General features: G+C 65.9%; 41 protein-coding genes (2 of these 41 cut by a window edge). 27 read left to right on the top strand and 14 right to left on the bottom strand.

Annotated features, from left to right (window positions below; translation table 11 throughout):
* The 6 genes from C8K14_RS01760 to C8K14_RS01735 form a co-directional block, all read left to right on the top strand.
* Nucleotides 1–707, top strand: the 3' end of a protein-coding gene (locus tag C8K14_RS01760) for a GMC oxidoreductase (RefSeq protein WP_107715499.1). 979 nt of this gene lie to the left of the window's left edge; only the last 707 of its 1,686 coding nucleotides appear in the window; its start codon lies beyond the left edge, outside the window; it ends in the stop codon at nucleotides 705–707.
* Between the two features lie 2 nt (nucleotides 708–709).
* Nucleotides 710–2,110, top strand: coding sequence for an MFS transporter (locus tag C8K14_RS01755; RefSeq protein WP_107715433.1), 1,401 nt, complete (start codon nucleotides 710–712; stop codon nucleotides 2,108–2,110).
* A 48-nt stretch (nucleotides 2,111–2,158) separates the two neighbouring features.
* Nucleotides 2,159–3,640 (top strand): PAS domain S-box protein, encoded by a 1,482-nt coding sequence (locus tag C8K14_RS01750; RefSeq protein ID WP_107715432.1) that lies wholly within the window; start codon nucleotides 2,159–2,161, stop codon nucleotides 3,638–3,640.
* Nucleotides 3,641–3,893: 253 nt separating this feature from the next.
* Entirely contained in the window at nucleotides 3,894–4,058 is a 165-nt protein-coding gene (locus tag C8K14_RS01745; RefSeq protein WP_082349925.1) for a CsbD family protein, read from the top strand.
* 65 nt (nucleotides 4,059–4,123) lie between these two features.
* Nucleotides 4,124–4,999 (top strand): hypothetical protein, encoded by an 876-nt coding sequence (locus C8K14_RS01740; protein WP_166643324.1) that lies wholly within the window; start codon nucleotides 4,124–4,126, stop codon nucleotides 4,997–4,999.
* A gap of 49 nt (nucleotides 5,000–5,048) precedes the next feature.
* A complete protein-coding gene (locus C8K14_RS01735) occupies nucleotides 5,049–5,342 on the top strand; it encodes a CsbD family protein (RefSeq protein ID WP_133726741.1) in 294 nt (97 codons plus the stop codon).
* 62 nt (nucleotides 5,343–5,404) lie between these two features.
* Here the strand turns inward: C8K14_RS01735 and C8K14_RS22970 are convergent, their stop codons facing one another.
* Complete coding sequence (locus tag C8K14_RS22970) at nucleotides 5,405–9,178, bottom strand: hypothetical protein (RefSeq protein ID WP_233250849.1); 3,774 nt, start codon at nucleotides 9,176–9,178, stop codon at nucleotides 5,405–5,407.
* A gap of 201 nt (nucleotides 9,179–9,379) precedes the next feature.
* On the opposite strand from C8K14_RS22970, the gene C8K14_RS01725 reads away from it, so the two are divergent.
* The 7 genes from C8K14_RS01725 (at nucleotide 9,380) to C8K14_RS01695 (ending at nucleotide 23,255) form a co-directional block, all read left to right on the top strand.
* Complete coding sequence (locus C8K14_RS01725; protein WP_133726740.1) at nucleotides 9,380–11,266, top strand: sialate O-acetylesterase; 1,887 nt, start codon at nucleotides 9,380–9,382, stop codon at nucleotides 11,264–11,266.
* A 111-nt stretch (nucleotides 11,267–11,377) separates the two neighbouring features.
* The gene (locus C8K14_RS01720; protein ID WP_107715429.1) at nucleotides 11,378–12,451 is read left to right on the top strand and encodes a LacI family DNA-binding transcriptional regulator; all 1,074 of its coding nucleotides are present in this window, start codon (nucleotides 11,378–11,380) and stop codon (nucleotides 12,449–12,451) included.
* A gap of 523 nt (nucleotides 12,452–12,974) precedes the next feature.
* Nucleotides 12,975–15,977, top strand: coding sequence for a TonB-dependent receptor (locus tag C8K14_RS01715; protein WP_233250848.1), 3,003 nt, complete (start codon nucleotides 12,975–12,977; stop codon nucleotides 15,975–15,977).
* 100 nt (nucleotides 15,978–16,077) lie between these two features.
* On the top strand, nucleotides 16,078–17,571 hold the full coding sequence (locus C8K14_RS01710; RefSeq protein WP_107715428.1) for a tryptophan halogenase family protein: 1,494 nt from the start codon (nucleotides 16,078–16,080) through the stop codon (nucleotides 17,569–17,571).
* 16 nt (nucleotides 17,572–17,587) lie between these two features.
* Nucleotides 17,588–19,135, top strand: a complete 1,548-nt coding sequence (locus tag C8K14_RS01705) for a tryptophan halogenase family protein (RefSeq protein WP_107715427.1) — start codon at nucleotides 17,588–17,590, stop codon at nucleotides 19,133–19,135.
* A gap of 143 nt (nucleotides 19,136–19,278) precedes the next feature.
* Nucleotides 19,279–21,603 carry a TIM-barrel domain-containing protein gene (locus C8K14_RS01700; RefSeq protein WP_107715426.1) on the top strand — a complete coding sequence of 775 codons (2,325 nt, stop codon included), beginning with the start codon at nucleotides 19,279–19,281 and terminating at the stop codon, nucleotides 21,601–21,603.
* Entirely contained in the window at nucleotides 21,603–23,255 is a 1,653-nt protein-coding gene (locus tag C8K14_RS01695) for an alpha-L-fucosidase (protein WP_107715425.1), read from the top strand. Before C8K14_RS01700 ends, C8K14_RS01695 begins: the two co-directional genes overlap by 1 nt.
* Before the next feature lie 30 nt (nucleotides 23,256–23,285).
* Here C8K14_RS01695 and C8K14_RS01690 read toward each other — a convergent pair whose 3' ends face one another.
* Nucleotides 23,286–25,010, bottom strand: coding sequence for a DUF5597 domain-containing protein (locus tag C8K14_RS01690; protein WP_107715424.1), 1,725 nt, complete (start codon nucleotides 25,008–25,010; stop codon nucleotides 23,286–23,288).
* A 156-nt stretch (nucleotides 25,011–25,166) separates the two neighbouring features.
* On the opposite strand from C8K14_RS01690, the gene C8K14_RS01685 reads away from it, so the two are divergent.
* From C8K14_RS01685 to C8K14_RS01670, 4 genes are read left to right on the top strand one after another with little or no spacing between them, the layout of a single operon-like run.
* Nucleotides 25,167–26,297, top strand: coding sequence for a fumarylacetoacetate hydrolase family protein (locus C8K14_RS01685; protein WP_022674699.1), 1,131 nt, complete (start codon nucleotides 25,167–25,169; stop codon nucleotides 26,295–26,297).
* The gene (locus tag C8K14_RS01680) at nucleotides 26,294–27,088 is read left to right on the top strand and encodes an SDR family NAD(P)-dependent oxidoreductase (RefSeq protein WP_022674698.1); all 795 of its coding nucleotides are present in this window, start codon (nucleotides 26,294–26,296) and stop codon (nucleotides 27,086–27,088) included. The genes C8K14_RS01685 and C8K14_RS01680 overlap by 4 nt, the downstream gene beginning before the upstream one ends.
* On the top strand, nucleotides 27,079–27,993 hold the full coding sequence (locus C8K14_RS01675) for an SMP-30/gluconolactonase/LRE family protein (RefSeq protein WP_199223637.1): 915 nt from the start codon (nucleotides 27,079–27,081) through the stop codon (nucleotides 27,991–27,993). The genes C8K14_RS01680 and C8K14_RS01675 overlap by 10 nt, the downstream gene beginning before the upstream one ends.
* A gap of 23 nt (nucleotides 27,994–28,016) precedes the next feature.
* The gene (locus C8K14_RS01670) at nucleotides 28,017–29,429 is read left to right on the top strand and encodes a sugar porter family MFS transporter (protein ID WP_107715423.1); all 1,413 of its coding nucleotides are present in this window, start codon (nucleotides 28,017–28,019) and stop codon (nucleotides 29,427–29,429) included.
* Nucleotides 29,430–29,473: 44 nt separating this feature from the next.
* Here C8K14_RS01670 and C8K14_RS01665 read toward each other — a convergent pair whose 3' ends face one another.
* Both C8K14_RS01665 and C8K14_RS01660 read right to left on the bottom strand, forming a co-directional pair.
* Nucleotides 29,474–30,517 (bottom strand): glycoside hydrolase family 5 protein, encoded by a 1,044-nt coding sequence (locus C8K14_RS01665; protein ID WP_233252664.1) that lies wholly within the window; start codon nucleotides 30,515–30,517, stop codon nucleotides 29,474–29,476.
* Nucleotides 30,518–30,867: 350 nt separating this feature from the next.
* The gene (locus tag C8K14_RS01660; protein ID WP_369974025.1) at nucleotides 30,868–31,509 is read right to left on the bottom strand and encodes a hypothetical protein; all 642 of its coding nucleotides are present in this window, start codon (nucleotides 31,507–31,509) and stop codon (nucleotides 30,868–30,870) included.
* A gap of 297 nt (nucleotides 31,510–31,806) precedes the next feature.
* Here C8K14_RS01660 and C8K14_RS01655 point away from each other — a divergent pair, with 297 nt between their 5' ends.
* A complete protein-coding gene (locus C8K14_RS01655) occupies nucleotides 31,807–32,973 on the top strand; it encodes a lactonase family protein (RefSeq protein ID WP_199223635.1) in 1,167 nt (388 codons plus the stop codon).
* On the opposite strand, the gene C8K14_RS01650 is transcribed toward C8K14_RS01655, so the two are convergent.
* The 7 genes from C8K14_RS01650 to C8K14_RS01620 all read right to left on the bottom strand — a co-directional run bounded on the left by C8K14_RS01650 (nucleotide 32,939) and on the right by C8K14_RS01620 (nucleotide 44,005).
* Entirely contained in the window at nucleotides 32,939–36,043 is a 3,105-nt protein-coding gene (locus C8K14_RS01650; protein ID WP_107715422.1) for an efflux RND transporter permease subunit, read from the bottom strand. The genes C8K14_RS01655 and C8K14_RS01650 overlap by 35 nt on opposite strands.
* A complete protein-coding gene (locus C8K14_RS01645) occupies nucleotides 36,043–37,053 on the bottom strand; it encodes a hypothetical protein (RefSeq protein WP_107715421.1) in 1,011 nt (336 codons plus the stop codon). Before C8K14_RS01645 ends, C8K14_RS01650 begins: the two co-directional genes overlap by 1 nt.
* On the bottom strand, nucleotides 37,044–38,441 hold the full coding sequence (locus C8K14_RS01640; protein WP_233250846.1) for a TolC family protein: 1,398 nt from the start codon (nucleotides 38,439–38,441) through the stop codon (nucleotides 37,044–37,046). The genes C8K14_RS01645 and C8K14_RS01640 overlap by 10 nt, the downstream gene beginning before the upstream one ends.
* Before the next feature lie 214 nt (nucleotides 38,442–38,655).
* The gene (locus tag C8K14_RS01635; RefSeq protein WP_107715419.1) at nucleotides 38,656–41,043 is read right to left on the bottom strand and encodes a TonB-dependent receptor; all 2,388 of its coding nucleotides are present in this window, start codon (nucleotides 41,041–41,043) and stop codon (nucleotides 38,656–38,658) included.
* Between the two features lie 41 nt (nucleotides 41,044–41,084).
* A complete protein-coding gene (locus C8K14_RS01630; protein ID WP_062783855.1) occupies nucleotides 41,085–41,783 on the bottom strand; it encodes a phosphatase PAP2 family protein in 699 nt (232 codons plus the stop codon).
* A 168-nt stretch (nucleotides 41,784–41,951) separates the two neighbouring features.
* Nucleotides 41,952–43,325: a HAMP domain-containing sensor histidine kinase gene (locus C8K14_RS01625; RefSeq protein WP_233250845.1), complete on the bottom strand. Its 1,374-nt coding sequence runs from the start codon at nucleotides 43,323–43,325 to the stop codon at nucleotides 41,952–41,954.
* Nucleotides 43,322–44,005, bottom strand: a complete 684-nt coding sequence (locus C8K14_RS01620) for a response regulator transcription factor (protein WP_107715418.1) — start codon at nucleotides 44,003–44,005, stop codon at nucleotides 43,322–43,324. The genes C8K14_RS01625 and C8K14_RS01620 overlap by 4 nt, the downstream gene beginning before the upstream one ends.
* A 138-nt stretch (nucleotides 44,006–44,143) precedes the next feature.
* Between C8K14_RS01620 and C8K14_RS01615 the strand changes: the two genes are divergently transcribed.
* Nucleotides 44,144–44,941: an SDR family NAD(P)-dependent oxidoreductase gene (locus C8K14_RS01615; RefSeq protein ID WP_107715490.1), complete on the top strand. Its 798-nt coding sequence runs from the start codon at nucleotides 44,144–44,146 to the stop codon at nucleotides 44,939–44,941.
* Nucleotides 44,942–44,944: 3 nt separating this feature from the next.
* Nucleotides 44,945–45,847: a glycosidase gene (locus C8K14_RS01610; protein ID WP_107715417.1), complete on the top strand. Its 903-nt coding sequence runs from the start codon at nucleotides 44,945–44,947 to the stop codon at nucleotides 45,845–45,847.
* Nucleotides 45,848–45,853: 6 nt separating this feature from the next.
* Here the strand turns inward: C8K14_RS01610 and C8K14_RS01605 are convergent, their stop codons facing one another.
* The 3 genes from C8K14_RS01605 to C8K14_RS01595 all read right to left on the bottom strand — a co-directional run bounded on the left by C8K14_RS01605 (nucleotide 45,854) and on the right by C8K14_RS01595 (nucleotide 50,963).
* Nucleotides 45,854–47,428 (bottom strand): sulfotransferase, encoded by a 1,575-nt coding sequence (locus C8K14_RS01605; RefSeq protein ID WP_107715489.1) that lies wholly within the window; start codon nucleotides 47,426–47,428, stop codon nucleotides 45,854–45,856.
* A gap of 62 nt (nucleotides 47,429–47,490) precedes the next feature.
* On the bottom strand, nucleotides 47,491–48,375 hold the full coding sequence (locus C8K14_RS01600; protein ID WP_107715416.1) for a sterol desaturase family protein: 885 nt from the start codon (nucleotides 48,373–48,375) through the stop codon (nucleotides 47,491–47,493).
* A gap of 182 nt (nucleotides 48,376–48,557) precedes the next feature.
* Complete coding sequence (locus tag C8K14_RS01595) at nucleotides 48,558–50,963, bottom strand: TonB-dependent receptor (protein WP_107715415.1); 2,406 nt, start codon at nucleotides 50,961–50,963, stop codon at nucleotides 48,558–48,560.
* 800 nt (nucleotides 50,964–51,763) lie between these two features.
* Here C8K14_RS01595 and C8K14_RS01590 point away from each other — a divergent pair.
* The 7 genes from C8K14_RS01590 to uca form a co-directional block, all read left to right on the top strand.
* On the top strand, nucleotides 51,764–52,846 hold the full coding sequence (locus C8K14_RS01590; RefSeq protein WP_107715414.1) for a putative urea ABC transporter substrate-binding protein: 1,083 nt from the start codon (nucleotides 51,764–51,766) through the stop codon (nucleotides 52,844–52,846).
* A gap of 71 nt (nucleotides 52,847–52,917) precedes the next feature.
* Complete coding sequence (locus tag C8K14_RS01585) at nucleotides 52,918–53,733, top strand: ABC transporter permease (RefSeq protein WP_107715413.1); 816 nt, start codon at nucleotides 52,918–52,920, stop codon at nucleotides 53,731–53,733.
* Entirely contained in the window at nucleotides 53,730–54,521 is a 792-nt protein-coding gene (locus C8K14_RS01580) for an ABC transporter ATP-binding protein (protein WP_107715412.1), read from the top strand. Before C8K14_RS01585 ends, C8K14_RS01580 begins: the two co-directional genes overlap by 4 nt.
* A gap of 16 nt (nucleotides 54,522–54,537) precedes the next feature.
* On the top strand, nucleotides 54,538–55,017 hold the full coding sequence (locus C8K14_RS01575) for a CopG family ribbon-helix-helix protein (protein WP_107715411.1): 480 nt from the start codon (nucleotides 54,538–54,540) through the stop codon (nucleotides 55,015–55,017).
* Nucleotides 55,014–55,883, top strand: a complete 870-nt coding sequence (locus C8K14_RS01570) for an urea amidolyase associated protein UAAP1 (RefSeq protein ID WP_022677794.1) — start codon at nucleotides 55,014–55,016, stop codon at nucleotides 55,881–55,883. Before C8K14_RS01575 ends, C8K14_RS01570 begins: the two co-directional genes overlap by 4 nt.
* 19 nt (nucleotides 55,884–55,902) lie before the next feature.
* Complete coding sequence (locus C8K14_RS01565) at nucleotides 55,903–56,538, top strand: urea amidolyase associated protein UAAP2 (RefSeq protein ID WP_062783879.1); 636 nt, start codon at nucleotides 55,903–55,905, stop codon at nucleotides 56,536–56,538.
* Nucleotides 56,535–57,671: the 5' end (the start) of an urea carboxylase gene (gene uca / locus C8K14_RS01560; protein ID WP_107715410.1), read on the top strand. Its footprint extends 2,463 nt past the window's final position; 1,137 of the gene's 3,600 nt are visible here — the first part of the coding sequence; its start codon is at nucleotides 56,535–56,537; the stop codon falls past the right edge of the window. The genes C8K14_RS01565 and uca overlap by 4 nt, the downstream gene beginning before the upstream one ends.

Below are 57,671 nucleotides of genomic sequence, written 5' to 3'. Positions count from 1 at the left end.
GCACGCACATCATGGACCACGCCAATACCCTCTCGGCCGCGGCGATCATGCCGGGGTTCGAGGGCCATACCTCGTTCGGCAATCGCCCGACCGGCATCGTCATCCCGCGCTACCGCAACATGGACACGCTGGACGGCATTGGCCACACGCGCGGCTATTCGTTCCAGGGTGGCGCGCTGCAAAGCACGTGGACGCAGGGCAAGCGGCTGGCGGGCACCGGCACCGATTACAAGAACACGCTGCGCAAGCCCGGGCCGTGGCGCATGGTGTTGGTGACCTTTGCCGATTGCGTGCCGCGGCCGACCAACCGCCTCACGCTTGATCGCGCCAAGACCGACGCCAATGGCCTGCCGCAGCTCAAGGTGGACTTTGCCTATGGCAAGGAAGAGCATGCCGCCCTTGCCCAGGCCAAGGCCGATGCAGCCGAAATGCTGACGGCGGCCGGCGGCCATGTGATCATGGGCTTTGACCGGCCGGGCGCGGGCGGCAGTTCCATCCACGAGATGGGCGGCGCGCGCATGGGCCGCGATCCCAAGACCAGCGTGCTCAATCAGTGGAGCCAGGCCCACGACGTGGCCAACCTGTTCGTCACCGATGGCGCGCAGATGAGCTCTTCGGCATCCCAGAACCCGTCGCTCACCTATATGGCCTTGACCGCGCGCGCGGCCGATGCCGCCGTATCGATGTTGCGCGAAGGCAAGATCTGAGCGTGATCGACCCCCATAGCCTGACCCACCGCCAAAAGACCCTTGCGCTTGCCACCCTGATCATTGCCCTGGTGCTCGAGATCGTCGACATGACGATCGTCAACACCGCGTTGCCGGCGATCAAGGCCAGCCTGGGTGCCGATGCCCAGGCATCGCAGTGGATCGTGGCGGGCTATTCGCTGGCCTTTGCCGTGCTGCTGATGGCTGGCGGGCGGCTGGGGGATACCTTTGGCTATCGCCGCATGTTCCTGGTGGGGGTTACCGGTTTTACCCTGGCATCGGCCGCCTGTGGGCTGGCGCATACCGGCACTGCCCTGGTGGCGGCGCGCCTGTTGCAGGGCGCGACCGGGGCGGTGATGGCGCCCCAGGCGATGGCCATGGTGCAGGTGATGTTTTCCCCGCTGGAGCGGGTGTCGCGCATGGCGCTGTTCGGCGTGATCGGCGGGCTTGCCGCCATTGCCGGGCCGGTGCTGGGCGGCCTGCTGATCGAGGCCAACCTGTTCGATCTGGGCTGGCGCGCGGTATTCTTGATCAACCTGCCGGTGGGGGTGGGCGCGGTGATCGCCGGGCTGGTATTCCTGCCCGAGGCGCGTTCGGGCCGGCCGGCGGGGTATGACCTGGTGGGCATGGCGCTGTTCGGCCTGGCCATGGCGGCGCTGCTCCATCCGCTGATCGGCGCGGCGGAAACCGGGCATGGCGGCGCCATGCTGTGGCCACTGGTGGCGGTGGTGCCGTTGGGCGTGCTCGCCTGGCGCCACGCCGGCAAACGCGTGGGTGCCGGGCGGCCGGCGCTGTTCGATCCGGCGCTGTTCAGCATCGCCAGCTTTCGCCAGGGGCTGGCGCTGGCCATCGTGTTCGGCGCGGTGGGCGCGGGCTTTCTGCTGGTCTTTGCCTTTGCCATGCAGGCCGAACGCGGCCAGACGCCGCTGTTCACCGGGCTGCTCCACGTGCCTTATGGGCTTGGCGCGATGTTCGGCATCGGGGTGATGAGCCGCAATCTGCTGCCCCGCCTCGGCCGTTGGGTGCTGGTGCTGGGTGCAGGCGTGATGTTGCCGGCAACCGCGCTGGTGCTATGGGGGATTACCATGGCGCACTTGCCCTGGCTTGCCGTGGGGCTGTGCCTGATGCTGGCAGGCGCAGGCATGGGCATGACCTCGGGTTGCGTCGGCCCGGTGGTGGTCTCGCGCGTCGATCGCGATCATGCCGGGGCGGCCAGCGCGCTGTTGAAGACCAGCCAGCAGTTTGGCGCGGCATTGGGCGTGGCCCTGGTCGGCAGCCTTTATTTTGCCGCCGGCGCAAGGGCATTCGCCCCGCCCGCCATGGCCGCCCTGGCCGTGATCGCGGCATTGCAACTGGCGTGCATCGGCCTTGCCTGGCGCCTGCCGCACCGGCTGTTCGACTAGGCCGAAAAACGCCGGGATCGGCCTGCGCCCTGGGGCATTGAAGCGCCCATGGACAAACAAGCGGCAGACCCGTCGATCGAGCAGGAGCGCCTGCGCCACATCATTGGCGGCCTGAGCGAGGGGGTGCTGCTGGTTGACGCGGAGCAGCGCATCGTCTGGGCCAACCCCGCAGCCCTTGTCATGCATGGCGTGGAACGGCTGGCAGATCTGGGCGCGGACGTTGACGATTATCGCCGCCGCTTCCAGCTGCGCTATCGCAACAACCACCGCCTGGAGCGCGGTGACTATCCGCTCGATCGCGTGATCGCCGGCGAGGCGTTCGACGAGGTGGTGGTCGAGGTAATCCCGCAAGGCGAGGACGAGCCGCGCTGGATCCACCAGATCCGCAGCCTGATCCTGTCGGACGCTGGCGGCACGCCCGATCTGCTGGTGCTGATCATCCAGGACGTATCCTTGCGGTATGAAGCAGAGCTGCGCTTTGAAAGGGCGTTCAACGTCAACCCCGCGCCGGCGGTGATCATGCGGCTGTCTGACCTGCGCTATGTCAAGGTCAACCAGGGTTTCCTCGATCTGACCGGCTACCAGAAGGACGAAGTGCTGGGCCGCACGCTCTATGAGATCGACGTGCTCAAGGACGCGGCCGATATCGACACGGCCAAGGAGCGCATCCGCGAAGCGCGCACCGTGCCGCAGATGCAGGCCGATTTGGAATTGCCCGATGGCGGGCGCAAGCTGGTGATCGTGGCCGGGCAACCGGTGGACCTGGGCGACGAGCCCTGCATGCTGTTCTCGTTTGCCGACCTGGAGCCGCGCCGCCAGGCCGAAAACGAACTGCGCCACAGCGAAGAACGCTTTGTCACCACGTTCCGCCTCGCGCCGGTGGCCATGGCGATCACCACGCGCGGCGATCACACGCTGTGCGATACCAACGATGCGTTCCACCAGTTGACCGGGTGGTCATCGGACGAGGCGATGGGCAAGACCATGCCCGCGCTCAAGCTGTGGGCCGATGCCACGTTCCTGCCGTCGGTGGCCGAGCAACTGGTCGAACGCAGCGCCTTTCGCGGGCGCGATGCGCAAGTACGCGGCAAGGATGGCGGGGTAACCGACTGCCTGGTTTCGGCCGCAGCCATTCCACTGCGGCGTGATACCTGCACGCTTTGGGTGATCCAGGACATTCACGAACGCCGCCACAGCGAGCTGGAACTGATCGGCGCGATCGAGGCGGTGATGAAGGACACCAACTGGTTCAGCCGCACCGTGGTGGAAAAGCTCGCCAACCTGCGCGCCCCGCACGGCAGCGAGCGCCCTGCCGAAACCAGCGAATTGACCCGGCGCGAAAAGGAAGTGCTCAGCCTGCTGTGCGAAGGCGGCGACGATGCCACGATCGCCCGCGAAATGGGCGTCTCGCGCAACACGCTGCGCAACCACGTGGCGCGGGTCTATGCCAAGATCGGCGTCAACCGCCGGGCGCAAGCGGTGCTGTGGGCACGCGAGCGCGGCTACCCGCTGCAGCGCCCGATCCGCTGACTCAAAGGATAGCGGGACCCCGGATCAAGTCCGGGGTGACGGCAATCTATAGCTAGATGTTCTTCGTCACCCCGGACTTGATCCGGGGTCCCGCTTGATGTTTCGCAGAACGGCCGCCAGCACCAAACCCGCCCCGCCGATTTGGCCAGTTTGTACCATACGATTTGGTACTTCTGCATCTCTCGCGGGCGATTGGGGCGGCCTATCTCTCCATCATCGGCGCGATGGTCGCGCTACGTGATGGGAGGTTCCCATGAACGAAGACCGCATCGAAGGCGAAGTGCGCCAGGTGAAGGGCTCGATCCTGGAAGCGATCGGCAAGATCACCGGCAATGACCAGACCCGTGCCCAAGGCGCGGCGGAAAAGCTGGCCGGCAAGGTGCAGGCCAAGGCCGTGCGCAAGTCTGCCCGCCCATAACGCGCGCCCCGCGCCTTTCTTACCACCACCACACGAAGATACCTTTCTTCCCGCAGGAGATTTGCATGGCAACGACCATGATCGACGGTCGCATTGAAGACCGTCTTGCCCCGCGCATGAACTGGTCGGCCCTGATGGCCGGCACCGTGATCGCGCTGGCCATTGAAGTGACGCTGGGCCTGCTGGGCGCCGGCATCGGCTTTTCCGCGATCAACCCCGGTTCGGCGAGCGGCGCCAGCGCCGGCGGGCTTGGCCTGGGCGCGCTGGTCTGGTGGACGGTCAGCAGCATTCTGGCGCTGGCCGCCGGTGCCTATGGCGCCACGCTGGTATCGCGCAGCCGCCGCCCGGTCGATGGCGTGATGCATGGCCTGGCAATCTGGGGCCTGACCCTGTTGCTGACCTTCTACCTGCTTTCTTCGGCGGTGGGCGGCATCGTTGGCGGGGCGTTCCGCGCGGTGGGCAGCGTGGCCACGGCAGCGGCCAGTGGTGCCAGCGCGGTCACGCCCACGGTGGCCAAGGCGGCCGGCGTGGACCAGGCCGATGTCGACGCGCAGGTTTCTGCGCTGCTCGATACCACGCCCAACGATCCGGCCGCGATGACGCCGGAACAGGGCCGCAAGGCGATCGTGGCGGAACTGCCGGCCATGGCCAAGGGCGGTGAAGAGGGGCGCGCGGCCGAACAGCGCGTAGCGATGATCGTGGCGGCGCAGAACAAGATCTCGCCCGACGAAGCCATGGCCCGCGTCGAAAAGGCCCGCCAGCAGTTCCTGGCCGCCAAGCAGAGCGCGATCGATACCGCGATCGATACCGCGATCGATGCTGGCAGCAAGGGCGCCGATCTGGCCGCCGGCACGGCCTTTGCCCTGTTCGTGGTGATGATGCTGGGCGCCAGCGCTGCCGCCGCCGGGGGTGTTGCCGCCACCCGCCGCAACCACGCCTGAGCCAAGCCATCACGACTTTGACCAACGTTCCAACGCAAGGAGCATGATCATGAACGAACATCGCATTTCCGGCGCGATCAAGGAAGCTGCCGGCACCATCGAGCAGGGCATCGGCACGGTTACCGGTGACCAGGGCACCCGCCTGCGCGGCCAGAGCCGCCGCATCGAAGGCCGCGTGGAAGGCCTGGTCGGCAAGACGATCGACCGGGCGATCGACCGGGCAGTGGTGCTGATCGAACGCGGCGAGCAGCTGGTGCGCAACCATCCCCGGGCCAGTGCCATCGTTGCCGGCGTGGTCGCGCTGTCGCTTGGCCGCCGGTTGAGCGCGGCAACGCGGGGCTGATTGACGGAACCAGCGCGGCGGCGCGGAAGGGAGCGATCCTTTCCGCGCCGCTTTGCGCATGGTCACTGCACCGGTTCGAGCGTCGCCAGCGTGACATCGTTGCTATGCATCGCCACGTCGCGCATCAGTTGGCCATCGGCGCTGACGGTCACCGTCTCGCTCGCTTCGGGCTTGTCCTGGGCCAGTGCGGCCAGGCTGGCAAGCTGGGCCGGGGTCAGCCGCTCGGGCGCGCCCATGTCGATATAGGCGGAATAGGCATCGTTGGCGCGATAGCCGGTGCGATGCAGGGTATAGCGATAGCGACCGGGCGCGAGGTGGCTGAACGCCAGGCGCACCGGCGCCGCCGGATGATTGGGCACCAGCTTGCCAAAGAAACTGCGGTTGCTGGTCGGCTGGGCGGGCTGCTCGAAATCCCACACCACGGCGGCCACCTTGCGTCCGTCGCGCGCGATCCAGCTTTGCGCGTCGTCAGCCGGCACGCGGCGGCCCTGCAGGGCGTGGAGGTATTTGTAGGCAAACCACGCCGGCTTGCGGATGCCATCCTTGGTCATCAGGCCAAAGCCGCCGTGAAATTCGGTGGTTGGCGGGCCCGGCTCCTCGAACAGGTCGGAGTAGACCCAATAGCTCATACCTTGCGCGGCGCCTTCCACGCTTTTGAGCTTGGACAGGATATAGGGCGCGCTGACGTAGGAATCGTGCACCAGGTCACGCGGGGTATAGCTGGTGCTCCATTCGGTGAAATAAAGCGGCAAGCCGGGAAAGGCCGAGGCGTCGATCTGCTGGCGCACACGCCGCACATCGCCGGTGATCGCCTGGGGGCTGGGATCGAGCTTGGTATCGTCCTTGCCCATTTCATCCAGAAACCCGCCATTCACGCCATAAGTGTGGGTGGTGACGAAATCGATCGTGCCGCCCTTGGCTTTCACTGCGGCGAGAAGTTCGGGCACCCAGGCCGCGCCCGCGGTGGACGGGCCACCGACCCTGAGCCGGGGATCGATCGCCTTGATGGTTCTGGCAGTCAGCAGATAGAGACCGAAATAGGCCTGCTGGTCGGCGTTTTCCCAGAAGCCGGCGAGATTGGGCTCGTTCCACACCTCGAAATACCATTGCCGCACGTCGTCCTGGCCATAGCGGGCAATCATGTGCCGCACGAAGGCGTCGATCAGATCGCGCCACGGGCCGGGCTGCGGGTGCGAGGTATTGCCTTTCCAGTAGAAGATCGTCTGGTCAGAGGTTTTCAGCGCATCGGGGGTAAAGCCCAGTTCCACGAAGGGCCGCAAGTGCCGCGCCTTGAGATCATCATAGAGCGCGTCGATCGCGGTCCAGTCATAGACGATCTTGCCATTGACGCGCTTTACCGTGCCCAGCGCATCGTGGAAAATGTCGTGGAAGCGGATGGTGCGAAAGCCCAGTTCTTCGCTGGCAATCTTGAGCTGCGCCATGTTTTCCGGGCGGCGCAGCGTGCCGGGATAGTCTGATCCGATCGAGAGATCGAAAAAGCGATCGATCGGCCCGCCATCGCGCGCCACGTCCACCATGATCTGGCGAGTGGCCGGGGCTGTTGCGGCCATTGGCGCCGCCGCGCCGGCCACCGGCAGCGGCTTGTTGGCCGGCATGCCCACCATGATGCCGCGCCCATGCGGCGCCAGGTAGAGCGTGCCGGGATCGAGCATGTCGCCCGCGATCGCGCGCAGGGTGCCGAACTGCTGGTCCGGGCTGTTGATCCGAACCCAGTTTGCCCCGGCATCGTCAGACCGCCACAGCCCTTCCTGGCCCATGACCTTGCCCCACAGGAACACCGCGGGATACGCGTCCTTGACCGCCGGCGCGCCAAAGCTGACGAGCCAGGCCTCGGTCACCTTGCGCATTTGGGTAACCTTGGTCTTGCTGTCGGGCGAATGGAACAGCCCCATCGGCAGCGCCAGCCACAGGTCTCTCACCCGGCCGGGCACCACTGCGAGCGTGCCCTTCTGCCAGCTTTCCACCTTGGGCAAGCCTGCGATCAGGGTGGTAAAGCTGCTGCCGCCATCGCCGCTGGCGAGAACCGCCGAACTGGCCTGGTCATAGACATAGAACAGGCCATCGGCGGCCTTGTCGGCCACGGGCAGATAGGACGTATCCGCCCGCGCGGCGATGCCGGTGGAAGGCTGCCAGGTCTTGCCCATGTCTTTCGAGACATAGAGCCCGTCCTTCTCCGGCGCCCAGACCAGCGTGGTGGCTTTAGCCGAAATCGCTGCCACGCCCGGCCTGCGTCCATCGCCGCCAGGGGCGGGCGGGTGAAAGGCGGCGCTGGCAAACGGTGTCCACGTCGCGCCGCCATCAACAGTGGTATAGCCAAAGCTGGGCCCATGATCGACGAGGCGCACCATGCTGCCCGGTTTGGCCCCGGCATAGTCGATGCTGAAATTGGTCTCGCTTGCCGGGGTGAACAGGCCCTTGCGCGGCGGGGTGCGCGCCAGGTCTTCCCAGGCGCCGCCGCCCACGTCACCAAAGGCGGCGAGCACGGCCGCGCCGCCGGTGGGAGAGGCCATCTGCAGCGTGGCGGCCTCTTCCAGATTGGCGACGGTAAAATCGAACGCCACCGGCTCGCCCGGCTTGGCCGAGGCGAGGTTGCGGCTGATCCACAGGCCATAGCCGGTGCCATAGATCATCTCGTCGGGCTTGAACGGGTTGAATTTCAAATCGGCCAGCCAGTGGCCCATGGTGTCCCGGCCCTTCATGTAATCGATCAGCCAGGGATAGGCACCGGGATCGCGCCGCGCATGGGCCGAAAGCGCGTCCCAGTGCGCCCCGCCATCGCGCGAAAGGTAGATATCATCGCCCGGCGCCCAGCGATCGATGGTCGAGACCGCCAGCGTGCCGTCACTGGCCAGGTCCACGCCGGAAAAGCCGCCAGGCAGGCCGGGCGCGGGCTGGGTGGGGGTGATATCGTGCCAGCGCCCATCGCGGCCATCGCGCTTCCACACGGCGCCGGTCTTGATATTGCTGGGGTTGAGCGTGCTGGCCTGGTCGCCCCCGGCAAAGGTGACATAGAGGCTGCCATCGCGGCCGAACACCAGGTGTTGCGGCACCATCGCGGGCAGGCCCGGCACGGCGGAAAAGCTGGCGCCGCCATCGCGGCTCAGCATCAGCGCGCCGGTACCATCGGTCGATCCGGCCCAGACCTGGCCAGGCGTCGCGGGATCGACCGCCACCAGGCTGAACCCGCCTACCTTCGCGCCGGTGCGGGCGAAAGTAAGGCCGCGATCGGTGCTCTTCCACAGGCCGTCGCGGTTGGAGCCGAAATAGAGCACGTCGCCCTGGCGCGGATCGACCGCCAGCCGCTCGCCCGTGCCGCGCCCGTCGCTGTTGCCACCTACGCCGATCGGCAGTTCGGTCTTCTGCCAGGTGCGGCCGCGATCGTCTGAGCGCAGGATCGCGCCCTTGCGGCTCCACTGCGACAGGTAAAGCCCGGCAGCGGCATAGACGCGGTCGGGCGCGTTGGGATCAACGGCAAAGCTCAGGATGCCCATCAGATCGCCATCGTCGCGGCCCAGGTGATCGAGCAGGGGAATCCAGCGTTTGTTCTCGAAATCAAAGCGGTACATGCCGCCGATATCGGTGCGGGCATAGAGAATGCCCGGCGTGCGCGGATGATAGAGAAACCCGTCGACAAAACCGCCCGCGCCAAATGGCACTGTCTGCCAGTGATAAGGCCCGCTCGCCAGCGGCGTAGCGGCGGCGTTGGCCGCAGCCGGCGCTTGCGCGTGGAGCGGCGCGGCCACGCCGAGCGCCAGGACGCTGGCCAGGGTAGTGCAGGCCAACCGGCGCGCGCCACGGAACGGGATTCCAGGCATGACATTCTCCTTCCCTGGCGGTGGCTGGGCGAGCGGTGCGCTGCCTGGCCTTTGCCGTTGTGTTTTTGTTTGCGGGGACGAGGCATAATTTGCGCTCGAAATGCCGTCAAGATAGCGCTAACAATTCCGCGACAAGCAAACCGCCGCTAGCCACTATGACGATGGTGCTGGGCTGGCCGTAAGAGAGGAGCCCTGTCGGCCATGCGTCCATTTCGCCTTGCTGTGCCCGTTGTTGCCGCCGCCTTTCCGCTGCTGTCCTTGCCGGTGGCGGCGCAGGCCGCGCCCTTTGCCCTGGCGCCGGTCCTGACCGACAACGTGGTGTTGCAGCGGGGCAAGCCGGTGCCCCTGCGCGGCATGGGGGAGCCGGGCAGCGTGGTCCATGCCAGCCTCGACGGGGGCGCGCTGCCCGACGCGACCGTGGCGGCCGATGGAACATGGCAGATTGCCTTGCCTGCGCAGGCTGCGGGCGGTGGCCACCGCCTGCGCTTTGCCACGTCGACCGGGCAGCAGACGCAGCTTGCCAATGTGGCATTTGGCGACGTGTTCCTGTGTTCGGGCCAGTCCAACATGGAGTTCACGCTGCGCCACGCCACCAATGCCGACGTGGTGATTGCGGGCAGCGCCAATCCCGATCTGCGCCTGTTCAACGTGCCCAAGCAAAGCAGCCTGACACCGCAGCCGCAATTCGGTGCGGGCGTAGCCTGGGCGCCGGCTGGCCCGGCAAGCACGCCTGATTTTTCTGCCGTCTGCTATTTCATGGGCGCCGGCCTTCAGGCGACGCGCAAGGTGCCCGTGGGCCTGATCGCGGCATCGTGGGGCGGTTCGATCATCGAGGATTGGATGTCACCGGCGGCCGTGCGCCAAGCCGGTGGGCACGACGATGATTTGGAGCTGCTGGCCCTGCGCCGGCGCGATCCGGCTGCGGCCGAGCAGGCCTGGGGCAAGCAGTTGCGTGCCTTTTTCGCGCGCACGGCGGGGAAGGGCGCGGCCCGCAGCGCCGACGTGGGCAAGCTGTGGGAAGACTGGGGCGATCCGGCTTATGCCCGGTTTGACGGCACCGCCACCTATACCGCCACGGTCAGGCTCAGCGCGCAACAGGCCAGGGCGGCGCGCGCGCTGCGTCTGGGCGTGGTCGACGATATCGACCAGACGCTGGTCAACGGCGTGGCGGTGGGCGCGGGCGTGGGCTGGAACACGCAGCGCCACTATATGCTGCCGGCCGGCAGCCTGCACGCCGGCACCAATACGATCACCGTCAACGTGCTCGATACCGGCAGCGGCGGCGGCCTGCATGGCGATAGCCTGCCGGCCCTGGAACTGGCCGATGGCAGCATCCCGATTGCCGGATGGCAGGTGGTGCAGGGCATGCCGCTGGCGCGCGCCGGCAAGATTCCGATGCCGCCATGGATCGCGGCGAGCGGGCTCACCACGCTGTACAACGGCATGATCGCCCCGCTGGGCGATATCCCGCTGGCCGGCATCGCCTGGTACCAGGGGGAATCGAATGCCGGCGATGCAGCCGGCTATCGTGGCTTGCTGCGCGCGCTGATCGCCGATTGGCGCAGCCGCTTTGCCACGCGGCCTTTCGGCATCGTGCAGATTGCCGGTTATGGGCCACTGGTGGCTGGCCCAACCGATGCCTTCTGGCCCCGGATCCGCGAGGCGCAGCGCGAGGTAGCGGCCAGCGATCCCGACGCCGGCCTGGCCGTGGCGATCGACGTAGGTGACCCTGATGATATCCACCCCACGCGCAAGAAGCCGGTGGGTCAACGGCTGGCCCAGGCCCTGGCCGGCAAGCCGGTTGCCGCGCTGCCGGTGGTGCTGCGCGAGGGCAGCGACCAGGTGCGGCTGCGCTTCAACCGGCCATTGCGGGTGATCGGCGATGCCGTGCCGATCGGCTTTGAACTGTGCGATGCGGCAGGCCATTGCCGGTTTGCCCCGGCCAAGCTTGACGCCCCCGATACGGTGGCCATCCCGGTGCGCACTGGTGACGTGACGCTGCGGTATCTCTGGGCAGACAGCCCGGTGGCCAACCTGTTCGATGCCGATGGCAGCCCGCTGAGCCCGTTCACCATGCCGATACCCTGATCGCCCCGTCTCTCGCCTGGTCGATACGCGCCGCGCGATAGCGGTATCAATTTGGTATCGGGTTGGCCGTTTCGCTTGCATGCCGCATTGGCCGGGCTTAGGACGGCGGGGATGACTGATCAGGACAACGGCCGCGTCAAGCGTGGGCAACGCCGGGGGGCGCGTGGGCCGACGGTGGCCGATGTCGCGCGCCTGGCGCAGGTTTCGCCGATGACGGTGTCGCGCGTGGTCAACAGCGATCCCAAAGTGCACGAGGCCACCCGCGCCAAGGTGGAAAAGGCCATTGCCGAACTGGGCTATGTCCCCAATCTTGCCGCGCGCAGCCTGGCCGGCGGCCGGCAGTGCCGCATCGGCCTGCTCCATTCCAACCCGAGTTCGGCCTATCTCAGCGAGTTCCTGGTCGGATCGAACGAGCAGGCCAACGCCATGGGCGCGCAGTTGCTGGTCGAGCATTTCGAGGAAGAGGCCAGCCGCGAAGCGCTGGCAGCCAAGCTCTTGTCGCACCGCGTTGATGCCGTGCTGCTGCCGCCGCCCCTGTCTGACGATGTGCTGCTGCTGGAATGCATCAACCGCGCCGGGCTCGTCATGGCGCAGGTCGCCACCGGGGCACCTTCGCCGCTGGCCCATGCCGTAACCATCGATGACGAGGCGGCCGCCTATGCGCTGACCGCGCGGCTCACCGGGCTGGGGCATCGGCGGATCGGCTTTATCGGCGGCGCGCCCAACCAGACCGCCAGCGCCCTGCGCCGCAACGGCTATCGCCGCGCCTTGGCCGAAGCGGGCATCGATGGCGATCGGCGCCTGGAAACCACCGGCGATTTCACGTTCCGTTCGGGCATGGATTGCGCGCTGGCGCTCCTCTCGCTCGACGAGCCACCCACGGCGATCTTTGCCAGCAACGACGACATGGCCGCCGCCACCGTCGCCGCGGCGCACCGTATGGGGCTGGACGTGCCGCGCCAGCTATCGGTCTGCGGGTTCGACGATACGGCATCGGCCACCAATGTCTGGCCGGAACTCACCACCGCGCGGCAGCCAGTGGCCGATATGGCACGCGAAGCCGTGCGCCTGCTGGTGGACAGCGTGTTTGACCCCAAGGCGCGCGCGCCGCGCCATGTGCGGGTCGATTTCTCGCTGGTGCTGCGCGCATCCGACGCCACGTTGATCGCGCCTCGCGCCGGTTAATCCGTACCCGGCCAGCCCGCGCAATGCGGGGGAACGGGTCACGCCATTTTCGCTACGCGCGCTTGCGGTGACCACGCACGAATAGTGGGCAACCGTTGCGGCTTTGCAACAGTCATGCAATCGTTTTAGCGCTATCGCGAGGCCATTTTCTGCGCCTCTCGCACTGCAAAAGAGCGTGCGATAAATCCTAGTTATCTCATTGATACGATAATTCTAAGTGATTGAATTAAAACAAATGATGCAAAGCGGCATAAATTGCCGATTTGTTGCCGAATGCGGCTGTCCAGCGGCAAGCCCGCAGCAAGGCGGGCATTTGGCAATAATCCGGTTTGCGAATCGTGTGTTGAAATGGTAGCGTTAACGCAGATGAGGTGCTCTGACACACGGAGCAATCAGGAGGGGGCTCTAAGGGAAATAGATCTGTTTCTCGCCATTGCCGCGCGTCTCTCACAACGCTGAGATCGGCATGGAAATATCTGTAAAAAATACATTTCTTTAGAGATAGCCTTAATTGGGAGGGGTTATGCACAACGTTTTCGGGCGCAGCACGCGCCGCAATGCGCGCAAGATCGGTTTTCTTGTCACGTCCAGCATGGTGATGGCCGCCTCGCTGGTGGCCGGCACCGCCCATGCGCAGGAAGCCGCTGCCGCCACAGACGCCGGCAAGGCCGCCGCTGCCGATGAGCCGAACGTGCCGTCTATCATCGTTACCGGTATTCGCGGCTCGCTGAGCAACGCGCTCAACACCAAGCGCAATTCGCAGGTGATCGTGGACTCGATCTCTGCCCAGGACATCGGCGCGCTGCCCGACCGCACCGTTTCTGAAGCGCTGCAGCGCGTGCCCGGCATCACTCTGCAGCGTACCGGTGACGTCAACACCCTGGAAGGCAGCGACCCCGGCCGCGTGCCGGCCGAAGGTGGCGGCGTGTTCATCCGTGGCCTTTCCTGGACGCGCAGCGAAATCAATGGCCACGACGTGTTCTCGGCCAACAGCGGCCGTGGCCTGAGCTTTGAAGACGTCTCGCCCGACCTGATGGGCGCGGTCGACGTCTACAAGACCCCGTCGGCCGACATGGTCGAAGGCGGCATTGCCGGCATCGTCGACCTGCGCACGCGCAAGCCGCTCGACAGCAAGAACTTCGTCGCCGTTTCGGGTGACTGGAACTATGCCGACAAGCGCAAGGAAGGCTTCTTCTCGGGCAATGCCGTGGTAAGCCACCGCTGGGACACGCCCGGCGGCACCCAGATCGGCCTGCAGCTTTCCGCATCCACCGGCAAGACCGGCAACCGCACCGATGCGATCCAGACCGGATCGATCAGCACGACAACGCTGCCAGCGGCGCAATCGGGTCTCCCGGCCGGCACCACCGTGGCCCTGCCCAGTGGCCTGGGCTATCGCTCGGTCGAATGGACGCAGGTGCGCCACTCGTATGACGCGGTGCTGCAGGTTAAGCCGTCGTCCAGCCTGCTGTTCACCTTTGAAGGCATGATTGCCAAGGTGACGCCGCGTGACGCTGAAAATGCCGTGCAGATCAACGACCAGAACGGCGGTTTCAGCCTCGATCCCAGCTTCACCTTCACTGGGCCGCAGCACACCCTGGCCTCGGGCACGCTAAGCAACGCGCAGCTGGTCTATGACAGCCGCGTTGGCCAGCAGGACAAGGTCACCCGCGAATTCTATGGCAGCATGTTCTGGACGCCGACCGATCACCTGACGGTGAGCGTCGATGTCGATCACGTCAACTCGCACGCCAGCGTTTACAGCATGACCGCGTTCGACGGCTTCGGCCTGAACGGCGGCCGGCCCAACGTGGCGTTCAACCTGACTGGTGACCGGCCCAGCCTCACCTTCAGCGAAAATGGCCTGAGCCTGAGCGATCCGGCTAACTATTTCTGGTACGCTGCCATGCAGCACAACGAGAACAACCGCGCCTCCTCGTGGGCGGAGCGTGCCGACGTGACCTACACGCTCGATGACGGCAACTTCTTCAAGTCGTTCAAGGTTGGCCTGCGCAACACTGCCAAGGACTTGGTCACACAATCGACCAACTACAACTGGGGCCTGCTCAGCACCGCCTATTGGGGTGGCGGCACGCCGATCTACCTTAACCAGGACCCGGGCAACGTGGGCCTGCCGGGCCAGACCACGCGCCTCAATTTCGGCAACTTCATGGGCGGGAACGTCAATGTGCCGGGCGGCTGGTTCCCTTCGGTTGGCTTGCTCGACAAGGGGGCAGCCAATGCCTACAAGTATCTGGTTACCACGCAGAGCGGCAATGGCGGCTGGTCGCCGCTGACCGATGCGGCCTTCAATGGCAGCGCTGGCAACAACAACGCCTATGGCACCAATACCCAGACCGAAAAGACGCTGGCCGGTTATGCCATGGCGAGCTTTGGCGAAGACAGCGGCCTGCTCGGCCGGTTCGATGGCAACATCGGCGTCCGCGTGATCCGCACCCGCACCACGGCGGTTGGCGCCATCTTCCTGCCCTCGCTCAGCTCGTCTTCGTCCAACTCGCAGACGGCGGCGGCGTGTATCGCCACCAATGGCGCGGCAGCGTGCCAGGCGCTGGTCAATGCCGCCACGTTCGTGGGCGATGGCAGCAAGACCCCGGTCGACGCGCGCAACAGCTACACCGACGTTCTGCCCACGCTCAACACGCGGTTCTATCTGAACGACAAGACCATCCTGCGCTTTGCGGTGGGCAAGACGATTTATCGCCCCAGCTTCACCGACCTGCAGGCCAACCAGACCTATGCCTATACCTTCCAGGCGGACGGCTTCACCCCGGCGGTGGTCGCCCCCCGTACGCTGACCGGCGGCAACCCCTATTTGAAGCCGATCCGCGCCTGGAACTTTGACGCCAGCTTCGAATACTATTTCGGCAAGGCCAATGCGGTAACGCTGGCCGCGTTCTTCAAGGACGTGTCGAACTACATCAGCCCCCAGGCATCGACCGTTACGCTGACGCGCAATGGCGTGACGCAGGATTTCCAGGTCAACATCCCGGTCAACGGCGGGCATGGCACGATCAAGGGCGTGGAAGCGGGTTACACCATGTTCTTCGATAGCCTGCCCGGTGCGCTGTCGGGCCTGGGCTTCAACGGCAACTATACGTTCATCGCCAGCACCGGTGGGCGCAACCCGTCCAACCCGCAGCTGGCGCCGGGCAGCCTGCTGCCGGGCAACCTGCCGATGCAGGGCCTGTCCAAGCATTCGTTCAACGCGGCTCTGCTCTATGAAAAGTATGGGATTTCGGCGCGCCTCGCTTACAACTGGCGCTCGGAATACTTGGCCAACGCCAACGGTGCCAACGTCAACCAGCCGGTGTGGAACGAAGCCTATGGCCAGCTCGACGCGTCGTTCATCGTCGATGTGAACAGCCATCTCAAGGTCGGCCTCCAGGCGCAGAACCTGCTCAAGGCCAAGACCTATATCGATGTTGGCCCGGCCAGCCTGCACCCGCGCTATGCCTGGGAAGAAACCGACCGCCACATCGCGTTCCTGGTCCGCTCGAAGTTCTGATCGCGGCGGTATCTTGCTCCACACGGCCGGCTCCGGTTATCTCATGCCCCTGTTCCGCACAGGCGCATGAGACCGGGGCCGGAACGGGGAAGAGGATGTGATGAACGAGGCAGCGATCCGATCGATCACCATCCTGGGCGGTGGCACGGCCGGTTGGATGGCGGCCACGCTTCTGGCCAAGGCGTTCGATGGGCAACCCTTGCGCATTACCCTGGTGGAATCCGAAGAGATCGGGATCATCGGGGTGGGCGAGGCGACCGTGCCGCTGTTTCGCCTGTTCAACGACAGGCTTGGCCTGGATGAGCATGCCTTCCTGCAGGCGACGATGGGCAGCTACAAGCTGGGCATCGAGTTCTGCGATTGGGGGCAGGTGGGCAATACCCACTTCCACGGCTTTGGCGATTATGGCGAGCCGATCGGCGGGATTGCCCCGCACCATCATTGGCTGCGCCTGGCCCGATCGGGCGAAGCCGCACCGATCGATGACTATTCCGCGCCCTATGCTCTGGCGCAGCGTGGCAAGTTCACGCCGGCCGATCCGCGGCAGCCACGCTATTCCCACGCCTATCATTTCGATGCGGTGCTCTATGCCCGCTATCTGCGCAACCTGGCGGAAAGCTGGGGCGTGACGCGGGTGGAAGGCCGCGTGGTCGATGTGCCGCTCGATCCGCAGACCGGGCATATCCGCGCCTTGCACCTGGCCGATGGGCAGGTGGTGGATGGCGAATTCTTCGTCGATTGCACCGGCTTTGCCGCCGAGCTGATCGGCAAGCGCCTGGGCACGGCCTATGTCGACTGGTCGCACTGGCTGCCGTGTGACAGCGCCATTGCGGTGCCATCGGCGCGGCACGATCCGCCCGCGCCGTTCACCCGCTCCACCGCGCTGGCGGCGGGTTGGCAATGGCGCATTCCCTTGCAGCACCGCGAAGGCAACGGCATCGTCTATGCCTCGGCCTACATGAGCGATGCGGCGGCAGAAGACGCGTTGCTCGGCAGCCTGGGCGGCGCGCCATTGGCCAATCCGCGCCGCTTCCGCTTTACCGCCGGGCGGCGCGAGGCATTCTGGCAGCGCAACTGCGTGGCGCTGGGTTTTGCCAGTGGGTTCCTGGAACCCCTGGAATCCACCGGCATCCAGCTGATCCAGAACGGCATTGGCCGGTTGATCGAGTTTTTCCCTGACAAGCATTTCGATCCGCGCGTGGCGGCCGAATACAACCGCGTGTGCCAGGTGGAATGGGACCGCATCCGCGATTTCATCATCGCCCACTATTGCGTGTCGCAGCGGCCCGAGCCGTTCTGGCAGGCCGCGCGCGCCATGGACCTGCCCGATACCCTGCAGCAAAAGCTCGATAGCTGGCACGCGACGGGCAAGATCCCGCTGCTCGATGGGGAATCCTATCAAGAGCCGAGCTGGGCGGCGATCCTGCTGGGCAATGGCGTCTGGCCGCAGCGCCACGATCCGCTGATCGACGCGCTGCCGATCGACATGCTGCGCGCGCACATGGCCCGCCGCCGCGAGGATCTGACGCGCATGGGCCGGTCTGCACCCGATCACCGCTTTTACCTTGCCCGCCATTGCCAGGCCGCGGCCTGACCGATCGGATCACCCCATGCCGCACGACACCGCGCCTTCCCACATCCGTTCCATCGTCATCGCCGGTGGCGGCACCGCTGGCTGGATGGTGGCTGCCGCGCTTTCGCGCACGATTGCCCCGCACCGTTGCCGCATTACGCTGGTCGAATCCGAAACCATCGGCACGATCGGGGTGGGCGAAGCGACCATCCCGCCGATCCAGACGTTCAACCAGGTTATCGGGCTGGACGAGGCGGCGTTTCTCCAGGCGACCAAGGGTACGTTCAAGCTGGGCATCGAATTTGCCGGCTGGCGCGCCAGGGAGCACCGCTATTTCCATCCGTTCGGCCGGCAGGGCAACGATTTTGGCGGCACGCAATTCCACCAGCACTGGTTGCGCGCCCAGGCGCTGGGTGATGATACCCCGCTCGGCGCGTTCTCGCTCAATGAACAGGCCGCCTATGCCGGCAAGATGCGGCAGCCCGATGGCGATCCACGCTCGGTCTATTCGACATTTTCCTATGCCTATCATTTCGATGCCACGCTCTATGGCCAGCATCTGCGTGCCTTGGCCGAAGAGCGCGGGGTGGAGCGCCGCGAAGGGCTGATCCAAGAGGTCGTGCTCGACGGCGAGTGCGGCCGCATCGCCAGTCTGCGGCTGGACGATGGCGGCATGCTGGATGGCGATCTGTTCATCGATTGCACCGGACTGCGCAGCCTGTTGCTGGGCGAGGCGCTAGGCGTGCCGTTCGAAGACTGGACGCACTTTCTGCCGTGCAATCGGGCCTTGGCCGTGCCGACCGACTGCGTTGATCTCATGCGCCCTTATACGCGCTCGACCGCTCATGAGGCCGGCTGGCAATGGCGCATTCCGCTGCAACATCGCATGGGCAACGGCATGGTCTATAGCGCCGAACATTGGAGCGATGACCAGGCCCATGCCGCGCTGATGGCCAATTTGGATGGCCAGCCGCTGGCCGATCCGCGCCTGATCCGCTTTACCACCGGCCGCCGGGTGCAGAGCTGGGCCAAGAACTGCGTGGCGATCGGCCTTTCGGCCGGATTTCTGGAGCCGCTGGAATCGACCAGCATCCATCTGGTCCAGATTGCCGTGGCCAAGTTGCTCAACTGGTTTCCCGACATGGGCTTCGACCCCATGACCATGGCCGAGTTCAACCGCCAGATTGCCAACGAATACGACCGTATCCGCGATTTTCTGGTGCTGCACTATCACGCCAACGAGCGCGAAGGGGAACCGTTCTGGGACCAGTGCCGGACCGGCGCGATCCCGGATTCGCTGGCGGAAAAGATCGCCATGTTCCGCCGCAGCGGGCGGCTGCTGTCACGCGAAACCGATCTGTTTCAAGACGCCAGCTGGCTGGCGGTGCTGCTCGGCCAGGGCGTCATGCCCCAGGCCCACGATCCGCTGACCGAAAGCCTGCGCCCGCTGGAACTGGACCAGATGCTGCGCGGCATGCGTGACCTGATTGGGCGCGCAGCACAGGCCATGCCCAGCCAGGCCGATCACCTTGCTAGGATCGGCGGGACGATCGCCAACGCCCAGCGGGAAGCGGCGCTGGGCTGACCACCGGCCGGGAAAAGGCAAGGCGCGATAACCAGTTGCCAAGCCAGCATCGGCACCATAATGATAGCGCTATCACTCGACTGCGCGGGTTGAACCACGGTTTGGCTGCGACAGAATTAACGAGACGGGAAGGGACCAATCGCATGAAGGCCAAGGCACGTATTTTCACCCTCGCGCTGCTGTTGCAGGCCGGTTGCGCGGTGCCGGCCCTGGCCGCGCCGCTGGCGGTGCTCGATCGCAACGGCGCGGCGGTGAGCATCGAACCCTATGCCCCCAATATCGTGCGCGTCACCATCGCCACTGATCCCGACGTGGCGCGCAGCGCGACTGGCGAAGGGCCCAATGCCACGCCCGATGCCGCTGGCTGGACCCATGCCAGCGACAACGGGGCTGACGTGTTCCGTTCCGGCGATCTGGAAGTGCGCGTCGATGCGCAGCCCTGGCCCAGCGCGCCGACGATGATGGCGCGCTATTTCGCGCCGTCGCTACCCAGCGTCTCGATCGGATTTGCCAAGCCCGGCGGCGCCACCCTCACGCGCATGAACAGCTGGGAAATGAGCCCGCACGATGTTTCGGGCGAGCACACCTTCCGCGTGGGCGCGAGCTTTTCCACCACGGCTGATGAGCATTTCTGGGGCTTGGGCCAGAACCAGCAGGGCTTTGCCGATCTGCGCGGGCGCACTATCGATTGCCGTCACAACTATGACGCGCCCGAGGGCGAAAGCGTGTGCGTGCCGTTCATGGTCACGAGCAAGGGCTATGGCATCGTCTGGGACAACCCTTCCGCCACCACGGTTTCGGCCGGGGTCAACGGCAAGACGCACTGGCAATCGAACGTGGGCGAGCGCGTCAGCTTTTTCCTGATCACCGGCAAGACCACCGACGAGATCTATGCCGGCTATGCCCGCCTGACTGGCACCACGCCGCTGCCGCCCAAGGCCGCGCTGGGCCTGATCCAGTCCAAGGCGCGCTATGAAACGCAGGCCGAGCTGCTCGACATTGCCAAGGGCTATCGCGCGCGCAACCTGCCGCTCGATATCATGGTGCTCGACTGGTTCTATTGGACGGCGCTGGGCAACCTCGACATCGATCGCAGCGCCTTTCCCGATCCCAAGGGCATGAATGCCCAGCTCAACGCCATGGGCATGCGCTCTTTGATCAGCGTGTGGCCGCGTTTCGAAAAGGTTTCCAAGAACTTCGATACGCTCGCCGCCAAGGGCTGGCTGCTGCACGACAAGGATGGCAAGCCGGTCGATGGCCTGCCGATCCGCTCTGACCGGGCGGGCGCGCTGATCGATCCCACCGTGCCGGCCGCGCGCAAGTGGTTCTGGAGCCAGATCCGCGACAATATCCTGAGCCAGGGTTTTGACTGGACCTGGCTGGACGAGACCGAGCCCGATCTGGTGCCGGACGGCTATTTCTATTCGATCGGTTCGGGCGATCGCTATCACAACCTGTTCCCGCTGTTGCACACGCAAAGTGTGGCCGATGGCTCGGCGCAGGACCGGCCCAACAAGCGCAACATGATCCTGTGTCGCGCGGCCTATCTCGGCGCGCAGCGCAATGGCTGCCTGTTCTGGTCGAGCGACGTGGACGCCACGTGGGAAGCGCTGCAGCGCCAGATCCCTACCGGGATCAACGCCGCCGCGTCGGGCATGACCTATTGGAGCAGCGACACTGGTGGCTGGCAGTATCCCGGCGGCGCGGGCGAGGCGACGACGGCGCCGCTGGTCGATCCGGCTGGCGCCACGGCGATGGCGCCCGATTACAAGGACTACCCCGAACTGTTCGTGCGGTGGTTCCAGTACAACACCTTTACCCCCACGCTGCGCATCCATGGCCAGCGGCCGGGCACGGCGCTGTGGCAATATGGCCCGGCGGCAGAGGCGATCCTGGCTGACACGCTGCGCCTGCGCTATGCGCTGCTGCCCTATACCTATGCCGCCGCGCGCCATGCCTATGACACCGGCGCGCCGATCATGCGGGGGCTGTTCATGGACTTCCCCGGCGATGCCCAGGCCTTGACGGTGAAGGACCAATATATGTTCGGCCCGGCGTTCCTGGTGGCGCCGGTCACGCGCCAGGGGCAGACGCACCGCCCGGTCTATCTGCCCAAGGGCACCGACTGGTATGACTGGTGGACCGGGCGCAAGTTTGCCGGCGGGCAGACGATCGAGGCCGATGCCCCGATCGCCCATATCCCGCTGTTCGTGCGCGCGGGCAGCGTGGTGCCGCTGGGCACGCCGATCCTTTCCACCGCGGAAAAGCAGGGCATTGCCAAGCTGCGCGCCTTTGCCGGCGCCAATGGCGAGGCCACGCTCTATGACGATGATGGCCAGACCAATGCCTACAAGACCAGCCAGACCGGCAAGACCGTGGTGCGCTGGAACGATGCCAGCGGCCAGGTGGAATGGCCCGCCGGCATGAAGGGTAGTGCGGCGCGTCCGTCGGTCGAGGTGGTGCGCTGATGGCCGGGGGATGGCTCGGCGCCAGCCGGCGCGGCGTGCTGGGTGGCGGGCTGGCGGCGCTCGCCGTGGGTGGCGCGGGCCAGGCGCGCGTCGCTGCGGGCGGCCATCGCGCCCGGTCGGGCACCCTGGCGCCCGACTGGCAGTCTCTGGCCGCCGGCTATCAGGTGCCGGCGTGGTTCAGGGAGGCGCGCTTTGGCATCTGGGCGCATTGGGGGCCGCAGTGCCAGCCCGAGCGTGGCGACTGGTATGGCCGCTCGATGTACATCCCCGGCACCCCGGCTTACCAGCATCAGGTTGCCACCTACGGCCATCCCACGGCGCACGGCTTCATCGACGTGATCGGCGATTGGCACGGTGAGCATTGGGATCCCGATTTCCTCGTGCAACGCTACAAGGCGGCGGGTGCGCGCTATTTCATGGCGATGGCCTGCCACCATGACAATCTGGACCTGTTCACCAGCGATCATCATGGCTGGAACAGCACCCGCGTCGGGCCAAAGCGCGATCTGATTGCCGGCTGGGAAAAGGCGGCACGCGGGGCGGGCCTCAAGTTCGGCGTGTCGAACCATGCCAGCCACGCCTGGCACTGGTGGCAGACCGCCTATGGCTATGATGCGCAAGGGCCCCATGCCGGGCAGCGCTATGACGCTTGGCACCTGCGCCGCGAGGACGGGCAGGGCACCTGGTGGCAGGGTCTCGATCCGCAGGCGCTTTACACCGGCCCGAACATGGCCCCGCCCGATGGCATCACCAGCGATGCCGCGATGGACAAGTGGCACCAGGCCAACGACGGGCAGTGGCTGGAAACCGTGCCGCCGCGCAACCCGGCCTTCGCCGCGCGCTGGCTGGCGCGGCAAAAGAACCTGGTGGAGCGCTACCGCCCCGACATGGTCTATTTTGACGATTACGGCCTGCCGTTCGACCACTATGGCCTGGAAGCCGCCGCGCATTTCTACAACCAGGCCACTGCCTGGCACGGCAGCCCCGACGTGGTGCTGACGGCCAAGCGGCTGAGCGATGACCAGCAGCGCGCCGTGGTGGAAGACGTGGAGCGTGGCTTTGCCGCCGATATCCGCCCGCGCCCGTGGCAGACCTGCACCTGCATCGGCGATTGGCATTACAATCGCGACCGGTTCGCGCAGAAATCCTATGTGCCGGCCCATCAGGTGATCCAGCGCCTGGTCGACGTGGTATCCAAGAATGGCAACCTGCTGCTGTCCATCCCGCTACGCGGCGATGGCACTTATGATGCCGAAGAGAGCAAGATCCTGGACGGCATCACCGCCTGGATGGCGGTGCACGGCGATGCCATGATCCATGGCAGCCGCCCGTGGCGGCGCTATGGCGAGGGGCCAACCAAGCTGGACACCGGCATCATGGCCGAGGGTAAGTCTGGCCCATTCACCGCGCAGGACATCCGCTTTACCACCAAGGGCGGCGCGCTGTTTGCCGCCATGCTGGAATGGCCCGGCGCGCCGGTGCGGATCGCATCACTGGGGCAGCAGGCCGGCCAGGTCGCCTCTGCGCGCCTGCTCGGCGGCGGGCCGGTGCCGTTCCGGCAGGATGCCGATGGCCTGGTCCTGACCCTGCCGCCCCGCCCGGAAGGCGGCATGGTGCCCGTGGTGCAGTTGGACGGGGCCGGCCTGATCTGACGCATCAACGTCTGTGGCCGGCCGCCTGCCTCAATGCTCGGCGCCGGCTGCGATCACGCCGGTGCCTTTCATCCGCGCATAGCGGACCTTGAGCACCTGGCCGATGCTGGTGAAGTTGAAGCCATAGTCGATCTGATCACCGTTCCACACCCGATCGAACACCCAGATCTGCCCGCCCTTGCCGTCCGGGGCGTAATGCCCTTCCTCGGCCCGCAGCAGAGTGAGCGTTTCGCCGGGCGCGGGCGTGGCGAGATTGAGCGTGACCCGCGTGTCGAACCCAGTGATGAGGAATTCATCCGGGCCAAGCTGGGCAATGGCCGCGCCGCCGGTGGGATGCGGATTGCCGCGCGGCGGATCGAAGCCGAACGCATCCTGGCCAAAGCCCAGCGTCGCCTTGTAGCGGCCAATCAGCAGTTCGCGCTTGTGGCCCGCCGCCGGATCGGCCGGTTCGCTGGCCGCGTGCACCTGTCCTTGCGCCGCCGCCTTGGCCCAGACCGCCTGCATCGGGGCAAACAGGTGATAGATCCGGGCAAAGCCGTTGATCGTGTCGTCGATCCCCTTGGCGCCCAGCGGAAAGTTGTAATAGCCGGTCTGGTCCATCCCGAACGGGGAATAGCCGATCGTGCCCTTGCCCAGCGCGTCCCAGAAAAAGCGCGCATATTCCGCGTCGTTGCCGATTTCGGGGACCATCAACGGGTTGTCTGGCCGGCCATAGAGATCGAGATAGGCGCGCACTGCCTTTTCGTCGCGGTTGTAGATATCGGGCGCCACCAGATCGAGCGCGGGCGCGGCCACCTTGTAGATATCGATCACGTGGTGCACCGGGCCGCCGCTGGAATAGGTCGTCGCGCTCTGTCGGCCAAATGCCGAGGCGAGCGCGGCATTGGCGTACATCGGCAGGTTCTTTTCCGCCTTGCCGGCCTTGGCCACGGTATTGAGATAGCTGGCGACATACCACGCCTGGAAATATTCGTCGGCATCGCTGCCAAAGGCCTGGGCCCAGGTTTGTCCGGCCGGCTTGCCATAGTGCTTGAGCAGGGCCTGGGGCGCCGGGCCGGCAAACAGCTTTTGCGCCATCGGCGAAAAGTCGCGCACGTTGCCATAGCTGCCGACCTCGTTTTCCACCTGCATCATGATGACGGTGTTCTGCGGGTCGATCTGGGCAATGTGGTGCATCAGCGCGGTAAAAGCGCGGGTATCGGCCTTGAGCGTTTCGCTGCCCAGCGGGCTCATCGCGTAGTGCACATCGCCCTTGGCCGTGAGCATATGGGGAAAGCGCTTGGGATCGAGCTTGACCCATTCCGGGGCATAGGCCGGCGCGGTGTTCTTCCACGTGGCAAACCACAGCAGGATCAGGCGCTTGTCATGCTTGCGCGCCTCCCCCACGACATGATCGACCCAGGAAAAGTCGAACTGCCCCTCGCGCGGCTCGATCTGCTCCCAGGCGACCGGGATTTCCAGCGTGTTGGCGCCCATGGCATCGATCGTGGGCCATACTTTCTTGAGCGGCTCGGGATAGTTGCTGGAATTGTTGGCTTGGGCGCCCAGCATCAGGAACGGCGCGCCATCGACCATCAGCATGGCGCCCTTTGCCGTGCGCTCTATGCGGGGAAGGGGGGCGGCGGCCGGCGAAGCCATGTCTTGCGCCTGCGCCGCCATCGGCGCCATCAGGCTGGCCAGGGCCGCGATCAGGGTCTTGGCCGTGCGCCGGCGAGGCCGAATTTCCGTTTGGCTGTTGGACACAACACCAAGCATCGTCTTCTCCCTGTTGGTAAGTTCGGCTCTGGCCCAGGGCGGACCGGCCGTGTTCTTTGCCGTGCCAATTCAAAACCACTTGACAGCGAGCCGCATTGCATGATGGTAGCGCTATCAGAATTTGTCAACGATTGCCCGAGGGTTGGGGAGAAGGAAATGGACGGGGTGTCATCCATCGCAGCGCTGCTGCCGGCAGACTGGGAATCCGGGCGATTCCTCGGGCGGGTGGAAACCGCGGCCGGGCCAAGCCCGATTCTGGTGGAACAGGGCGTGGCCTATGACATGGCCGGCGTGGCGCCCACCGTTGCCCAGCTCGTCGACATGCTGCCGCTCGACGCCAGCGCCGGGGTCGCGCTCGGCCGGCTCGATTCGCTGGCGCTGCCGCTGCTCAGCCCGATCGACCTGCAGTGCGTGAAAGCCTGCGGGGTGACTTTCGCCACCTCCACCCTGGAACGCGTGATCGAAGAGCGCGCGCGCGGCGATGCTGGCAAGGCGCAGGAAATCCGCGCCCGCATCGAAGACCGCGTTGGTGGCTCGATCCGCTCGGTCGTGCCCGGCTCGGCCGAGGCCGAGGCGCTCAAGGCGCTGCTGATCGAGGATGGCCTGTGGTCGCAATACCTGGAAGTGGCGATCGGGCCTTATGCCGAGGTATTTACCAAGGCGCCGGTTCTCGCGACCGTTGGCCCGCTGGCCGAAATCGGCGTGCGCAGCGATTCGACCTGGAACAATCCCGAACCCGAAGTGGTCCTGCTGGTCAATGCTGCCGGCACGGTGGTGGGCGCCACGCTGGGCAATGACGTGAACCTGCGCGATATCGAGGGGCGCAGTGCACTCTTGCTGGGCAAGGCCAAGGACAACAACGCCTCTTGCTCGCTCGGGCCGCTGGTCCGCCTGTTCGATGATGGCTTCACGCTCGACGATGTGCGCCAGGCCGAGGTGGACCTGCTGATCGAAGGCACCGATGGCTATCGCCTGGAAGGCCATTCCAGCATGAACCAGATCAGCCGCGATCCGCTCGACCTGGTGCGCCAGACCTTGAGCGAACATCACTATCCCGATGGTTTCTGCCTGTTCCTGGGCACGCTGTTTGCCCCGGTGCAGGATCGCGACGATCCCGGCCGTGGCTTTACCCACAAGGTGGGTGACGTGGTGACGATCGCCACCCCGCGCCTGGGCAAGCTGGTCAATACCGTGGTCACCTGTCCGCAAGCCGCGCCCTGGACCATGGGCATCACCGCGTTTTATGCCAACCTGGCGCAGCGCGGCCTGCTGGGGCGCGCGGCATGAGCGGCGCCAACGGCGCGCTCAACGGTGCATCCCACCGCGCGATCTATCCGAGCCTCGCCGGCAAGCGCGTGTTTATCAGCGGTGGCAGCAGCGGCATCGGGGAAGGCCTGGTGGAAGCCTTCGTGGCCCAGGGCGCTCATGTCGCGTTCTGCGACATCGCCCAAGAGCAGGGCGAGGCCGTGGCGGCGCGGCTGGGCAACAGCGCCGCGCCCGCGCCGCTGTTCCTGCCCTGCGACTTGCGCGATGCCGATGCGATCGCCGCGATGATGGCGCAGGTAGAGGCGCAGTTGGGCGGGATCGACGTGGTGATCAACAACGCCGCCAACGATGATCGCCATGCCGTGGACGAGGTTTCGCCCGCCTATTGGGACGAGCGGATGGCGGTGAACCTCAAGCACCAGTTCTTCGTGACCCAGGCCGCCGTGCCGGCGATGAAGCGCGCCGGTGGCGGTGCCGTGATCAACCTCGGGTCGATCAGCTGGCACCTGGGCCTGCCCGATCTGGTGATCTACCAGACGGCGAAAGCAGCGATCGAGGGATTGACCCGTGGCCTGGCGCGCGAGCTGGGCCGCGACAACATCCGCGTGACCGCGATCATTCCCGGCAACGTCAAGACTCCGCGCCAGGAACAGTGGTATACGCCCGAGGGTGAGGCCGAGATCGTGGCCTCGCAATGCCTTGATGGGCGGCTGATGCCGGCCGATGTGGCGGCGCTGGCGCTGTTCCTGGCCTCTGACGATGCGCGCCTGATCACCGGGCACGAATACTGGGTCGACGCCGGATGGCGCTGAGCGCAGCGCACGTTCCGGCCCATATCCCGGTCATCGCCGGGGCGACGCCGCAGGCGGTGTGGCCACTGGCGGCCACGCTGGGCGAAGGCCCGGTATGGGCCGCGCACGAAGGCGCGCTGTGGTTCGTCGATATCAAGGCGCCGGCGATCCATCGCTTTGCCCCGGCAAGCGGTGAAACCGCCACGTGGCCGGCGCCCGCGCAAGTGGGCTGGGTGTTGCCCTGCGCCGATGGCACGCTGCTGGCCGGCTTGCAGACCGGCGTGCACCGCTTCGATCCGGCAAGCGGCGCCTTTACCCTGCTCTGCGCGCCCGAGGCGCATCTGCCGGGCAACCGCCTCAACGATGCCACGGTCGCGGCCGATGGCGCGGTGTGGCTGGGCTCGATGGACGATGCAGAAACCGACAAAAGCGGGCGGATCTATCGCCTCAATCAAGATGGCTGCATTGATAGCGGGCTGCCGCCGGTTTCGATCACCAATGGGCCCGCCTTCTCGCCCGATGGGCACACGCTCTACCACCACGATACGCTGGGCCGGCGCATCTGGGCGAGCACGGTGCACGATGGGCGCGTGACCGGCACCCGCCTGTTCGCGCAAATCGAGGACGGCGCCGGCTATCCCGATGGACCAGTGGTGGACGCGCAAGGCTGCCTGTGGGTGGGCCTCTTCGCCGGTTGGGCCGTGCGCCGCTATGACCCGGCGGGGAAATTGATCGGCGTCGTACCATTTCCCGTGGCCAACGTGACCAAGGTTGCGTTCGGTGGCCCGGATCTGCGCACCGCCTATGCCACCACGGCAACCAAAGGCCTGAGCACGGCAGAGCGCGCGGCCCAGCCATTGGCGGGTGCGCTCTTCGCCTTCGATCCCGGGGTGGCCGGCTTACCGGCCCATCTCGCGCGGGTATAAAAAGACATATGGGAGAGGACAGGATGAACGATTTGGCACCAAGCGCGGTCAACATGCGCCTGATCGGCGCCATCGTGGCGGTCGCCACGATCGGCGGCTTCATGTTCGGCTATGATTCCGGGGTGATCAACGGCACGCAAAAGGGCCTTGAGGCTGCGTTCGAACTGGGCAAGGTGGGCATCGGTGTCAATGTTGGCGCCATTCTCGTCGGCTCTTCGATCGGCGCATTCGGGGCCGGGCGCCTGGCCGACAACATCGGCCGGCGCGGCGTGATGAAGCTGGCGGCAGTGCTGTTTCTGGCCAGCGCGATCCTCGCCGGGGCTGCCGGCTCTTCGCTCATCTTCATCATCGCACGGGTGATCGGTGGGCTGGGCGTGGGCGCGGCCAGCGTGATTTCGCCGGTCTATATTTCCGAAGTGGTGCCGGCCAACGTGCGCGGGCGCCTGTCGAGCGTGCAGCAGGTGATGATCATCACCGGGCTGACCGGCGCCTTTATCGTCAACTATATCCTGGCGCATGTTGCGGGAGAATCCACGGCGATCCTATGGGCCGGGCAGCCGGCGTGGCGCTGGATGTTCTGGCTGCAGGCGCTGCCGGCGGCGATCTATTTCCTCGCGCTCATGGGCATTCCGGAGAGCCCGCGCTATCTCGTGGCCAAGGGCGATGACGCTGGCGCGCATGCCGTGCTCGCCCGCCTGCTCGGTGCCGCCAGTGCCACCCGCACCGTTGCCGAAATCCGCCAGAGCCTGGCAGCAGACCACCACCGTCCCAAGCTTTCCGACCTGATCGACCGCGCCACCGGGCGCATCCGTCCGATCGTATGGACGGGCATCGGCCTCGCCGTGTTCCAGCAACTGGTCGGCATCAACGTGGTGTTCTATTATGGCGCCACGCTGTGGCAGGCCGTGGGCTTTTCCGAAAGCTATGCGCTGCAAACCAACATCATTTCGGGGGTGGTGTCCATCGCGGGCTGCCTCGCCACGCTGCTGTTGGTCGATCGCATCGGGCGCAAGCCGCTGCTGCTCACCGGCTCGGCCGGCATGGCGGTGACGCTGGGGATCGTTGCCTGGGCGTTTTCGACGGCGGTGCATGGCGCCGGTGGCGCGGTGTCGCTGCCGGGCAACAATGGCGTGATCGCACTGCTGGCCGCCAATGCCTATGTCGTGTTCTTCAACATGAGCTGGGGCCCGATCATGTGGGTCATGCTCGGTGAAATGTTCCCCAACCAGATCCGCGGTTCGGGCCTGGCCGTCTCGGGCTTTGCCCAGTGGATCGCCAATGCGGCGATTTCGGTCAGCTTCCCGGCACTGGTCGTCTCGCCGGGGCTGGCGGTCACCTACTCGTTCTATGCGGCGGCGGCGGCCGTGTCGTTCTTCTTCGTGCGCGCCATGGTCAACGAAACCAAGGGCGTGACGCTCGAACAGATGCAGGGCTGATTGCCGCGTACCGGGCCTGTTTCCGCCATGTGGAGCAGGCCCGGTCAGCGCTTGGGGCTGGTTTCCGGCAGACCGATCGCGCCGCGCAGGCCGGGAATCCACTGCCCCTTGTGGGAATCGAAGAACGGAAATGTGTTGGTATAGGCCCAGACGCAGATCGGCACGCCCAACGGGCGGAACGTTTTGAAAACGCTGCGGTAATAGGCGATGCGCTGGTCTGTGGGAATGGATTCGAACGCACCGGTTTCGCCCATCAGCGGGATCTTGCCGGTGCGCGCGACATAGGCCTTGATCCGCTGCACATCCACGGGCAGCCGCGCCAGATCGGCCGGCGTGCCATACGTCCGGCCCAGCGGCGGGGAGGGTGCTACCCAGGTGGCGCCCTGGTGGGTGAAGGCAAAGGGTTCGTAATAGTGGAACGTGGGCCAGACCTGCGGATCATCGGGCAGGTTCAGCGTGGCGAGCGAGGTGATATTGCTCCATTTCTCGCCGCCGATGATCACCGGGCGATTGGGATTGTGGCGGCGAATGGCCGCCAGCGCCGGCGCAAACGTGGTGACAAGATTGGCATTGTCTAGCGCATCCTTGGGTTCGTTCTCGATCTCGAACCACAGCGTCTGGCGCGGGCGGCTGGCATAGTGATCGGCGATCTGCTTCCAGACGGCAGTAAACCACGGTTGGGCGCCAACCGGATCGGTGTTGATCGCCTCGAAATTGTGGCTGTTGAGAATGACTTTGAGCCCGGCATGCAGGGCGCCATCCACCACCTGGTCCACCCGGGCGAACCACGCCGGATCAATGGTATAGGGCGGCGTTGCCAGGCTGTGGCTCGACCAGTTGACCGGCAGGCGCACCGTATCAAACCCGGCTGCCTTGATCCGCGCGAAATCGGCCGGGCCGAGGCGATTGTGCTGAATTTCCCCGCCATGGGCCATGTCCAGGTGGTTGCCCAGGTTGATGCAGGTGGCCATCGGCAAGCTGGCCGGCTTGCGCGCCATGGCGGTGTGCGGCGCAAGCGCGGCACCGGCGAGCAGCAGCGTGGCGAGAGCCTGGCGCATCGGCGCAGGAAAGCGAGGCATTGCAGGCATGGTCATTCGCCTCCATCATCGCCAGACAGCGGCCACGTGGCCGGACGGCGGGTGTGCGGTGCCAGCTATGGCGTGCCAAGCCTGTGACCGTAAAGGATTTTATCGCTGCGTCACGCCATTACCGCACAACCTAAACTGTGGTGTAAGTTCCATAATAAAGGTTATGTTAAATGAAGCTTTCGGTCAGTTGCATGCCGTGCAACCGTAGTGGCCTGTTTCGCACTTGCGGGATATGCTGAAATCACCCATTTGGAACGGGCCTTTCAGGCATCCTCTCCCAAACTTTCAAAGGCCAGCCTTCGGGCTGGCCATTTTTTTGTCTGCAGCACGCGTCAGCAGGTGTCGGTGGTTCAGGCCGCGTGGCCAAGCGCGCGTTTGACCGCTGGTATAATAGTATAAACCGCTTCACGCTGCGCCCCGCGGTTTTCATGGTCGACGCAATAGCCCTGGTAATGCCGCCGGATCAGCCCGGCGCGCACCAGATCGGACACTGCGCGGCTGACATTGGTGCGCCCGGAATGGCGCAGCCGATCCCGCAATTCGGTGGCGATCGCCTGTTCGGCCTGCACCGGATCGGCCGGCAATTTTCCTTTCCGCGCCAGTTGTGCGCGCACCTCTTCCACCACCGCGCGCCGCCGGGCGTCACGCTGTGCCATCGGGATCAAGGCATCGCTCAACCAGTCGCGCACGGGAATGGCTTGGCCCCCTTCGCGCACATAGGGCCCCGCGCTGTCTGACGTGCCGGCGGCTCGGGCAATCAGATTCAGCACCATGAAGGTATAGCGCGGCCGGGTGGATACTTCGGCCAGCTTTTCCAGTACGGCCGGCAGATCGATGTCATGCGGCGGCTGGACCCGCGCCGCAGCGGCGCCGCCATCCGGCCCAGCCACGGGCGCGCCCTTCCCCGCCAGCACACGCCTTGGCCGCCGTCCGGCCTGTGAGGGCGGCAGCGACGTGGCAGGCTCCGAGGCAAAGAGATCGGGCTGAAACATGCGAACATTTCAAGCACAAACCGCCGCCCTTGTGAATCCCCTGGATGCACGTGCGGCCAGGCCCGTGTCGATTAGCCAGTGGTGACACTTTACCCAAGCGCCTGGGTAAAGTGTCAGTCGTGGCGCTTCGCGAGGTGCGCTGCGGCCGACCGTGCGCTCTAATGCTGCCAAACATGGTGGCCCCAACCAGTTGATGGATGCGGCCAAACTGGCCGCCTGACCTGCTGCGCCCTTGACGGCAGCCGGCGTAGCGGCCAGTCCGCGATCGGTTTGGTTTCAATAGAGGGCAGCGCGGATATGGGTTTCAAGGTCTTGGCGCAAAGCCTGGCGACCGCGATGGTTGCAGCGCTGCTCGTTCCCGGTGCGGCCGGTGCCGAACCACTGCTGGTCGGTGGCTATACCGGCGGGGGCGGCCAAGGCATTGCCGTCTATGATTTCGATGCCCGCACCGGCCATATCGCCGCGCGGCCGCAGCAGGTCATGCCGGCGAGCAATCCGTCGTGGCTGACGCTTTCGGCAGACAAGCACCACCTCTATGCGGTGAACGAAAACAGCGACGGCCAGCCCGATCCGGTGGGCCGGGCATCGGCCTATCGCGTCGATCCGCGCAGCGGGCGCCTCGCGTTCCTCAACCGCATCGGGTCATTGGGCGCAGAACCCACCTACGCCAGCCTCAGCCGCGATGGCCGTTTCCTGTTCATTGCCAACTATTCGGTTTCGGCCGATCCGGGCGGCACGCTGGCCGTGGCCCCGGTTCTGGCCGATGGCCGCCTGGCGCCAGTGGTGCAGATCAAGACCCACCGCGCCAGCATGGTCGACGTCGATCGCCAGGCTTCGCCTCATGTTCACTCGGTGGTCTCGTCGCCGGATGGCCAGTTTGTGTTTGCCCAGGATCTGGGCGCCGATCGCATTCAGATCTACCGCTATGACGCGGCGCATCCCGAGCATCCGCTCAGCGCGCTGCCGGGGCAGCCATTCCTGGCCCTGCCGCCGGGTTCGGGCCCGCGTCACATGGTCTTTGCCCCCGGTGGGCCGCAGGCCTATGTCACGCTGGAAATGGCCGGCGCGGTGGCCGTGCTCGACCATGCCGATGGGCATCTTACCCTGCGCAAGGTGATCCCGCTCACCCCGCCCGGCTTTGCCGGCAAGGTAGGCGCGGCGGCGCTGCATCTCTCGCCCGATGGCCGCTTTCTGGCTGTAACCGATCGCGGCACTGACAACGTGCTGGTCAGCTTTGCGATCGACCCGGCCGATGGCAGCCTGCGCCAGGTGGATCGCCACGCGGTCGATGGCGTGCAGCCGCGCGAATTCACCTTTTCGCCCGACGGGCGCTTCGTGCTGGTGGGCAACCAAGGCAGCGATGCCATTGTCGTGTTCCGCCGCGATCCGCAGACCGGGGTGATCGGCGAAAAGGTCCAGACGGTGGCGTTCAGTCAGCCGTCGGCGCTGTTGTTCCTGCGCTGAAACGCCAGCGCCACACCAGCGCGGGCAAAAGCAGCAGGGTCAGCAGCAGCGAGGTGGCCAGCCCGCCCAGGATCACCACGGCCATCGGTCCCTGGATCTCGCGGCCGGATTGGCCGGTCTCGATCGCCACGGGCAGCAGGGCAAAGGCGGTGACCAGCGCGGTGAGCAGGATCGGCGTCACCCGCTCGCGCGTCGCTTCCAGCAGAGTGTCGAGCGTCCATGGGCGCCCTTCGCCCAGCACCAGTTGATCGACATGGGCGACCAGCAGGATGGCATTGCGCGCCGAAATCCCGAACAGCGCGATAAAGCCAACCAGCGCGCCCAGCGAAACCACGCCCCCGGTCAGCGCCACGGCCAGCACGCCACCGGCCATTGCCGGCGGCATCCCCGCCAGGATCAGCAAGGCCGGCCGCACCCCGCCAAAGGCCAGGATCAACAGCGCCACCATCGCCACGCCGGCCAGCGCGACATGCGCGAGCAACTGGCGCTGCGCCGCAGCCGCACCTTCGGCCGTGCCCGCCCAGGACAGGAACACGCCGGGCGGCAAGGCCACATCGCGGGCGATGCGGCCTTGCGCGGCCTTGACCACATCGGCCACGGCATGGCCGGGCACGACATTGGCCGTGACAATCTGCCGACGCAGCCCGCCCTCATGGGCGATCAGCGCGCGCGCCTCCCCCGGTGAGATCGTGGCGATATCAGCGAGGCGCACCGCGCCGCCGCTGGCCCCGCCGGCCGAGGCGCGCACCAGTGTGTCGCCCAAGGCCTCGGGATCGCGGCGCAAGTCTGGCGGCAGCGTGACGGCAACATCGATCGCGCGATCGGCCAGCACGACCTGGCCCACCGTCTGCCCGGCGAAGGTGGCGCGAATGGCATCGCCAGCATCGGCCGCGGTCACGCCATGCAGCGCCATGCGTGCCGGATCGAGCGTAACCCCCAGCATCGGCGTGCCGGGTGCAGCCTTCATCGTCACATCGGTGGCGCCGGGCACGCCGCGCAGCGCCGCGGCAATCGTGGCCCCGGTGCGATCCAGAGTGTCGAGATCGGCCCCCTGCACGCTGATCGCGATGGCGGCGGTTTCGCCTGAAAGGCTTTCGCTGATGCGGTCACCCAGGAATGTCGTCACTTCGCCCTGCAAGGCCGGGGTGGCGGCCAGGGCGGCGCGAATTTCAGCGAGGGCAGCGTCTTCGCCGCGCCCGCCCACCGATTTCAGGCGCAAATGGAACTCGCCCTGGCTCGGCGGCCAGGTATCCTCCCCGGCTTCGGCGCGGCCGATCTGTTCTTCCACACTCAAGACTTCGGGAATGGCGAGCAGGCGGCGCGACAGCTCTTCCCCGGTGCCGCGCATCCAGGCGAGCGAGGCGCCCGGCGGCCCGCTCACCTGCAAGACATAGTGCCGCTCGCGAAACGTGGGCAAAAGCTCGCTGCCGAACGACAGCGTTCCGACGAGCGCAAGCGCGCCCAGCGTCGCAATCGCCCCGGCGGCCACGCCGGGCCGCGCGCAAAGCCGGCGCATCAGCCCTTCATGCCAGTTCTTGAACCGTTCGAGCAGCGCCGGTTCGGCCACCGGGTTGCGCCCGCGCAACAGCATCAGCGCCAGCGCGGGCGTAACCGTCAGCGCGACCACCAGCGAGGCCATCGTGGCAAGCAGGAACGCCAGGCCCAGTGGCGCGAAGAATGCGCCCTGCAGGCCGGTCAACAGGATCACCGGCAGCATGGTCAGTGCCAGCACGAACGTGGCATGGACCACCGGCGCGCGCACTTCGATCGAGGCGGCAGCGATGATCGCGCGGCGGTCGGCCTCGTCCGTCACCCCGCGCAGCCGGCGCACGATATTCTCGATATCGACGATGGCATCGTCGATCACCACGCCCAGCGCCACGGCGAGGCCTCCCAGTGTCATCGTATTGATCGTCTGCCCGGTGCGATCGAGCACGATCAGCGCAGCCAGCAGCGACAGCGGGATCGACACGAACGCGATCATCACCACGCGCACATCGCGCAGGAATACCAGCAGCACCACAAAGACCATCACCGCGCCGATCGCCAGATCGACGGTGATGCCCGAAAGCGCCACTTCGACGAAGTTGGCCGGGCGATGCAGCGCCGGGTAAAGTGTCACGCCCTGGGCGCGCAAGGCCGGGGCAATATCGTTGATCGCGCGTTCCAGGGCGCGCGTGGTGTCGAGCGTGTTGGCGCCATATTGGCTCGACAGCGTCATCAGCACGCCAGGCTTGCCCATGATCAGCGCATCGCCCACCGGCGGCGCAGCGGCGTCCGCCACTTGCGCGACATCGCCGATGCGCACGGTCCCGCCCGGGCCAGTGGTCAACACGGCAGCGGCAATCTGCGCGCCGGTGGTGGCGCTGGGGCCGGGATCGACCAGGATGCGCTGGTTGGGCGTATCGGCAAAGCCGCCGCCGTTGACATTGACCGCCGCGCTCACCGCCTGGCCCAGATCGGCAAAGGTGATCCCGCGCGCCAGCAGGCGAGCCGGATCGGCGCGCACCTCGATGCGGCGTTGTTCCCCGCCAAACACGTTGGCGCGGGCTACGCCGGGCACGGCGAGCAGACGCGGCTTGATCGTCCATTCCGCCAGGTCGCGCAGTTGCATCGGCGACAGGCGCTGGGACACCAGGCCGATCTTGAGCAGGTCCATCGTGGACGACACCAGCGGCGTCAGGCGCGGGGTATCGACGCCGGGCGGCAGGCGTGGGATCGCATCGGCCAGGGCTTCCGACACCTGCTGGCGCGCGCGATAGGCATCGTTGCCCTCGCGGAAGGTGATGTCGATTACCGACAGGCCCTGGATCGATTGCGAGCGCACCGTCTCCACGCCATTGGCGCCGTTGATCACCGCCTCGAGCGGGCGGGTGACGAGCATTTCCACCTGCTGCGGCGAAAGGCCCGGCGCCTCGGTCTGCACGCTGGCCTGGGGCGGCACGAATTCCGGAAACACGTCATAGGCCGCGCTGCGCAGCGTAGTCACGCCCAGCGCCAGCAGCACCACCGCGCCCAGCAGCACGAGCCAAGGATGGCGCAGCGATTGCCTGACCAGCGCCGAGAGCATCAATCGTCCCCGCCGTCGGCCGAGGGCTGCGGTGCGGCGTGATCCAGCCCGAGCAGCGTGCCGGCGCCGGCGATGACCACCTGATCGCCGCCGTGCAGGCGCCCGATCGGCACGAACCAGCCTGGCGCCATGGCGCGGCCGTCTTCCAGTGCCACGCGCTCAAACCGGTCGGCAGCAGTGGCGCGCCACACGAACAGGCCGGCATCGGTGCGCATGATCGCGCTGCGCGGCACGATCACGCCCTGCCGCACCGGCCCATTGGCGGCAGTGGTGGCCGCCAGGATGCGGCCCACGCCGATGCGCGGCGCTTGCGGCCCGGTCAGCAGCGCCAGCGCGCCGCCGCTTTGCAACTGGGTGTCACCCGCTGCGGCCGGGCCAAGCACGCGCACTTGGGTGCTGCCTGGCGCGAGGTCGATCTGCACCATGGCCCCGGCAGGCGGCGCGCTGGCGGGGAAATCGAGGCGCAGGATCGCCACCTCGCCCCGGCTGGCCTGCCGCGCCAATGCTTCGGCCGCGCCGCAGCCCAGGTGCGACAGGCCAGCACCGAATTCAAACGTCACCCGCTGGCACGCCAGGTTGAGGCGCGCGGCATCGGCGCGGGCCTGCGCGCGCGCGCTTTCCACCTCGCGCTGCGCGGCGCCGGCATCGGCCCCCGCCAATGCGGCCAGACGCGCGGCTTCCCTGGCAGAGGCGGTGGCTGCCGCGCGCGCGCTGTCGATTTCTGCCCCGATCGCGGCAAGCGGCCCCAGATCGAGCGCGCGGGCATAGCCGGTTTCGCCCTGGCTCTGCGTCGTGGTGGCAAGCGCTGCGGTCACGATTCCGGCGCGCCGGCGCGTGGCATCGTCCACCACGAGTGCGCCCGTCGTGGTGGCGGGTGCGGCCGGCGCCGCGTGGGGCGCATCATCGCCATCGGGTGCCGCGAAATGGGCATAGCCCCACCCCGCCAGTGCCCCCAGGGCGATGCCGCTGCCCAGCAGCAGCGCGGAAAAGGCGCCGCGCCCTAGAGCCATGGTTGCACCAGTGCGGGGTCGATCATCGTTTCGGGTCCATCAAGCGGGCGCCGCAGCGCGTCTTCCAGGGCAAGATTGGCGGCGCGCACGCGAGTCAGCGCATCGACCTGGGCCAGTTGCGCTTCCTGCGCGGCGATTTGCGCGGCGGTCCAATCGGCCGTGCCGATCGCGCCAAGCTTCAACTGCAGGTTGGCCTTGTCGGCCGCGCGGGCGGTGGCGGGCAGCTCTTCCCCCCGCAGCCGCGCCAGTGCTGCCTCTGCCGCAAGCCGCTCGGTCTGCGCCGCCTCGATCGCGGCCTGGGCATTGGCCAGCGTGGTCTCAATCGTGGCGCCAGCCTGGGCACGGTGCGCTTCAGCTGCGGCGATGGCGGCGCGGTTCAAGTCCCACGAGGGCAGTGAAAGGTTGAGCGCGAACGGCAGCTTCACCAGCCCACGCTCCCAGGTATAGCCCGGCCCCAGGCTGATCGCGGGATAGCGCTGCGCCACTTGCGCGCGCAGGTCTGCCTCGGCCTGGTCATAGCTGGCGAGCGCGCGCAGCACATCGGCGCGCGCGGCAATCGCCCGTGCCCGCTCCGCCGCCGACAGCGCCGGCAGGTTGGCCTGGGGCGCGGTGAAATCGTTCCACAGCAGTGCCTTGCCATCAAGCGCACTGACTGGCACGCCCAGCACGCCGGCCACGGCCGCGCGCCCGCCAGCGGCCCGTGCGCGCGCATCGTTGAGCGTGCGCAGCGCCGCCGCCCGGGCCGCGCGATAGGGATAGAGGTCAAGACTGGCGATCTCCCCGCGCCGCGCCCGGTCTTCCAGCACGGCCAGTTGCCGATCGCGCAGCGCCAGGATGCCGGTGCCCAGCCGCACCTGCTCGGCCCCGGCCATGGCATCGATCAAGCCGCGCTGCAGCGCCACGCGTTCCGACCAGACCATTTCGGCCAGATCCTGCCGCGCGACCAGCACGGCCAGGTCGGCCTTGGCCAGGCGCGCCGATCGCCGCCCGCCGATATCGAGCGGCAGGTTGACCGCGCCGCCCAGCAGCCACGGGGAAGATGTGCTGGGATCGTTGGCATATTCGCTCGACAGCGTGAACGTGGGAGCGGCCACCTTGTGCGCGGCGCGGGCATCGCGCTGGGCGGAAAGCACCGCCGCGCGCGCTTCGGCTACGCGCGGGTCTTGCGCCAGGATCGCGGCGAAGAGGTCGAGCCGGTCAAGGCTGTCAGCCATATGCGGCGCGGCAGGGGCAATGCCTTGGGCGATCTGGCGCAGCTTTGGCTCTTCAAGCTGTGTTGCAACCCGCGCTGCGCTGCGGGCCGGCAGGTTGACCGGCGCGGGCGGCACGGGCGCGCAACCGGCTGTGGCGGCGAGCAAGGCAGCGGTGATGAATAGTCTGCGCCTCACTGTTTTCGCTTTTCGTACGTCGCGCATGGCCCAGCACCACCCCCAACCCCCCTCCTCTAAAGAGGAGGGGGCAATGAACCCGCTCTCCCCCTCCTCTTTAGAGGAGGGGGTTGGGGGTGGTGTGAAGCCTCACGCAATATCGCCATTCCCAAGCAACACGGCGTAACCGCCCTGCCGCTTCAAGAAAAGTGACCATTGCGCAACATTGGCCCGATCAGAACGTGATGCGCGCATCCACCATGAACGAGCGCGGCGCCAGGAACTGGAACTGGTCGTCCACGCCATAGGTCTTGCCGTTGGCGATCGAGGTGATCGCGCGGTTGTTGAACACGTTCGACACCGTGGCGCCGATGCGGAAGCGGTTGGCGATCATCTGGCTGATGGCGAATTCACCCACGCTGTAGGGCGCGATGCGATAGCTGCGCGGGCCAGTCGCGCCGGCGGTCGCCTCGGTGGCATATTGCGGGCCGGTGAACTTCTGGCTGAACGAAACGCGCGTGCCATTGTGGTTGTAGAACGCACCCAGCGCGGCGGTGGAGAACGGCGCGCTGGCGATCTGCGCCCCGCTCGTCACCGAGTGGGCATAGTTGTACGAGCCGTTGGCGAACAGCGTCAGGCCGGTGACGGGCACGAAGCTGATCTGGCCTTCCACGCCCTTGTAGCGGACCTGGCCGATATTGACGAGCGCGTTGGACGGCGCCCCGGTAGAGGTATCGGCCGCGATCTTGTTGTTGACGTTGATGATATAGCCATCGACGTCAACCGAGACGTGGTTGCCGTGCCAGACCGTGCCGACTTGGTAGTTGGTCGAGGTCTGCGGTTGCAGCTTGGCCAGGTTCTGCTGCTGCACGGCCTGGTCGGTCGAGGTGCCCGACGGCGTATAGAAGCTCGACAGGTCAGGCACGTACATGCCCTGGGCATACTGGCCATAGAACGACCAGTTGTCCTTGGCCTGCCAGTTGATCGTGGCGAACGGCAGCGTCTTGGTCCAGGTCGCGGACGTGTCGATCGGATTGCGGCTCTTCTGGTTGACCGGCCCGCTGATCGAACGGTTGAAGTGCACGTACTTGACGCCCGGCGTGATCGACAGCGCCTCGATTGGGTGAAATTCGAACTCGGCAAACAGCTGGTACTGGTTCCACTTGGAATATTGCAGGTAGTTGATGTTGGCATAGGCCGCGCTGGGCAGCGTGCCGACGCCGGTTACCGGCGCGAACTTTTCATTGTACGACGGCATGCCGGTGGTGCGATCAAGGTCAAACCGCGCGCGGTCGGTATCGGCGTGCTCGTACCAACCGCCCACGCGGATCTTGCCGAGCGCGAAATCATAATTGACCTGGCCGATATAACCCAGCACGCGATACTTGTTGAGCTTGTAGTACCCCGGAATATCGCCCGCCACCGTCGTGGTCTTGTAGGGCGAAGCCACCGTGCCGGCGCCGCTCAACGCCAGGACCGAGCCGGTGTTCCCCGACATAGTGTTGTTGGTATAGCCATACATATAGGCGCGGTTGTCCAGCGACAGGCCCGGCGCCAGCTTGCTCTGCAGGCGGATGTACGAGAAATCGGTGGTCTTGTCGGTACGGTTGTACTGCCAGTAATCCTGCTTCGTCGGATCGCTGCCCAGGCCATAGTTGAGGCCATATTGCCCGATCTGCGAAGTGGGCGTGCAGTTGGTGGCCGTCAGCTGCGTGCCGGCCGCCAGCGCGGTGCCGCCGGTGCCGCAAGTGGCGCCCTTCTGCAGGTCAGACTGGTAATAGAAGTTGCGGTTCCACGTGCTGAGCAGCGTCAGCGTGTTGGCTGTGCCGATCGGGATCACCGCCTTGGCGAACAGGTTCTTGGAATTGACCGGCGAATTGGTCAGCGCGCCGTCCGAACGCAGGAACTGCCCGGCGAGCACGAACTTGGCGCCGCCCAACTTGTCGATCGCGCCGCTCTGGAATTCGGCGCGGCCGATGAAGGTGTTCCAGTTGCCGAGCAGGCCCTGGACCTGGCCGCCCATCTGGTCGCTCACCGCGCGCGAATACATGTTGATGTTGCCGCCATAGGTGGCCTGGCCCAGCTGGCTGGCATTGCCCGGGCCGCGATCGACCACGACGGTTTCGATCGTGGTGGTGGGGAAGAACGCGGTGGAATGGTGCGTCGGGTTGTTGGTGTCGGCAAACGGGATCGAGTCATAGGTGACGTTGTAGTCGCCATCCTGGAAGCCGCGGATCGTCGCTTTGGTTTCGGTAAAGCCGGTGCCGTTGTTGCTGCCCGAAATGCTCACGCTGGGGGTCAGCGCGATCAGCTGGTTGAAATCTGACGCGGCGTTGGCGTTGTCGATGAATTCGCGGCTGACCGCGGCCTGCGGCTGTGTGGTGGTGAGCGAGGCAGTGATCGGCGCCACTTGCGCGGCGCGGCTGCCGGTCACGATGATGTCGGACGAGGTAAGCGACTGCGCGTCATTCGCCTGGCCGGCCTGGTTGGCCGTGGTCGATTGCGGATCCGCTGCGGCCGGGGCCGCGTCGGCGGCAGGCGCAGGGGCATCGGCCGCGTGGGCCGTGCAGGCGAGCAGGCTGGAGGCGGCCAGCAGGGCGGCGCGCAGGGGGTGCTTGATCATGATGTTCCTCAATTTATCATCAGGAAGAAGGGGATCGGGTGTCAGTGCGCCGGCCATTCGGCGCGGGCAGCCGCGACCATCGGGGCAAGGCGGGGATCGGAGAGCAGCGCCTGCGCGGCGGCGGTCGCCATGCCGTGGGCGGCTTCCACATCGGTGGCAAAGTGCACGCCGCAGATCTCGCGGCTCAGGGTATAATCCTGCGCCTTGGCCATCAGCGCGGCGGCGCGGTCGGGCGCGAGCTGCGCCAGAGTCCAGGCGACCGACCAGGCAAAGGCGGAATGACCGCTGGGATAGGCCTTGAGCGCCTGCTCGCCCTTGCCGCAATGCGGCAGCGCGGGATCGACCATGAACGGACGGGCGCGGCGGAAATGGTGCTTGGCAACAGCGACCACGCGCTCCACTTCGTCCTGCACCAGATTGGCCAGCGCCAAAGTATGGGGCAGCGTGGCAATGTCCTTGCCCAGTGCCTTGTCAAAGATCGCCGGTTCCTTGTGCTCGCCATCCCAATCGGCCTGGGCGATCCGCTCGGGCGAAGACGCCGCGATCAGCGCGCGCAGGCGATCGAGATCGAGCTTTTCCTCCAGAGAGCCGGGCGCGGGCGGCGGGGCAAAGGCATGATCGGGCGCAAACGTGATGGCCGAAAGCCAGCGCGGCGCGGCATCAGCATGATCGGCCGCGTGGGCCGCAGGCACGACCATGCAGGCAGCCGCCAGCGCGGCCACAGACCGGAAGAATCGCATCGTGTGAAACCCCATGGGCGCCGGGCCATTCCCGTTGCGCCTGCCGACCCGCTAGGCACCGTCCATGACATTTGTGCGACAAGTGCCGCACCTGGCACGATTTGCCCGCAACATTGCAAATTGAGAATGTTTTGGAGGGTGGGTGTCAGGTTTAGCACCACCCCCCAATCACGCCGGAAACATCATCCGCACTTCCAGCCCCGGCGCATTGTCGGCGAGGGCCAGCGTGCCGCCATGAAAGCGCACGATGGCCTGGGCGATCGACAGGCCCAGCCCGCTGCCGCGCCGGCCGGCGGTTTCCGGGCCGCGTTCGAACGGGCGCACCACGCGGCTGCGATCGGCCGGGGCCAGGCCGGGGCCATCGTCGGCCAGGATCACCATCGCGCCCTCGTCGCGCTGCTCCACCCGCAAGGTTGCAGTGGTGCCCGGCGGCGTGTGCGTCGCCACGTTTTCAAGCAGGTTGACGAGCAACTGGTTGACCAGCCCGGCATCGGCCCGCACCACCGATGCGTCCACCCGGCCCAGGCGCAGCGCGCCGCCGTGATCGGCCAGCACCGGCTCCATTGTTTCGGCCACGTCGGCCACCAGTGCGCCCAGATCGAGCGGGGCGACAGCAGTAGGGTGGCGCCCGGATTCCAGCTCGGCCAGGCGCAGCAGCGCGTCGAAGATGGCGATGACCGAGGCGCACTCGCGCTCTGCTCGCTCGACCAGCGCATCGGTATCGGCAGTGGCATTGGCTGCGGCGAGCAGGCCGCGCAGCCGGGTCAGCGGGGTGCGCAGGTCATGCGCCAGGGCGCTCGAAAACTGGCGCTGCGCGTTGACCAGTTCCTCCATCCGATCGAGCATGCGGTTGAGGCTGGCCGCCTGCTGGGCAAACATGCCATCAAGCCGATCGGTGGCGATGCGGCACGACAAGTCACCGCGCGCGATGGCATCGGCTGCGGCCTGGGTTTCCGCCAGGCGCAGCGCCGTCTGCCGCGCAAACAGCATGGTTGCGGCCAGCCCCGCCAATAGGGCGCTGGCAAAGATCGCCACGATCACGCCAGGCAGGATCGCCTGCAGGCTTTCGGCCGCCTCGCTGTGCTGCACCACCACGAACAGCGCGCCATCGGGCAGGCGTGTGGCCAGCGCCCGCCCCTTGTGCACCACATGCGCGCGGCTGACATAGCGCACCGGGGAAAAGCCCGGCGGTGGCGGCGGAATGCGCAACCGCCCGGCCAAGAGGCGGCCATCGGCGGCAAACAGGATATAGGTGCGCTCGCTCAGCGCCTTTTGCTGCTGCCACGCCTCGATCCGCGCGGCGACGATCGCGGCGTTCACCGACTGGCCGTTCTCCGGCGCCAGATACTTGCTGCTATGATATTCCAGCGCGTCATCGATCCGCCGGGCAATGCGTTGCTGCGCCACGGCAAAGACCACCAGCCCCATCGCCAGCATGGCCAGCGCAAACAGCGCGCCGAACTGGATTGCCAGGCGGCCCATGCCCAGCGGGAACGCCGCCGCGCGCCCGCCGCGTGCGGAAGCGATGCTGCCGGCGATCACGCGCACAGCCCGCTGCGTAGCACATAGCCGTGCCCGCGCTGCGTCTCGATCGGATCGATGCCCAGGTCGAGCAGGCGGGTACGCAGCCGGCTCATGTTGCTTTCGACGATGTTGGTGGTGGGCGCAAAGGCATAGCCCCAGACATGTTCGAGCAGCATGTCGCGCGTCACCACCTTGTCGGCATGGCGCATCATGTGTGCCAGCAGCGAATAGAGCTTGCGGTTGAGCAGCGCCTGTTGCCCGGCAAAGGCGGCGCTATGGCGCGAGGGATCGAGCACCAGGCGGCCCACGGCCAGGCGCGCCGCCTCGGCCGGGCCGGGCCGCCGCCGCGTGATCGCGTTGAGGCGCGCGAGCAGTTCCTCGATCGCAAAGGGTTTGGCCAGGTAATCGTCTCCGCCCGCTTCAAGCCCCTCGATCCGGTCGGCCAGGGAACCAAGCGCGCTCAGCACCAGCACCGGCGGCCGCGCGTCACCGGCCGCACGCATCGCGCTCAACACTTCCAGCCCGCCCAGATCGGGCAGCATGCGATCGAGCACTACGGCGTCATAGCGTCCGCAAGACAACCGCTCGAGCGCTGCCCGCCCGGTGGCGGCGTGATCGGCCGATCGCCCGGCGGCGCGCAAGCCGTCGAGCACGTGCGCGGCGATCACCGGATCGTCTTCCACCACCAGGCAATGCATCGCCACCCCCCATGGAAAAGGCGGCGATTAGGCGGCAAATGTTGCCGTGGTATGACGGCCATCGCACGATTGCGCGCGTTGTCGGCGGGGCAGCGCGATCGCCCGGCACCGAACATGTTTTGCAGCGTTATCTCGCGCATGACCTCCCCCACCCCGTCTTTTCGCCCCGCCTCCGTCGCCATCGTGACCGGAGGGGAATCCGGTATTGGCCGGGCCACCGCGCTCAAGTTGGGCAAGGCCGGCGTGCCGGTGGTGCTGACCTATTTCAAGGATGCCGATGCCGCCGACGCGGTGGTGGGCGCCATTGCCGAGGGCGGCGGGCAAGCGGCCGCGATCGCTGCCGATGTCGGGCTGGAAGACGCGGTGGAACGCCTGTTCGATCTGGCCGAGCGCCGCTTTGGCCCGGTCAACCTGCTGGTCAATTCCGCCGGCCTCAACATGACCGGGGTGATGATCGAGGATATGGCGCTGGCCCAGTTCGATCGCTTGATCCGCGCCGATCTCTATGGCCCGTTCCTGACCTGCCGGCGCCTGGTGCGCGGCTTGGCCTCGGCCGCCCCGCCACATGGCGGCCGCATCGTCAACATCTCGTCGATCCACGAAAACGCGCCGCGTCCCGGCGGGGTGGATTATGACGCGGCCAAGGGCGGGTTGGCGCAGTTGACCAGAACTCTCGCGCTGGAACTCGCACCCAAGGCCATCGCCGTCAACGGCGTGGCGCCAGGCATGATCCTCACGCCGATGAACCAGTCCGCGTTGGATCACCCGGATGAATTGCGACGCAAGCAGGCGGCCATTCCCTGGGGCCGCGCCGGCACGCCAGAGGAAGTGGCCGATCTCGTGCTGTTCCTGCTCTCGCCGCAGGCCGATTACATCACCGGCACCACCGTCACCATCGACGGCGCGCTGTCGCTCACCGTTGCGCAAGGAGCCTGAGCCATGGTTGCCTATGTGGTGGAAGAACTTCAGGAGGTGACGCTCGATATCGCCGGGCCGGAAGGCCGCCTCGCGCATGACGACCTGATGAGCCCATTCGTCTGGACCGAGGGCGACAGTTACCGTCTTCTGGTAAGAGTGCTACCCAACCCCTTGCTTGCAAACGATCCAACGGGTGTGATCTGGGCGGGCGATTCATCCGATGGCCGCTGTTTCACCATGCGCCATGCCCCGGCTATCACCCCAGGGCCCCATCCCGATGACGCTGGCGGGTGCGAAGATCCCACCGTCGTCCATGGCGAAGACGGCCACTATACCATCTTCTACACCGGCGTGGACGCCAAGCGGTCACAAGGATCGCTGCTGGTGGCGCAAGGGCCCTCGCTGACCGACCTGCACGAGCATCGCGTGCTGCTCAAGGCGCCGGAGGGCGAAGGCAACATCAAGGAAGCCACCGTGGCCCAGGCGCCCGATGGCACGTTTCGCCTGTTCTACGAATATGCCATGGACAATGCCTCGCGCATTGGCCTGGCCACCGGGCCATCGCTGGAAGGGCCGTGGACGGTGATCGACGATCCCTTCACCGTGCGCGAAGACAGCTGGGACAATTGGCACCTTTCGACCGGGCCGATCGTTCAGCGCGATGGCCAGGATCCGGTGATGTTCTACAACGGCGCCACCGCCGATGCGCGCTGGCGCATTGGCTGGATCAGCTTCTCGCCTGATTTTTCGTGTGTTACAGGGCGCGGCATCGAGCCGATCCTGTTGCCGCCACCCGCACGCAGCCGAGACGCCACCGACATTGCCTTTGCGGCATCGTGCCTTGTCATGCCCGATGCGATCTGGCTCTATTATTCATTGGAAGACAAGATTTTGCGCCGCGCCCGCATCGCCTGCTACGGCTGATCGCCGTCAGTCGATGGCGATGCCCTGCTCGGCAAAGAACGCCGCCACCTCGCCCAGCGCATCCTCGTGCCGTTTCCATCGCGCCAGGGCATCGCGATAGATCGGGCGGCGGACCTGAGCCGCGCTGGGCGTGGAAACCGGGGCCTGGTTGCGGTGGAAATCGAGGCAGGCGGCGTCCCAGGGCAAGTCGGCATGATCGAGCATGCGGCGCGTCACGCCTTCCTGGTCTGCCACCAGGTCTTCGTAGGATACCTCCAGGATGCGGCCGGGCAGGGCCGCTTGCCAGAAGCGCATCAGCCGGTCGAAGCGCGCATAATAGCGGGCGATGTCCATTAGGTCATAGCTGTAATCGTAATAGCGTGAGGTGATCGCAAACAGGTTGCGGAAGTTGCTCAGCACCGTGTCCATCGGATGACGGCGCAGGCATATGATGCGCGCGTTGGGCAAAGAACCGGCCACTATTCCGGCATAATGGAAATTGCCGGGAAATTTATCGACAAAGCGCCGCGTCGTGTCGCGTCGGTGATGGCGCGCGCGGACCAGGTAATCATGGCCGATGGCGCCCAGATCCGCCGCACGCAGCGCGGCGATGGTTTCGGGATCGAGCACGGTGCGCGTGCGCGTGCCGGCGGCGTGCTTCACCGCCAGCGGCATGGCCTGCAGTTCGCCGGCGCTTTCCACCGCAGGATGCGAAGACAGGATGCGGTCGACCAGCGTGGTGCCGGTGCGCGGCATGCCGATCACGAAGATCGGCGCCTCCGTCGGCGCGCCAGGCACTGCCGCCCGCGACAGCCCCGGCCAGGCCGCCTCGATCGCGTCGAAATTGGCGGCATCGCTGGCAAAACGATAGGGCAGCCGGGCGCGATGCTCCGCATTGGCAGCAGCCAGCGCGGTGAACGCGGCGTCGTGCTCGCCCAGGTCGTCAAGCTCCTTGGCCAGGGCATAGCCCAGCAGCAGCCGATCGCGCGGATCGTGCGCCGCGTCCAGTTGCGTGCGCAGGCGTGGCACATGGTGGCTGTCTGCCGTGTGCCGCTTGAGGCTGGCGAGCAGATGGTGCGCGCGGCCATGGCCCGGCGCGCGCGCGATCAGCGCTTCGAGCGCGGCCTCCGCCTCGCTGACCTGCCCAACGAAATTGAGCGCCGCAGCGTGGTTGTAACGGTATTCGAGAATGTCGGGCGCCTGTGCCACGGCATGGGCAAAATGGGGCAGCGAGGCGGCATGGTCGCCCAGGCGGGCATAGACGCAGCCCATGGTATCGCGGCTCAGCGCATCATCGGGCAGTGCGTGTTCGGCCTCGGCCAAAGCCTGCGCGGCGGCGCTGTCCTGCCGGGTCATGATCAACAGGCGGGCAAGCTGCGCGCGGTATTCGCCCTGCGGATCGCGCGCCACAGCCTGGCGCAGCAGGGCGATCGCGGCGCTGATCCGTCCCTGCCCGGCTTCGGCCAGGCCCAGCAGGAATAGCGCCTCTGCCCGCTGCGGGGCCGCATCGCCAACCATCTGCGCCGCGCGCACGACGGCCGGCCAATCGCCCCGCGCCAAGGCGGCGCGCGCGGCGGCAATCTGCGGATCGGTCTTGCTCATCCCGCCCTGTGCCATGGGCGCGGTGGGGCTGGCAAGCGGCGCCACCCGATCGGCCAATGCGTTCAGCGCTGCACCGCTTCCTCATTGCCCGCGCGGCGCTGCTTGATCGCATCGATCACCGGCACGAAGGGGAACATGAACTGTTCGCGGATGGTGAGCCGGCGCCGCTCGTCCTGGCCGACCAGGATACCCTCGCCCTCGCGATAGGTGCCCAGCACGCGATCGATCAGGATCATCGAGTTGGCATAGTTGCAGCGGGTTTCTTCATAGCCCACCGAATGGTGCAGGCTGTGATGGCGGATCGTGGTGAAGAAGAACGAATAGAACCACGGCGGATCAGACTTGACGTTGGCATGGGCAAAGCCGGCCACTACGTTGCCCACGCTCGCCGCGCACAGGATCGCCACCGGGCTGAAATCGAGCAGCGTAATCACGCCCAGGCTGATCAAGAACAGCTCCAGCGGATTGCCGACATAGCCTTTCAGCGCATTAAGCTGGGTAATGTGATGGTGCGGCGCATGGGTCAGCCACAGCGGCGTCCAGTTGTGCATCGCGCGATGCATCCAGTATTGGCCAAATTCGAACAGGAAGAAGATCAGCCCCACCTGTGCCAGGAACGGCAGGTGTTCCAGCCAGGGCGTGGCCAGCCCGGCGCTGGCCTTGGCGGCCTTCATCGGCGCATCGGCAAAGAAATCGGTGGCACGGGAAATCACGGTGGAACTGAGCACGACATAAAAGGTGTCGGTAAAGAACTCGCGCCAGTTCATCCGCCAATCGGCGTGGCGTTCGAACAGCCATTCCAGCAGCAGCAGCCAGGCCGAAATCGCCGTGGCCACGATCGTGAGAGTCCACGGGTAATCGATCACGCTCTTGGGCGCATAGGCCCAGAACAGGATCACTGCCAAAAGCGTGGCGGGCGGAATCAGCCCGATCAGCCGCTGTTTCATGTCTGTCCCATCCATGGCGAAGCTCTGTTACGAAATTCTGGAAAATAGCCGGACCCCGGATCAAGTCCGGGGTGACGGTACTGAAAACGTACTTTTCTATTCGTCACCCCGGACTTGATCCGGGGTCCCGCTTCCTGTCGTCACGATCCATTCACGCAGCAACAGGAAGCGGGCTTTTCGCCTCACTTGTAGTGGAAGGTCATTTCCAGGCCGACGCGGCGCGGCGTCAGGACGCCATAGGCATAGAACCGTTCCACTACGCCGCTGCGGGCGCGGTTATAGGAACTGGTGTCGTTCTCCACGGCCGTCACGGCATACTTGTCAAAGATATTGTCGGCATAGACGCCCAGGTCGAACATCGGGCTGTGATAGGTTACCGAGGCGCGGTGCGTGGTATAGGCCGGGATCACTTCGCCATTGCCGCGCAGGCCGACGCGGGAATAGATTTCGCCGGTATAGGTCATCGCCCAGGTCGCTTCGATATCGCGGCCCTCGGTCAGCGGGTAGGTATAGGTGGCGCCCACGCTGCCCGAATGCTTGGTCGAACCCGGCAGACGATCGCCGGCAAAGGCATCATAGTTGACCCCACTGCTCACCACGATGCCCGGGGCATCGGCGGTAAGGTGCGCGTCGTTGTAGGAATAGGTGCCATCGATCGTCAGTTGCGGCGTGATCTTGAGGTGGCCCGAGAAATCGATGCCCTTCGACACGGCGGTGCTGCCGTTGACAGTGATGCCCACTGCGCCGTTGACCGTCTGGCTCGGCACCTGCACGCCCGCCCAGGTGACGATGAAGCCGCTCAGCGTAAACTGGAACTTGCGGTCAAACAGCGACCCACGCAGGCCCAGTTCACGGTTGCGCGTCTTGTCCGGGCCATAGGCCAGCTCGTTGGGCAGCGCGCAGACGTTCTGCACCTTGGGATCAAGCGGCAGGACGCATGGCGCCACGCGGTTCACGTTGCCGGTGCGATAACCCGTGCTGTAGGTGAAATAGGCCATGAGATCGGGGCTGAACTTGTAAGACGTGTTGGCCTTCCAGACAAAGCCGTCCTTGCCCGTGCTGCCCGACTTGATGCGCTGCGGGGCGAAGACCACCAGCGGATACGGCGTATATTTGCTGAACAGCGGCGTATCCGTGCCGCCCTCGGCAAAGGCGTCATACTTGAAGTAGCGCAAGCCGCCAGTAACCTGCCAATCCTTGGTGATGTGGAACGTGCCTTCGCCATAGGCCGCCTTTTCCTTGGTGCGGGTGTTGACGAACGACATGTATTCCAGGTTGTCAGGGCGATAGATGCCGGCCCAGTCGGGATAACCGGGCACATATTCGCGATACTGCGAACCATAGCGCATATTGTTGTAGAACCCGCCAAGCACCCAGCTGAACGGGCCGCCATGGGTCGAAACCAGGCGCACTTCCTCGTTGAACTGGTGATACTTCGAGGTTGCCTGATTGTAGGAGGAAAACTCTGGAAAGGCTTCATAGCCATAGTCCAGGTCCAGCAGCAGGTCGGTGTTGTCGCGCTGGGTATAGATCTTCTGGTTGGTAAAGGCGGTGGTCGCCACCAGCTGGGCCACGTCGAACACGTTGACGTTGAACTCGGCCGAATAGAGGTCCGACGTGCGGTTGGTCGGTTCCAGATAGCGCCACGGCGCTTCATACTTGCCAGTGCCCAGCACGCCAGCGCCGTTGGCCTGGCGGCCCTGCGTCTTGGTGATCTGGTGGGCGTAGGTCAGATAGACCTTGAAGTCCGGGCTGGCTTCCAGCAGCAGCTGGTTGCGCGTGGTGAAGGTGTGTTCATAGTTCACATCCTTCTTGGAATAGAAGTTCGCCGCCTGCTGCGCCGGTGTGCCAAACGAGCCATCGGCCGCCGTCGTGCCGCGCACCGGCTGCGGGTTGGACACCCCCGGCTGGCGCAGCAGGTAGTTGTAATCCATGAAGCCGGGGTTGTCGTAATACCCCACGGTGCTGCGCAGCGCGATGTGGTCTTTCACGATCGGAATGTTGATCGTGCCATCGGCATTCACGCCGGCTTCGCTGCTGTGGCTTTCGCCGAACCAGCGGCCGTGCAGATCGACGCTGTAGTGGTCGGTATCGGGCCGGTTGGGCATGTAGCGCACCGCGCCGGCCAGCGTGCCCAGGCCATAAAGCGTGCCCTGCGGGCCCTGCAGGACTTCGACGTGGTCGATATCGAGCAGCTTGAAATCGAGATAGAGCGGCACTTCGCCCAGATAGACACCCACCGCGCTGTTGGCGCTGGCGCCTTCCACGCTGGAATCGCCCGAATTGATGCCGCGCAGCACGATCTTGCCGGTGGAGCCTGGCCCGGTGTCGGCCACGGTCATGCCCGGCGTGAACGCGGCGAGCGACTTGACGTCGTCGATACGCTGACGGGCAAGTTCCTGCGGGCTGACCGCGCTGATGTTGATCGGCGCATCCTGCAAGGTGGTGGCGCGCCGCGTGGCCGTCACCACGATGTAGTTGGCGTCGCTGCCAGATGCGGCCGCGGCATCGGCCGCTGGCTCGCCTTGCGGTTGCGGAGCTGCCTGCGCGTAGGCCGAATTCGGCGCCAAGGCCGGGATGAGCAGCATCGTGGCGCCCAGCAGGTTCGTTCGGAAAGATCGCTTGGTCACTTCAGCCCCTCGCTTTGTTCTCAAAAAGCCTGTGCTGTGACATCCCCTCCCAGGGATCAGCCCGCTTGCCGGGCAAGTGCCGACCGCTAACCGGCCTGGCACCAAGATTTGCGTGGCAAGCGAACCCATCCGGCTCGCTTGCGCCTGCCTTGCCAAAAGTGGTCGGGATCAAAACGCGGCGCCAGGCCCTGGCAGGGTGGGAGCGCTTGCTGTCGCTCCGACAGTCAACAACCGGCCTGAAATCCGCACTATTACCCATCGCCCGCACCGCAACGCGGCGTGGCTCTGGTGACCCGCTCTTGGTATATTTATTGTGTCGCCCTGAACTATCGACACCTGCCACGGTACCGATATTACATAATCGGTCAAGCGTAATAATTTTCGTGGCATTCAGTATGATTCACTCACAGGAAATACGAGGAAACCCGCCATTTTTCCTCGCACTTGCGGCATAGCGGGGTACCGTCACCGCACACGCGCGGCCCACAGCGATGCCGTTGCTGGCCAAAATTGCCGCTTGATTCGCGACTCAACCTGGCGTCAAAGTGTGATCGCTGCACAGCATGCAGTTCACGCGATATCGCGATGAACGCTGGATAGGCGGCGTATGCGTCGCTTCCAGCATGGCGATGCCAGAACGCGTGGCTGCATTTCTCACCCATGGGGCGCGTTATTACAAAAATGATGATGGGTAATATTTTTGCCATGGACAAGGGTGGGCTTTGCAACCATGGTGCAGTGCGAAAGGGGCGCGAATCATGATGAAGATGATCGGCACGGCGGGTAAGATCGCACTTCTGGCCAGCACACTGATGATGGCGTCATGCTCCTCGGCACCCGATGCCGGAGCCGCGAAGAAAACCGAATTCAATATCGGCTGGTCGATCTATGCTGGCTGGATGCCATGGCCCTATGCGCAGCAGGCAGGTATCGTCAAGAAATGGGCCGATAAGTACGGCATCAAGATCAATATTGTTCAGGTGAACGACTATGTCGAATCCGTGAACCAATATAACGCCGGCAAGTTTGACGGTGTTACCGTCACCAACATGGATGCGCTGACCATCCCTGCCGCCGGGGGCAAGGATACCAGCGCGATCATCGTCGGCGACTATTCCAACGGCAACGATGGCGTCCTGCTCAAAGGTGCCAATTCGGTTTCCGCCCTCAAGGGCAAGCAGATCTACCTGGTCGAGCTCTCGGTGTCGCACTACCTGCTCGCCCGCGCCCTGGGATCGGCCGGCCTGTCGCTCAGCGATGTCAAGACAGTCAATACGTCAGACGCTGATATCGTGGGCGCCTTTTCCAGCCCCGATGCCCAGGCCGCAGTGGCCTGGAACCCGCAGCTGTCGGTCATGCGCGGGCAGCCTGGCGCCAACGAGGTGTTTTCCTCAGCCCAGATTCCGGGCGAAATCCTCGATCTGATGGCGGTGGACACCGCCACGCTCAAGGCCAATCCGGCGCTGGGCAAGGCACTGGCCGGCATCTGGTATGAAACCATGGCGCTGATGAAGCGCCAGGACGCCCAGGGCAAGGAAGCGCGCGCCGCCATGGCCAAGCTGGCCGGGACCACGCCCGATGTGTTCGACAAGCAGCTGACCACCACGTTCCTCTATGACCAGCCTACAGCGGCGGTGGCTGCGGCAGACAGCCCGGCGCTGGTCACCACGATGACGCGGGTGCGCGATTTCAGCTTTTCCAAGGGTCTGTTCAAGGGCGCCAGCTCGGCCGACGCGGTCGGCATGGCCTTTCCGGGTGGCAAGACGCTGGGCGATCCCGCCCATGTCACGCTGCGCTTTGACGACAGCTTCATGAAGCTGGCCGCCGCCGGCAAGCTCTGATCCGGCGGTTCTAATCCGGCAGGCCCGGCACGCTGCCGGGGCTTGCCGTCTGTTTCCAAGGGGTTCACGCGATGCGCTGGGTCAACCGCAAGATGCGCCGCAATGACAGGATGATCGCTGGCGCGGTCCCGATCCTGGCGCTGCTGGTGCTCTATCTCGTCATGGCGGCGCAGCGCCACGCGATCAACCCCAGTGACAAGATCCTGCCGCTGCCCGACGCCATGGCGCGCGGCCTTTCGGCCCTGCTGTTTCAGGCCGATCCGCTTTCGGGCCATTTCCTGTTCTGGACCGACACGTTCGCCAGCCTTGAGCGCCTGGGGCTGGGCCTGGGCATCGCCACGCTGGGCGCGCTGGTCGCCGGGCTGGTGCTGGGCGTGTTGCCGCCGGTGCGCGCCACGCTGGGGCCACTGGTCACCGCGATTGCGGTGATCCCGCCAATCGCGCTGCTGCCGGTCTTGTTCATCGCGCTGGGCCTGGGTGAAACGGCCAAGGTGGCGCTGATCGTGGTGGGCATCGCCCCGCCGATGATCCGCGACATCACCGATCATATCGCCAGCCTGCCGCGCGAACAGATTATCAAGGCGCAGACCCTGGGGGCCAGCAGCTGGCAGATCATGATCCGCGTTGCCCTGCCCCAGGCCATGCCGCGCCTGATCCAGGCGGTGCGCTTGGCGCTTGGGCCGGCCTGGGTGTTCCTCATCTCGGCCGAGGCGATCGCCGCTGATACTGGCCTCGGCTATCGCATCTTCCTGGTGCGACGCTACCTGTCGATGGACGTGATCATCCCCTACGTGGCCTGGATCGCGCTTCTGGCGATTACCCTGGACGTTGCCCTGTCCCTCGCCAGCCGCCGCATGTTTCCCTGGGCCCATGGAGCAAGCCATTGACCGCGCTCCTTTCCCTTCGCGATATCTGGGTCGAATTCGGGGACAAGATCGTCCTGGAAAAGATCAACCTCGATGTGGCGGCCGGCAGTTTCGTCTCGATCGTCGGGCCATCGGGCGCGGGCAAGAGCAGCCTGCTGCGCCTAGTCCTGGGGCAAGAGGCGCCCAGCCGGGGCACGATCAGCCTGGATGGCGCGGTGCTGCCGCCCGAATGCGGCCCCGATCGCGGTGTGGTGTTTCAGCGCTATTCGGTGTTTCCCCATCTCACCGCCTTGCAGAACACCATGTTCGGCCTGGAATGCGCGCAAGCGCCGCTGCTCGCGCGCCTGTTTGGCAGCGCCCGTCGCGCTGCGCGCGACGAGGCTGTCGCCATGCTCGAGGCGGTTGGCCTGGGCGATGCACTGCAGCTCTATCCGGCGCAAATGTCAGGCGGGATGCAGCAGCGCCTGGCGATTGCCCAGGCCTTGCTCAAGCGGCCGCGCATCCTCTTGCTGGATGAGCCGTTCGGCGCGCTCGATCCCGGTATCCGTGCCGACATGCACGTGCTGATCCGCCGTCTGTGGCGCGAACACGCGCTGACGGTGATCATGGTCACCCACGACATCCGCGAGGCGTTCTCGCTCGGCACCCGCGTGCTGGCGCTCGACAAGCGGCGCCACGATCCCCACGCCCCGCACCGCTATGGCGCCACCGTGGTCTATGACCTGCCGCTGCGCCCGCGCGAAGACGAAGCGCCGGCCGAAACCGCCGCGCCGGAAGACAAGACGCCGCCGCAAAAGGTGGCCGTATGACAAGAGAGGAACTCGCATGAGCAGCGAACCCGCCAGCCTGGCGCGGCTCAGCATGAGCTTGCCGGCCGATCTGTTCCGCAAGCTCGACATGATGGTGGAAGAGCGCCAGCTGCCCTCGCGCTCGCAACTGATTGCCGAGCTGATCCGCCATGCCCTGGCCGACCACGAAGCGCTGACCCGCCCGGACGAGATGCTCGCCGGCACGATCACCATGGTCTATCGCGGCGACCGGGGCCGGGTGCGCCACCAGTTGGCGCAGACCCAGGCCGATTACCTCAAGGAGGTGATTTCCGCCCAGCACGTGTTCCTGGAAGACGACCAGAGCCTGGAAGTCTTGCTGGTGCAGGGCCCGGCCGTGCGGCTGAAAGAACTTTCCGATGCGCTGCGCCGCGTGCGCGGCGTGCAACAGCTCGAACTTGTCACCACCACTGCCCTGCTGCCGCCGATCTATGTTCAGGACGACGGCAAGAGCGCCAGCAATGGAGCGGCCGCATGACCGATACGCTCACCCCTTCCCCGGCCCCAACCCCGGCAGCCGCCGGAGGCAACCTCGCCAACCCGCTCGCCGCGCGCGATCATGCCCGCAGCATGGGCGGCACGGTGGTGGAAACCATGCCGGTGCTGCCGCCCAAGGCTGATGACCTGCCCGAGGGGGTCGATCCGGCAGACCTGGTGTGGGAAGAAACCATCGCCGCCGGCGGCTATGCCACGCGGGTTCTGGCACGCGGCACGCGACTGCGCCTGATCGATACGCGCGGCGATGCCTGCGCCGGGCTGCAGGTGTTCAACGCCGCCATGCCGACCGAGCGGCTCAACGTGGCCGATACGGTCAAGGTGCAATGGAACGCCTATCTTGGCGCGGGCAAGCTCTTGCTGTCGGACATGGGCCGCGTGCTGCTCAGCATCGTGGAGGATGATGCCGGTACGCACGATTGCTTTGCCGGCACATCGAACGCGGCCAGCAATGCGGCGAAATACGGCGAAGGCCGCAACAGCGGCGCCTGCCCCAACGGGCGCGACCGGTTCCTGCTCGGCGCAGCCAAGCATGGCCTCACGCGGCGCGACGTGCATCCCTGCATCAACCTGTTCAAGGGCACGCGGATCGAGGAAGACGGCACGATCACGCCGCTGGTCGGCCCGTTCGCGCCCGGCCGGCAAGTGCTGCTGCGCGCCGAAATGGACGTGATCGTGGTCATTGCCAATGTGCCCCACGTGCTTGATCCGCGCGCGGAATACAGCGTCACCCCGCTGCGCGCCACCGCCTGGCGCGGGCCGGCAACGCTGGGCAACGATCCCATCCGCAACGCGACACCCGAAGGCCTGCGCGCCTTCCTCAATGTCGAAGACTATTTCCGCCGCTAAACGCGAAGGACGGATTGCGATGTCAACCGATACCCATCTTGCCGGCCTGTCCGGCACTATCGTTCACGACGAGATCGTGCCCGCCCGCGCCCCCTGGCTCTATCATGTCGCCAAGGGGCAGACGCTGCGCATCGTCGATCTGGAGGGCAACCAGGCGGTCGATTTCCTGCTCTACAGCGCGGCCGACGATGCCGAACGCTATTCCGCGCAGGATACCGTGGCGGCGCAGGGCAACCTGTTCCTGCGCGCCGGCACCACGCTGTTGTCCAACGAAGGGCGCCCGATGATGACCATCGCGGCCAGCGCGGTGGACTATCACGATACGATTGGCGGGGCCTGTTCGTGCGAATCCAATACCTTGCGCTATGGTCATCACACCAAGTGGCAACATGCCTGCGTCGAAAACTTTCTGGAGGCCAACCTGTGGGAAGGGCGCGGCAAGCGTGACATCGTGTCGAACATCAACTTCTTCATGAACGTGCCGGTGGAGGCCGATGGCGCGCTGGGCATCGTCGACGGGATTTCCGCGCCGGGCCTGACGGTGGACCTCAAGGCCGAGATGGACGTGGTGGTCGTCGTGTCCAATTGCCCGCAGATCAACAACCCGTGCAACGCGTTCAATCCCACCCCCGTGCGCATGATCGTGGCGGCATGATGTTCGATACCGTCCTCATCGCCAATCGCGGGGCGATTGCCACCCGGATCATCCGCACCCTGCGCCAGATGGGCCTGCGCTCTGTCGCGGTCTATTCCGAGGCGGACGAGGGATCGGCCCATGTCGCCCTGGCGGACGAGGCCGTGTGCATCGGCCCGGCACGCGCCAGCGAAAGCTATCTCAATATCCCGGCGATCATCGCCGCGGCCAAGCAGACCGGCGCCGGCGCGATCCACCCCGGCTATGGCTTCCTGGCCGAAAACGTCGAATTTGCCGATGCCTGCGCGGCAGAGGGGATCGTCTTCATCGGCCCCACCCCCGACAATATCCGCACGTTTGGCCTCAAGCACAGCGCGCGCGAACTGGCCAAGGCCCATGGCGTGCCGCTGGCGCCGGGCAGCGACCTGCTGACCAGCGAGGACGAAGCGGTGGAGGCGGCGGCGGCCATCGGCTATCCCATCATGCTCAAGGCCACGGCCGGCGGTGGCGGCATCGGCATGCGCGTGTGCGAGACCGAGGCCGACGTGCGCGAGGGCTTTGCCACCGTGGCGCGCCTGGGGCAGAGCAATTTTGGTGACGCCGGCGTGTTCCTGGAACGCTATGTGCGCCGCGCCCGCCATGTCGAAGTGCAGATCTTTGGCGATGGCGCGGGGCGCATCGTCGCCCTTGGCGAGCGCGATTGCTCGCTGCAACGCCGCAACCAGAAGGTGGTGGAAGAAGCCCCTGCCCCGCTGCTGCCCGAAAGCGTGCGCGCCGATCTCTATGCAGCGGCCATTCGCCTGGGCGAGGCGGCGCGCTACCGCTCGGCCGGGACGGTAGAATTTCTCTACGATGCCGATCGTAAGGAATTCTTTTTCCTGGAAATGAACACCCGACTCCAGGTCGAACACGGCGTGACCGAAGAGGTTATGGGGCTAGACCTGGTCGCATGGATGGTGCGCGGCGGCGCTGGCGACTTCACATTTCTGGATAGCGCGCCCACCACGCCCTCGGGCCATTCGGTGCAAGTGCGCCTCTATGCCGAGGATCCCGCGCTCGATTACCGCCCCACTTCCGGCACGCTCACGGCGGTGGAATTTCCCGCCGACATCCGCACCGAAACCTGGGTGGTCGCCGGCACCGAAGTAAGCGCA

Origin of the sequence: Novosphingobium sp. GV079, assembly GCF_003058045.1 — a bacterium.
Classification (GTDB): Bacteria; Pseudomonadota; Alphaproteobacteria; order Sphingomonadales; family Sphingomonadaceae; genus Novosphingobium; species Novosphingobium capsulatum.
The sequence above is the reverse complement of the archived record's forward strand: the minus strand, read 5'-3'. Positions and strand labels throughout refer to the sequence as shown.

What these genes read in the sequence shown, in the direction of transcription:
- C8K14_RS01750 (WP_107715432.1), top strand. Translation starts at nt 2,159, where the DNA reads ATGGACAAACAAGCGGCAGACCCGTCGATCGAGCAGGAGCGCCTGCGC.
- C8K14_RS01745 (WP_082349925.1), top strand. Translation starts at nt 3,894, where the DNA reads ATGAACGAAGACCGCATCGAAGGCGAAGTGCGCCAGGTGAAGGGCTCG.
- C8K14_RS01740 (WP_166643324.1), top strand. Translation starts at nt 4,124, where the DNA reads ATGGCAACGACCATGATCGACGGTCGCATTGAAGACCGTCTTGCCCCG.
- C8K14_RS01735 (WP_133726741.1), top strand. Translation starts at nt 5,049, where the DNA reads ATGAACGAACATCGCATTTCCGGCGCGATCAAGGAAGCTGCCGGCACC.
- C8K14_RS22970 (WP_233250849.1), bottom strand. Translation starts at nt 9,178, where the DNA reads ATGCCTGGAATCCCGTTCCGTGGCGCGCGCCGGTTGGCCTGCACTACC.
- C8K14_RS01725 (WP_133726740.1), top strand. Translation starts at nt 9,380, where the DNA reads ATGCGTCCATTTCGCCTTGCTGTGCCCGTTGTTGCCGCCGCCTTTCCG.
- C8K14_RS01720 (WP_107715429.1), top strand. Translation starts at nt 11,378, where the DNA reads ATGACTGATCAGGACAACGGCCGCGTCAAGCGTGGGCAACGCCGGGGG.
- C8K14_RS01715 (WP_233250848.1), top strand. Translation starts at nt 12,975, where the DNA reads ATGCACAACGTTTTCGGGCGCAGCACGCGCCGCAATGCGCGCAAGATC.
- C8K14_RS01710 (WP_107715428.1), top strand. Translation starts at nt 16,078, where the DNA reads ATGAACGAGGCAGCGATCCGATCGATCACCATCCTGGGCGGTGGCACG.
- C8K14_RS01705 (WP_107715427.1), top strand. Translation starts at nt 17,588, where the DNA reads ATGCCGCACGACACCGCGCCTTCCCACATCCGTTCCATCGTCATCGCC.
- C8K14_RS01700 (WP_107715426.1), top strand. Translation starts at nt 19,279, where the DNA reads ATGAAGGCCAAGGCACGTATTTTCACCCTCGCGCTGCTGTTGCAGGCC.
- C8K14_RS01695 (WP_107715425.1), top strand. Translation starts at nt 21,603, where the DNA reads ATGGCCGGGGGATGGCTCGGCGCCAGCCGGCGCGGCGTGCTGGGTGGC.
- C8K14_RS01690 (WP_107715424.1), bottom strand. Translation starts at nt 25,010, where the DNA reads ATGCTTGGTGTTGTGTCCAACAGCCAAACGGAAATTCGGCCTCGCCGG.
- C8K14_RS01685 (WP_022674699.1), top strand. Translation starts at nt 25,167, where the DNA reads ATGGACGGGGTGTCATCCATCGCAGCGCTGCTGCCGGCAGACTGGGAA.
- C8K14_RS01680 (WP_022674698.1), top strand. Translation starts at nt 26,294, where the DNA reads ATGAGCGGCGCCAACGGCGCGCTCAACGGTGCATCCCACCGCGCGATC.
- C8K14_RS01675 (WP_199223637.1), top strand. Translation starts at nt 27,079, where the DNA reads ATGGCGCTGAGCGCAGCGCACGTTCCGGCCCATATCCCGGTCATCGCC.
- C8K14_RS01670 (WP_107715423.1), top strand. Translation starts at nt 28,017, where the DNA reads ATGAACGATTTGGCACCAAGCGCGGTCAACATGCGCCTGATCGGCGCC.
- C8K14_RS01665 (WP_233252664.1), bottom strand. Translation starts at nt 30,517, where the DNA reads ATGCCTGCAATGCCTCGCTTTCCTGCGCCGATGCGCCAGGCTCTCGCC.
- C8K14_RS01660 (WP_369974025.1), bottom strand. Translation starts at nt 31,509, where the DNA reads ATGTTTCAGCCCGATCTCTTTGCCTCGGAGCCTGCCACGTCGCTGCCG.
- C8K14_RS01655 (WP_199223635.1), top strand. Translation starts at nt 31,807, where the DNA reads ATGGGTTTCAAGGTCTTGGCGCAAAGCCTGGCGACCGCGATGGTTGCA.
- C8K14_RS01650 (WP_107715422.1), bottom strand. Translation starts at nt 36,043, where the DNA reads ATGCTCTCGGCGCTGGTCAGGCAATCGCTGCGCCATCCTTGGCTCGTG.
- C8K14_RS01645 (WP_107715421.1), bottom strand. Translation starts at nt 37,053, where the DNA reads ATGGCTCTAGGGCGCGGCGCCTTTTCCGCGCTGCTGCTGGGCAGCGGC.
- C8K14_RS01635 (WP_107715419.1), bottom strand. Translation starts at nt 41,043, where the DNA reads ATGATCAAGCACCCCCTGCGCGCCGCCCTGCTGGCCGCCTCCAGCCTG.
- C8K14_RS01630 (WP_062783855.1), bottom strand. Translation starts at nt 41,783, where the DNA reads ATGCGATTCTTCCGGTCTGTGGCCGCGCTGGCGGCTGCCTGCATGGTC.
- C8K14_RS01620 (WP_107715418.1), bottom strand. Translation starts at nt 44,005, where the DNA reads ATGCATTGCCTGGTGGTGGAAGACGATCCGGTGATCGCCGCGCACGTG.
- C8K14_RS01615 (WP_107715490.1), top strand. Translation starts at nt 44,144, where the DNA reads ATGACCTCCCCCACCCCGTCTTTTCGCCCCGCCTCCGTCGCCATCGTG.
- C8K14_RS01610 (WP_107715417.1), top strand. Translation starts at nt 44,945, where the DNA reads ATGGTTGCCTATGTGGTGGAAGAACTTCAGGAGGTGACGCTCGATATC.
- C8K14_RS01605 (WP_107715489.1), bottom strand. Translation starts at nt 47,428, where the DNA reads ATGAGCAAGACCGATCCGCAGATTGCCGCCGCGCGCGCCGCCTTGGCG.
- C8K14_RS01600 (WP_107715416.1), bottom strand. Translation starts at nt 48,375, where the DNA reads ATGAAACAGCGGCTGATCGGGCTGATTCCGCCCGCCACGCTTTTGGCA.
- C8K14_RS01595 (WP_107715415.1), bottom strand. Translation starts at nt 50,963, where the DNA reads ATGCTGCTCATCCCGGCCTTGGCGCCGAATTCGGCCTACGCGCAGGCA.
- C8K14_RS01590 (WP_107715414.1), top strand. Translation starts at nt 51,764, where the DNA reads ATGATGAAGATGATCGGCACGGCGGGTAAGATCGCACTTCTGGCCAGC.
- C8K14_RS01585 (WP_107715413.1), top strand. Translation starts at nt 52,918, where the DNA reads ATGCGCTGGGTCAACCGCAAGATGCGCCGCAATGACAGGATGATCGCT.
- C8K14_RS01575 (WP_107715411.1), top strand. Translation starts at nt 54,538, where the DNA reads ATGAGCAGCGAACCCGCCAGCCTGGCGCGGCTCAGCATGAGCTTGCCG.
- C8K14_RS01570 (WP_022677794.1), top strand. Translation starts at nt 55,014, where the DNA reads ATGACCGATACGCTCACCCCTTCCCCGGCCCCAACCCCGGCAGCCGCC.
- C8K14_RS01565 (WP_062783879.1), top strand. Translation starts at nt 55,903, where the DNA reads ATGTCAACCGATACCCATCTTGCCGGCCTGTCCGGCACTATCGTTCAC.